General features: G+C 60.3%; 36 protein-coding genes (2 of these 36 running past the window's edge). 18 read left to right on the forward strand and 18 right to left on the reverse strand.

Translation table 11 applies throughout. From position 1 onward, the window contains the following. The 5 genes from ACNAOV_RS01940 to ACNAOV_RS01960 form a co-directional block, all read left to right on the forward strand. On the forward strand, positions 1-92 hold the 3' end of the coding sequence (locus ACNAOV_RS01940; protein ID WP_416517743.1) for a DUF805 domain-containing protein. The gene continues 478 nt to the left of window position 1, outside the view; only the last 92 of its 570 coding nucleotides appear in the window; the start codon falls outside the window, past its left edge; the stop codon is at positions 90-92. 42 nt (positions 93-134) lie between these two features. Continuing rightward, a complete protein-coding gene (locus ACNAOV_RS01945) occupies positions 135-935 on the forward strand; it encodes a hypothetical protein (protein ID WP_416517744.1) in 801 nt (266 codons plus the stop codon). 427 nt (positions 936-1,362) lie between these two features. Then, positions 1,363-2,034: a hypothetical protein gene (locus ACNAOV_RS01950; RefSeq protein ID WP_416517745.1), complete on the forward strand. Its 672-nt coding sequence runs from the start codon at positions 1,363-1,365 to the stop codon at positions 2,032-2,034. A gap of 265 nt (positions 2,035-2,299) precedes the next feature. Next, complete coding sequence (gene dapA / locus ACNAOV_RS01955; RefSeq protein WP_416517746.1) at positions 2,300-3,211, forward strand: 4-hydroxy-tetrahydrodipicolinate synthase; 912 nt, start codon at positions 2,300-2,302, stop codon at positions 3,209-3,211. 62 nt (positions 3,212-3,273) lie between these two features. Further along, the gene (locus ACNAOV_RS01960; RefSeq protein ID WP_416517747.1) at positions 3,274-5,124 is read left to right on the forward strand and encodes a ribonuclease J; all 1,851 of its coding nucleotides are present in this window, start codon (positions 3,274-3,276) and stop codon (positions 5,122-5,124) included. 89 nt (positions 5,125-5,213) lie between these two features. On the opposite strand, the gene ACNAOV_RS01965 is transcribed toward ACNAOV_RS01960, so the two are convergent. Together ACNAOV_RS01965 and ACNAOV_RS01970 are read right to left on the reverse strand one after the other, a co-directional pair. Next, positions 5,214-6,278, reverse strand: a complete 1,065-nt coding sequence (locus ACNAOV_RS01965) for a 2,3-butanediol dehydrogenase (RefSeq protein ID WP_416517748.1) — start codon at positions 6,276-6,278, stop codon at positions 5,214-5,216. Between the two features lie 115 nt (positions 6,279-6,393). Then, positions 6,394-7,152, reverse strand: a complete 759-nt coding sequence (locus ACNAOV_RS01970; RefSeq protein ID WP_416517749.1) for a hypothetical protein — start codon at positions 7,150-7,152, stop codon at positions 6,394-6,396. A gap of 213 nt (positions 7,153-7,365) precedes the next feature. On the opposite strand from ACNAOV_RS01970, the gene pepN reads away from it, so the two are divergent. The 3 genes from pepN (at position 7,366) to ACNAOV_RS01985 (ending at position 12,140) form a co-directional block, all read left to right on the forward strand. Further along, positions 7,366-9,981: an aminopeptidase N gene (pepN, locus tag ACNAOV_RS01975; protein WP_416517750.1), complete on the forward strand. Its 2,616-nt coding sequence runs from the start codon at positions 7,366-7,368 to the stop codon at positions 9,979-9,981. Positions 9,982-10,079: 98 nt separating this feature from the next. Next, on the forward strand, positions 10,080-11,456 hold the full coding sequence (glmM, locus tag ACNAOV_RS01980) for a phosphoglucosamine mutase (protein ID WP_029677825.1): 1,377 nt from the start codon (positions 10,080-10,082) through the stop codon (positions 11,454-11,456). Between the two features lie 30 nt (positions 11,457-11,486). Further along, positions 11,487-12,140, forward strand: a complete 654-nt coding sequence (locus tag ACNAOV_RS01985) for a peptide deformylase (RefSeq protein WP_416517751.1) — start codon at positions 11,487-11,489, stop codon at positions 12,138-12,140. Positions 12,141-12,154: 14 nt separating this feature from the next. Here ACNAOV_RS01985 and ACNAOV_RS01990 read toward each other — a convergent pair whose 3' ends face one another. Continuing rightward, positions 12,155-12,838, reverse strand: a complete 684-nt coding sequence (locus ACNAOV_RS01990) for an SOS response-associated peptidase (protein ID WP_416517752.1) — start codon at positions 12,836-12,838, stop codon at positions 12,155-12,157. A 225-nt stretch (positions 12,839-13,063) separates the two neighbouring features. Between ACNAOV_RS01990 and ACNAOV_RS01995 the strand changes: the two genes are divergently transcribed. Beyond that, a complete protein-coding gene (locus ACNAOV_RS01995) occupies positions 13,064-14,182 on the forward strand; it encodes a zinc-binding dehydrogenase (protein ID WP_416517753.1) in 1,119 nt (372 codons plus the stop codon). Between the two features lie 619 nt (positions 14,183-14,801). On the opposite strand, the gene ACNAOV_RS02000 is transcribed toward ACNAOV_RS01995, so the two are convergent. Beyond that, entirely contained in the window at positions 14,802-15,794 is a 993-nt protein-coding gene (locus tag ACNAOV_RS02000) for a LacI family DNA-binding transcriptional regulator (RefSeq protein WP_416517754.1), read from the reverse strand. Between the two features lie 245 nt (positions 15,795-16,039). Between ACNAOV_RS02000 and ACNAOV_RS02005 the strand changes: the two genes are divergently transcribed. The 3 genes from ACNAOV_RS02005 to ACNAOV_RS02015 all read left to right on the forward strand — a co-directional run bounded on the left by ACNAOV_RS02005 (position 16,040) and on the right by ACNAOV_RS02015 (position 19,943). Beyond that, positions 16,040-17,323, forward strand: coding sequence for an enolase C-terminal domain-like protein (locus tag ACNAOV_RS02005; protein WP_416517755.1), 1,284 nt, complete (start codon positions 16,040-16,042; stop codon positions 17,321-17,323). A 191-nt stretch (positions 17,324-17,514) separates the two neighbouring features. Next, positions 17,515-18,951, forward strand: coding sequence for a GntP family permease (locus ACNAOV_RS02010; protein ID WP_416517756.1), 1,437 nt, complete (start codon positions 17,515-17,517; stop codon positions 18,949-18,951). 95 nt (positions 18,952-19,046) lie between these two features. Continuing rightward, entirely contained in the window at positions 19,047-19,943 is an 897-nt protein-coding gene (locus ACNAOV_RS02015; RefSeq protein ID WP_416517757.1) for a dihydrodipicolinate synthase family protein, read from the forward strand. Between the two features lie 339 nt (positions 19,944-20,282). Here ACNAOV_RS02015 and ACNAOV_RS02020 read toward each other — a convergent pair whose 3' ends face one another. Then, the gene (locus ACNAOV_RS02020; RefSeq protein WP_416517758.1) at positions 20,283-21,005 is read right to left on the reverse strand and encodes a DUF4391 domain-containing protein; all 723 of its coding nucleotides are present in this window, start codon (positions 21,003-21,005) and stop codon (positions 20,283-20,285) included. A 150-nt stretch (positions 21,006-21,155) separates the two neighbouring features. Between ACNAOV_RS02020 and ACNAOV_RS02025 the strand changes: the two genes are divergently transcribed. Both ACNAOV_RS02025 and ACNAOV_RS02030 read left to right on the forward strand, forming a co-directional pair. Next, positions 21,156-22,190 (forward strand): alpha/beta hydrolase, encoded by a 1,035-nt coding sequence (locus ACNAOV_RS02025; RefSeq protein ID WP_416517759.1) that lies wholly within the window; start codon positions 21,156-21,158, stop codon positions 22,188-22,190. Positions 22,191-22,303: 113 nt separating this feature from the next. Beyond that, complete coding sequence (locus tag ACNAOV_RS02030) at positions 22,304-22,507, forward strand: hypothetical protein (RefSeq protein WP_229132431.1); 204 nt, start codon at positions 22,304-22,306, stop codon at positions 22,505-22,507. A gap of 75 nt (positions 22,508-22,582) precedes the next feature. Here the strand turns inward: ACNAOV_RS02030 and ACNAOV_RS02035 are convergent, their stop codons facing one another. Beyond that, on the reverse strand, positions 22,583-23,953 hold the full coding sequence (locus ACNAOV_RS02035; protein ID WP_416517760.1) for a sugar porter family MFS transporter: 1,371 nt from the start codon (positions 23,951-23,953) through the stop codon (positions 22,583-22,585). Between the two features lie 306 nt (positions 23,954-24,259). On the opposite strand from ACNAOV_RS02035, the gene ACNAOV_RS02040 reads away from it, so the two are divergent. Together ACNAOV_RS02040 and ACNAOV_RS02045 are read left to right on the forward strand one after the other, a co-directional pair. Beyond that, entirely contained in the window at positions 24,260-25,216 is a 957-nt protein-coding gene (locus tag ACNAOV_RS02040) for a nucleoside hydrolase (protein WP_416517761.1), read from the forward strand. 51 nt (positions 25,217-25,267) lie between these two features. After that, complete coding sequence (locus ACNAOV_RS02045) at positions 25,268-26,656, forward strand: MFS transporter (protein ID WP_416517762.1); 1,389 nt, start codon at positions 25,268-25,270, stop codon at positions 26,654-26,656. Between the two features lie 157 nt (positions 26,657-26,813). On the opposite strand, the gene ACNAOV_RS02050 is transcribed toward ACNAOV_RS02045, so the two are convergent. Continuing rightward, complete coding sequence (locus tag ACNAOV_RS02050) at positions 26,814-30,365, reverse strand: InlB B-repeat-containing protein (protein ID WP_416517763.1); 3,552 nt, start codon at positions 30,363-30,365, stop codon at positions 26,814-26,816. A gap of 413 nt (positions 30,366-30,778) precedes the next feature. Between ACNAOV_RS02050 and ACNAOV_RS02055 the strand changes: the two genes are divergently transcribed. After that, the gene (locus ACNAOV_RS02055) at positions 30,779-31,807 is read left to right on the forward strand and encodes a LacI family DNA-binding transcriptional regulator (protein ID WP_416517764.1); all 1,029 of its coding nucleotides are present in this window, start codon (positions 30,779-30,781) and stop codon (positions 31,805-31,807) included. A gap of 5 nt (positions 31,808-31,812) precedes the next feature. Here the strand turns inward: ACNAOV_RS02055 and ACNAOV_RS02060 are convergent, their stop codons facing one another. The 5 genes from ACNAOV_RS02060 to ACNAOV_RS02080 all read right to left on the reverse strand — a co-directional run bounded on the left by ACNAOV_RS02060 (position 31,813) and on the right by ACNAOV_RS02080 (position 44,476). Then, positions 31,813-34,236 carry a beta-L-arabinofuranosidase domain-containing protein gene (locus ACNAOV_RS02060; protein ID WP_416517765.1) on the reverse strand — a complete coding sequence of 808 codons (2,424 nt, stop codon included), beginning with the start codon at positions 34,234-34,236 and terminating at the stop codon, positions 31,813-31,815. Positions 34,237-34,474: 238 nt separating this feature from the next. Then, a complete protein-coding gene (locus ACNAOV_RS02065; RefSeq protein WP_416517766.1) occupies positions 34,475-37,903 on the reverse strand; it encodes an InlB B-repeat-containing protein in 3,429 nt (1,142 codons plus the stop codon). A gap of 376 nt (positions 37,904-38,279) precedes the next feature. Then, positions 38,280-39,665 (reverse strand): RCC1 domain-containing protein, encoded by a 1,386-nt coding sequence (locus ACNAOV_RS02070; RefSeq protein WP_416518118.1) that lies wholly within the window; start codon positions 39,663-39,665, stop codon positions 38,280-38,282. Further along, on the reverse strand, positions 39,569-40,942 hold the full coding sequence (locus ACNAOV_RS02075) for an InlB B-repeat-containing protein (RefSeq protein ID WP_416517767.1): 1,374 nt from the start codon (positions 40,940-40,942) through the stop codon (positions 39,569-39,571). The genes ACNAOV_RS02070 and ACNAOV_RS02075 overlap by 97 nt, the downstream gene beginning before the upstream one ends. A 264-nt stretch (positions 40,943-41,206) precedes the next feature. Next, a complete protein-coding gene (locus ACNAOV_RS02080; RefSeq protein ID WP_416518119.1) occupies positions 41,207-44,476 on the reverse strand; it encodes an InlB B-repeat-containing protein in 3,270 nt (1,089 codons plus the stop codon). On the opposite strand from ACNAOV_RS02080, the gene ACNAOV_RS02085 reads away from it, so the two are divergent. Beyond that, positions 44,403-44,813 carry a hypothetical protein gene (locus tag ACNAOV_RS02085; RefSeq protein WP_416517768.1) on the forward strand — a complete coding sequence of 137 codons (411 nt, stop codon included), beginning with the start codon at positions 44,403-44,405 and terminating at the stop codon, positions 44,811-44,813. The two genes, ACNAOV_RS02080 and ACNAOV_RS02085, sit on opposite strands and share 74 nt — an antisense overlap. 510 nt (positions 44,814-45,323) lie before the next feature. Here ACNAOV_RS02085 and ACNAOV_RS02090 read toward each other — a convergent pair. The 6 genes from ACNAOV_RS02090 to ACNAOV_RS02115 form a co-directional block, all read right to left on the reverse strand. Continuing rightward, positions 45,324-48,887: an InlB B-repeat-containing protein gene (locus ACNAOV_RS02090; RefSeq protein WP_416518120.1), complete on the reverse strand. Its 3,564-nt coding sequence runs from the start codon at positions 48,885-48,887 to the stop codon at positions 45,324-45,326. Between the two features lie 571 nt (positions 48,888-49,458). Further along, positions 49,459-52,035: an InlB B-repeat-containing protein gene (locus ACNAOV_RS02095; protein WP_416517769.1), complete on the reverse strand. Its 2,577-nt coding sequence runs from the start codon at positions 52,033-52,035 to the stop codon at positions 49,459-49,461. A 582-nt stretch (positions 52,036-52,617) separates the two neighbouring features. Further along, positions 52,618-53,283, reverse strand: coding sequence for a TetR/AcrR family transcriptional regulator (locus ACNAOV_RS02100; RefSeq protein ID WP_198183846.1), 666 nt, complete (start codon positions 53,281-53,283; stop codon positions 52,618-52,620). A gap of 7 nt (positions 53,284-53,290) precedes the next feature. Continuing rightward, complete coding sequence (locus tag ACNAOV_RS02105) at positions 53,291-54,058, reverse strand: ABC transporter permease (protein ID WP_198183848.1); 768 nt, start codon at positions 54,056-54,058, stop codon at positions 53,291-53,293. Between the two features lie 5 nt (positions 54,059-54,063). Beyond that, entirely contained in the window at positions 54,064-54,984 is a 921-nt protein-coding gene (locus tag ACNAOV_RS02110; protein WP_416517770.1) for an ABC transporter ATP-binding protein, read from the reverse strand. A gap of 456 nt (positions 54,985-55,440) precedes the next feature. Continuing rightward, a protein-coding gene (locus tag ACNAOV_RS02115; RefSeq protein WP_416517771.1) for an InlB B-repeat-containing protein crosses the window boundary here: on the reverse strand, positions 55,441-57,671 show its 3' portion. Its footprint extends 1,597 nt past the window's final position; only the last 2,231 of its 3,828 coding nucleotides appear in the window; its start codon lies off the right edge, out of view — the gene reads right to left on this strand; its stop codon occupies positions 55,441-55,443.

The following is a 57,671-nucleotide window of genomic DNA, read 5'->3' on the forward strand; positions in this document are numbered from 1 at the left end:
CGCGTCGCCGTCATCCAGTTGTCGATAACGGGAGCTTAGGTGCGAGTCAGACTGGCACAGCGCAGTACCCAGTGGACCCGAACGGACAGTGATTCCCCTGCAGTAGCGGAAAGAGTGAAAGATGGGTGGTGGTGATGTCTGAGTCGAGCGGCGGGGGTGTTGGTGTCGGCGGGGTGTCGGATGGTGCTGAGGATCGGGTTGATGCGTTTGTCCTGTCGTCGGTGATGTCGCGTGTGGTCGGGAGCGTCCCGCATGCGCGGCCTGGCGCCCGTGAGTTCTCCCTGGGCGGGGTGCTGTGGAAGACGGTGCTGTACGGGCTGGCCTATGTGGCCGGGGTCGCCTGCGGCTGGCTCGTCCTAACCGACGACAGCCAGGATCGGGTGCGCGCCTTGATAGCTTACTCTCTTTTGATTGCTGTGCTTTCCGGATTTGCTGTTCTGATCCTGTTGGGGCGGTATGAGGATGGGAAGGGGCGTCCTGGGCCTTGGTTTGTGGTGTTGTCGCTTCCGTTCGCTCCGGGGTTCGGCGTCATATCCGGGGCTGCCGGTCGTACCTCTGGTGGCGTGTTCCGGTGGGTTTTGGTGTCGGTGGCTGTGTTGGTGGTTGTCGGGGTGTCGGTGTTTCCGCTGGTGATGCGGCTGGTGCGCAACGGGTTCTTGTCGTGGGCGGCGATGGTGGTGTTGTGCGTGGTGCCGTCCTGGATGCTGGCCAGGGTGACGGGGTCGGCTGGCGCGTCCTTGTTCTGGTGTTGTGTGGTGGGCGTCGTGGGCGCCTTGTGGTTCGTGCTGGACATGTGGGCGATCGGGAAGTGCGCGAGCACGCATCGTGACGCGGCCTTCGAGTGGCTGGCGGCCTGGGCGCTGGTGTGCGATCTGATTCTGCTGATCGTCTCCCTTCTGGGAGCCTCCAAAGATGACGACGATGCCAGCCGATGATGCCGGATGCCCAGGCCGGGCTGGACCCGTCCGTCCCCTCCGTGGTCAAAGACAATGTCGTGCCTTGAAACGGCAAGTCTATAATCAGGATAAAGGCGGTGTCAGTGGAAGACGCTGGTGTCTGAGGGGCCTTGGTTATTCGATGCCCTTCTCCTCGTTGGTCGGGTCTTGGGGGTCCGTGCTTGCGCAGGAGTAGGACGAACTCCGACGATGTGAGATGGAAAGAGACCAGTATGAACGGCACTTATACAAGAACGGAATCAACGCTCTGGCGGGCGAAGTGGCAGATTCGATGCTTTGAGCGGGAGGATGGTGTGTGATGGCTGTTGGTGTTTCTGGTTCCTTGCGGCTTCCTGCGGGGGGGTCCTGGCTGGAGAGCGCGTCTTCGGTCATGTCGCGGGTGGCGGGGTGTGCGCGTCATGCGGCTGTGGGGGAGCGTGCCTTTTCCCGTGCCGGCGTGGTGCGCAAGCTGGCGGTGTACGGGGCGGCCTTCCTGGCGGGGTTTGTGCCTGGCTGGGCGTTCCTGTACGACCAGGAGGAGCTGTGGGTACGGTACCGTTTTGTGGAGTTCGGCCTGGCGGGCCTGCTCTCGGTTTTTACGATGTGGTGGTTTTTGGACCGGTTCGAGAGCCGTGGGGGGCGTCCGGGGTTCTGGTGCCTGGCGCTGACGATGCCGACGATGCCCTGCTGGGGGGTGATGTTCGGCGCGATGACCGGCGCGAATCCGGGGGTGATGCGCTGGGTGTTCGTGTCGGTGGCTGTGCTGGTGGTGGCCGGGGTGACCTGGCTGAAGTTCGTGTCGGATCGGGTGCGTGGCCGTGTGGCGGCGTGGGCGGCTTCGGCTGTGTCGTGTGTGGTGCCGTCGTGGATGCTGTGCATGCTGTTCGGGGGTTCCCCCTTGTCGTGCCTGCCCTGGTGCGTGGCGGTGGGCGCGGCGGGTGCCTTGTGGTTTCTGCAGGACCTGTGGGCGATTGACTATTGTGCGGGCGATGATCGTGACGCCTCCTTCGAGTGGCTGGCGGCCTGGGCGTTGATCTTCGACCTGATGACCCTGGTGGCCGCCCTGTATCGCGGCGGCACCGCCGCACAAGGGCAATGAGCTTGCCCCGGGGGGGGGGATACTGCTCTCTGCCCGGCTGAGTAGTGCCAGGTGATGGATAGACGCGGATCGAACGCGCAGCGTGGGAGGTGGTAGAGTGGCCGGGCTTGCCCTGCCTTCTGGCTTATGCTACGGGGAACCGTCTCTTTCCCTCCTGTTGATTTGGGCAGCGACCGTGGAGGTTCGGCGCACGTTGCTTGTCCAAGACTAACAGGGGGGGGTGTCGTGAGGGTGACGAGTCCCCGTCTGCAAGTAGCGTTGAAGTATGTCTGAGTTCCAAACCCATCTGTTGGACAAGGCCCCGTTCGGGCGGGTCGTGCCGGCCATGGTCACTCCCATGAACCATGATGGGTCCGTGAATTTTGAGGCCGCTGGCAAGTTGGCCCGCAGGCTTGTAGCCGATGGGGCGGATGGGTTACTGGTCAACGGCACCACGGGTGAATCACCGGCCACCCACATGGAAGAGAAAGTCGATTTGGTACGAGCCGTCAAGGATGCCGTCGATGTGCCTGTCATCTCTGGAGCGGGCTCCAATGACACGGCGCACACGGTACGCATGGCCGAGATGACCCAGGAAGCCGGGGCGGATGCCCTGTTGGTGGTCATGCCCTACTATTCGCGGCCCTCCCAGGATGGGGTTGTAGCGCATTTCAGGTCCGTCTGCCGGTCTGTGGATCGTCCTATCGTGCTCTACGATGTACCTGGCCGTACTGGGTTGCACGTGACTGTGGATACCTACCGTCGTCTTGCCGAATTGCCGCATGTGGAGGCTGTCAAGGATGCTACGGGCGACTTGGCCTCCGTACCTCGCAAACGTCGGGAGACCGGCCTGACCTGGTATTCAGGTGATGATGGGCTCTTTCTGCCTTTCCTGGCCCTGGGTGCGGTCGGTGTCATCTCGGTGATTGCCCATGTGGCATCAGGACCGATGAGGCGTCTGGCCGACGACTTCGATGCTGGGGACCTGGATGGTGCAAGGGATCTGGCCGTGCGTCTGGATCCGTTGGTCCGGGCTCTGAACGGGCAGGGGCAGCAGGCGGTCATGGCCAAGGCCGCTCTGAAAGTGGCCGGTGTCTTGGATAGCACGACGATGAGGCTCCCTAATCTTGGGCCTGGTAAGGACCAGCTGATCCAAGCCGAGAAAGGCATGAAGGCCGCAGGGCTGATGCGTTCCTGATAAGCAACCAAGCGTCGCCCCTGTATCAGACGGGGGTACAGATAATGGAAACACAAGTGAGAATGGCAAGAAAACAAGAAGAATCAAACACGACCGGCAAGAGCAGAAATCGTCGGTCCTCCAAGAACGGCAAGCAGGGATCAGGCAGGTCCCGGGGCGAATCCCGCAACCGCCGCAACGGCTCCATCGCTCGCGGCAAGGGCACACAGACCGAGCAGCGTCTGGTGGCGCCTCCCAAGTACCGTAAGGGCTCCATGCGTATCGTCCCCTTGGGGGGTCTGGGGGAGATCGGTCGCAATATGAATGTGATCGAGTACAACGGCCACATTCTGCTGATCGACTGTGGCGTGCTCTTCCCGGAGGAGGAGCAGCCGGGCGTGGATCTGATTCTGCCCGACTTCAGCTACATCAAGGACAAGCTGGATCAGGTGGATGCCCTGGTGCTGACTCATGGGCATGAGGACCACATCGGCGGCGTGCCATATCTGCTCAAGCTGCGTCCGGACATCCCCCTGATCGGCTCCAAGCTGACCCTGGGGTTCGTTGACGCCAAGTGCGAGGAGCATCATCTTAAGCCCACGGAGGTTGAGGTCAAGGGCCGCGACAAGCTCAAAGTGGGCCCCTTCAACCTGGAGTTCGTGGCGGTCACCCACTCCATTCCTGATGCCCTGGCCGTCTCGGTGCGCACTCCTGCGGGTCACATCATCGACACCGGCGACATGAAGATCGACCCGCTGCCTCTGGATCATCGTCTGACTGACCTGAGGGAGTTCGCCAAGTTGGGCGAGTCCGGCGTGGACCTGCTCATGGTCGATTCCACCAACGCCGAGGTCCCCGGCTTCGTCAAGCCTGAGATCTCCATTGCCCCCGCACTGGACAAGGCCTTTGCCGAGGCCCAGCGCAAGATCATCGTGGCCTCCTTCTCCAGCCACGTCCACCGGGTGCAGCAGGTGGTCGACGCCGCCCACAAGTTCGGTCGCAAGGTGGTCTTCGCCGGCCGGTCCATGGTCCGCAACATGTCAATCGCCTCCGACCTGGGCTACCTGCATCTGCCCGAGGACACTGTGGTCGATCTCAAGGACGCCCACGGCATCCCCGACGAGAAGATCGTCTACATGTGCACCGGCTCCCAGGGCGAGCCCATGGCGGCCTTGGGCCGCATTGCCGACGGGACCCACCGGGACATCACCATCAATGAGTTCGACACGGTCATCTTGGCCAGCTCGCTGATTCCCGGAAACGAGCATGAGGTCTACAAGGTCATCAACAAGCTGGTGCGCCTTGGCGCCAAGGTGGTCAACCGCGACAACGCGGCCATCCATGTCTCCGGCCACTCCGATGAGGGCGAGCTGCTGCACTTCTACAACATCGTGCAGCCCAAGTGCGCCATGCCCATCCACGGCGAGAATCGGCATCTGGTGGCTAACGGCCTGATTGCCGTCAAGACCGGCGTGGATCCGCAGAACGTGGTCCTGGCCGAGGACGGCGACGTGGTGGACCTCTACCATGGCCAGGCCGCCGTGGTTGGATCCGTGCCCTGCGGATACGTCTATGTAGACGGCGACTCGGTGGGCCAGCTGACCGACGACGAGCTGGAGCAGCGCCGGATTCTGGGCACCGAGGGCTTCGTCTCCGCCTTCGCCGTGGTCGACACAGAGACCAGCAAGGTCGTCTCCGGCCCCAAGCTCTACCTGAACGCCGTGGCCGAGGACGAGAGCGAGTTCAAGTCCATCAATGCGCAGATAGTCGATCAGCTTGAGGATGCCATGTCCAAGGGGACCACCGGCACCTACCAGCTTCAGCAGATGATGCGCCGCACTCTGGGCGGCTGGATCTCCCGCAAGCTGCATCGCCGGCCCATGATCGTTCCCGTGGTGGCCGACATCGCCACCGACGTGCAGCCGCAGGACTGATTGCCGTTGCATGCATACTGATACCGAAGGCTCCGGTCGCCCAGATGGACGGCCGGAGCCTTCAGCGTTATCAGTAAAAAAGGGAGTGCTTACATGCTCACGATGATCTTGACGTGGTTTTCCGCGTCCTCACGCAGCGGACGGAAGCCCTTGTCCACGATGTCCTCGATCTTGATCCGGTCGGTGATGAAGGTGGACAGGTCGATGTTCCGGTCATGGATGAGCTTGATGGCATCGGCATGATCGTTCGCGTATCCCATGGACCCCGACATCAGCTTTTCGCCGAAGCCCATCTCCATGGTCAGGTCCAGGCTGATGGGCTTGACGTGGATGGCCACGACGACCAGGCTGCCCTGGGCCTTGAGTGCTGACAGAAGCTGGTGGACCACCGGTCCGGCGCCAGCCGCGTCGAAGGCTACATCGGCACCACGGCCATCGGTCTCGGTCTTGACTCGCTCCAGCAGATCCTCCTTGCTGGGGTCAATGACCAGGTCAGCGGCACCGGACTGAAGGGCCTTGTCCTTGCGGGCCTGGGAGAGCTCGGACATGATGACCTTGAGCCCCTTGGCCTTGAGCACGGTTCCCAGTAGCAGGCCGACAGGTCCTGCTCCGCCGACCAGGGCGGTCTGCCCGGGCTCGGTGTGGATCAGACGCACGGCGTGGTAGGCCACTGAGAAGGGTTCGATCAGGGCTGCCTGATCCAGGGGCAGGTCGCCCACGGGGAAGACGCGCTCGGCGGCCACCACCATGTGCTCGCTCATGCCGCCGCCCCAGCCGTTGATGCCGATGAAGCCCAGCTTTGAGCAGTCGTTGTAGTTGCCGGCCTTGCAGGCTGAGCATTCTCCGCAGGCCATCTCGGCCTCGACTACCACGGAATCGCCCACCTTCATGTCGGTGTGCACATCATCGGCAATAGCCTCGATGGTGCCCGAGATCTCATGGCCGAAGACCACCGGCAGGGTCTCCCCGGAAAGAGGGTGCGGGGTGTCTTTTGAGTTGCCGCCGTTTTGCTCGCCGTCATAATAGAGGTGAAGGTCGGAGCCGCAGATGCCGGTGAAGGCGGGGTGTATCTTGATGGTCCCCGGTTTGAGCTCGGGCTCGGGAATGTCCTCCAGACGTACATCTTCCTTGCCGTAGTACATCAATGCTTTCATATCGTATATCCTCTCTGATATGCGTGTAGGCCCTGCACGGACGAAGTTGAATCCCCAACATGACATCCCTGCGGGCAGGTGACGCTCCCTCATTGGAGACCGCCCAATCCCCATATTACCGCGGATACGCGGCCACGGTAACAGGAGTTTCGGCCAGCACCTCGCCGCCCTGGTCGAAATCAAAGTCGCCCAGCCAGTGTCCGAACCTGCTGGGTCCCTTGCCGCACCAGACCACACAGGCGCTGCGATCAGCCTGTCCGCTCAACAGACGGTTGGCGGTTCCGGTCACACGGTCGTTGCCCAGACGGTAGTCTAAAAACTTGCCGTCCCCGTAGTGGCGGGCCACCCGCTGACGCTGTTCCTGGTCCAGCACCCGCCAGGGGTCGGCGGCGCAGAAGACCCTGGCGGGCAGGTCCTGCTCAGCCGCCTGTATCAGGGCCAGACCTCCGCCCAGGCTATGCCCGGTAAAGAGCACCCCGCGCTCGGTTCCGGCCTTGCGCCGGGCCAGGTCAAGCGCCTGCTTGGCCAGAATGCCTGCCTGCTGTGTCTGTCCCGGCTCCCCGTTCAGTGGCGGCAGGAAGCAGGTCAACGCGGCATGGATGTCATGGCGGGGGTCGTCGCGCAGGTTGGTGCCTGCATAGACCACAACCAAACGGGTATAGTCCGGACCGTCCTCCAGGCCCTGGGCGGCGATCATCCCCTCGAAGCCGTTTTCGGGGCAGTAGCGTGAGCGCAGCACCCAGTAGCTGCCAAGGGCCGGATTCTCGAACCAGTGCAGGCCCGGACGGGTCTTGACGTCCCCTCGACCGATCCCGTAGGAGTACTGGCAGAGCATGTTGAGCTGCTGTGTGGTAAACCCGGTCCGGACCTGCATGACGCTTCCTTTCTGCCAGACTCATAAGGCAACGACCATGAACAACCGCCTGGAGGTCCGACTATTCCCGTTCGGACTGCGCCGTGAGAAAAGAGGGGAATCCTCCTGCTGGCCCGTCGGCTGGTGCCCGCATTAGACTTGACATGCCATATCCATACAGGACCTATGCCGATGCCGGTGGGGGCACCGACATCCATGCACGAAAGGAAATTCATGCCCGGAGCCAATCTGACTCGTGTGGAAGCAGAAGAGCGAGCCGTCGTCGTATCCAATGTCAGCTACAAGGTCAATCTGGACCTGACCAAGGGGCCTGTCACCTTCCCCTCCACAGCCCTGATCGACTTTGATGCACGGCCGGGGGAGTCCACCTTTGTGGATCTGATCGCCGACCAGGTCAGTCTGATCGAGCTCAACGGCCAGCGTCTGGACCCGGCCCTGGCCTTCCGGGACGACCGGATTGAGCTGAACGACCTGCGCGAGCACAACCAGCTGCGGGTGGAGGCCCTCTGCCGTTATTCGCGCACAGGCGAGGGACTGCATCGCAGCGTGGACCCCTCGGATGGCAACGTCTACCTCTACTCCCAGTTCGAGGTGCCCGACGCCCGCAGGGTCTATGCCGTCTTCGACCAGCCCGACATCAAGGCAGTCTTCGACTTCACCGTGGATGCCCCGGCATCCTGGACGGTCCTGTCCAACATGCCTCCCGCCTCCCATCAGGACCTGGACAGCCGCACCGCCGAGGGAACCCTGGAGGGCGGCCGCACCGAGGGCGTGACCCGTTGGGTCTTCCAGACCACCCCGGTCATGAGCTCCTACCTGACCGCCTTCGCCGCCGGACCCTATGCCCAATGGACCAGCGAATACCAGAACGAGGATGGACGGACCATCCCCATGGGCCTGTACTGCCGCCAGGCGCTCAAGGACTCCCTGGACGGGGATGCCGAATACCTCTTCGACGTGACCAAGAAGGGCTTCGCCTTCTACGCCAAGACCTGGGACCTGCCCTTCCCCTGGGCCAAGTACGACCAAATCTTCGTGCCCGAATACAACGCGGGCGCCATGGAGAACATCGGCCTGGTCACCTTCCGCGACTCCTACGTCTTCGAGTCCAAGGCCACCGGGGCCCAGATCAACCGCCGTGTGGAGACCGTCCTGCACGAGCTGGCCCACATGTGGTTCGGCGACCTGGTGACCATGAAGTGGTGGAACGATCTGTGGCTGAACGAGTCCTTCGCCGAGTTCATGTCGACCCTGGCAACCGCCGAGGCCACCGAGTGGACCGACGACTGGGCCACCTTCTGCTCCGGTGAGAAGAGCTGGGCCCTGACCGAGGATCAGCTACCCACCACCCATCCTGTGGTGGCCCCCATCCGCGACCTGCACGATACCGAGGTCAACTTCGACGGCATCACCTACGCCAAGGGCGGCTCTGTCCTGAAGCAGCTGGTCGCCTACGTGGGCCGTGAACGCTTCTTCCAGGGCATCCACAACTATCTGACGGCACATGCCCACGGCAACGCCACACTGAAGGATCTGCTGACCGAGCTGGAGAAGACCAGCGGCCGCGACCTAGGCAACTGGTCCCGGCTCTGGCTTGAGGAGGCCGGCATCACCACGCTGACCAGCCAGGTGCAGACCGATGAGCGGGGGATCATCACTGCCATGCGGATCGACCAGACCGCCCCCGAGGAGCATCCGGTCCTGCGACCGCACCGCCTGGCTGTGGGCTTCTATGACGAGGACCAGTCCGGCAAGGTGGTGCGCACAGACCGGTTCGAACTGGATCTGGACGGCCAGGGAGCCGAAGTGCCCCAGGTTGTTGGCAAGAAGCGTCCGGCCCTGATCCTGATCAACGACGACGATCTGACCTACGCCAAGCTGCGTCTGGATCAGGATTCCCTGGAGTATGCCACGCAGAACCTCTACCGGATTGAGGACCGTCTGGCCCGGGCTGTGGTTTGGCTCAGCATTTGGGACATGACCCGGGATGCACAGTTCCCTGCTGAGCGCTTCATCAGCCTGAGCCTGAAGGCTCTGGCCACCGAGCACCAGTCCACCACCTTCCGCTACGCTCTGTCTCAGATCTCCACGGCCGCCCATCACTTCACCGCATCCCGTCGCCGCCAGCCCATGTTGCAGCTGGTGGCCAGCACGCTCTGGGATCTGGCCATGAAGGCCCAGCCCGGTTCGGACGAGCAGTTCCAGCTTGTCCGCGCCTACCTGGGTTACGGGGATGACGCCGACTTCGAGGATCACGCCCGCGGTCTGCTGAACGGCGACCTGAAGCTGGAAGGGCTGACCATCGACAACAACACCCGCTGGCTGATCATCCACGCCCTGTCCGCCCACGACCTGCTGGCTGATGGGGAGATCGACCGGGAGCTGGCTGCGAAAGACACCACGGAGAACCGCGAGTTCGCCATGGGCGCCCGGGCCGCCCGTCCGACAGCCGAGGCTAAGGCCTGGGCCTGGGATCAGGCCCTGCACAACGAGGATCTGACCAACTCGCAGATCGAGGCCCTGGCCGACGGCTTCTCCGGCTCAGGGGACCAGGAGCTCTTCGCACCCTACGTGGACCGTTTCTTTGCGGCTGTGGACCAGGTCTGGGCCCAGAAGACCTTCCACATCGCGGAGACCCTGCTCAACCCGCTGTCGGCAGGCGGGCTCTACCCGACCAAGGCTGATCCGGCCGCCCTGGTCAAGGCGGGTGACGCCTGGCTGGCCGACCACGCCGAGGCCCCCAAGGCCCTGCGCGGGATGATCATCCAGAACGTGGAGTCCTCCAGGCGCATCCTCAAGGTCCGCGAATACAACGAGCGTCTGCGCTGAGTATTCCGCCCGCTCCGGCCCGGGTGGCGACGGGTCAGGGGCGGGGCCATAATGAATCTGTTGCCTGAATGCAGGCTGGTACGTTCGGAGGAGAGCAAATGCCCAGATTATTCGGTACCGATGGTGTACGCGGTTTAGCCAATAGAGACCTGACTGCACAGCTGGCCCTGGATCTGGGCGATGCGGCAGTCCGTGTCCTGGGCCGTGGCGCGGATCGGTCCGCAGGCCGCCGACGGGCCCTGATCGGCCGCGACACCCGGGTCTCCGGGGACTTCCTGGCCTCGGCCCTGGCTGCCGGCATGTCATCTGGCGGCTTCGACGTGATCGACGTGGGCATCATTCCCACCCCGGGCATCGCCTACCTGACCAGCGTACTGAACGTGGAGATGGGGGCGGTCATCTCCGCCTCCCACAACCCCATGCCCGACAACGGCATCAAATTCTTCGCCCGGGGCGGGTTCAAGCTCCAGGATTCCAAGGAGGACGACATCGAAGCGGTCCTGGGCCAGGACTGGGAACGTCCGGTGGGCGAGGGCGTGGGCCGCGTCTCTCATGACACGGTGACCGCCACCAACATGTACATCGACCACCTGGTGGAGGCCGTGGCCCCTGTTGCCCCTGACAAGACCCAGCCCAAGCCCCTGGACGGTCTGCGAATCGTGGCCGACTGCGCCAACGGAGCCACCTCGGTGGTAGCCCCCGAAGCCCTGCGCCGGGCCGGAGCGGACGTGGTGGTCATCAACGCCTCGCCCGACGGCTACAACATCAACAAACACGCCGGCTCCACCCATCCCGAGCAGCTGCAGGCCATGGTCAAGGCCTCGGACGCGGTCATGGGCGTGGCCTTCGACGGGGATGCCGACCGTTGTCTGGCCGTGGACGAAGAGGGAAACATGGTCAACGGCGATCAGATCATGGGCATCCTGGCCCGCGCCAAACAGCGCGAGGGCAAGCTGGCCAACGATACCCTGGTGGTCACCGTCATGAGCAACCTGGGACTCAAACTGGCCCTGAAGCAGATGGGCATCGTCACCGTCCAGACGGCTGTGGGCGACCGCTACGTCCTTGAGGAGATGCTGCGCGGGGGCTACACCCTGGGCGGCGAGCAGTCCGGGCACGTCATCAACCGGGAGTTCGCCACCACCGGCGACGGGACCCTGACGGCCCTGACCCTGGCCAAGGAGGTCGTGCGCTCGGGCAAGAGCCTCAAGGAACTGGCCGCCGACTTCCCCCAGCTGCCGCAGCAACTGATTAACGTCTCAGGCGTGGACAAGAACGCGGCCCGCACCAACGCCAAGGTCCAGGATGCGGTCGAGGCGGAGGAGCGGATGCTGGGCAACACCGGGCGGGTCCTGCTGCGGCCCTCGGGCACCGAGCCCCTGGTCAGGGTCATGGTCGAGGCGGCCACCCAGGAGCAGGCCGACCAGGTCTGCCAGCGGCTGGCCTCGGTCGTGGCCGACGAGCTGGCCATCTGAACCGACGACCCAGGAAAGGCGGAATCATCCATGTTCGGCAGAAAGGCGGCCTTCGACGCCGATCTCAACCACCGGGTGGAATCCATGCTGGCCGAGGCCGGCAAGGAAGAGCTCCTGCCCATCGTGCAGATGGGCGAACCCGTCCTGCGCCAGCAGGCTCAGCCCTACCAGGGCCAGCTGGCAGCCAAGACCCTGAACAGGCTGCTCAAGGCCATGCGTGCCACCATGCTTGAGGCCCCGGGCGTGGGGCTGGCGGCACCTCAGGTGGGTCTGGGCCTGGCCATCGCCGTCATCGAGGACCATATCCGCGACGACGAGGACGATCCGCGTCAGATCGACGAGCTGCCCTTCAGGGTCATCATCAACCCCTCCTATGAGCCTATCGGGCAGGAGACCGCGGCCTTCTACGAGGGATGCCTGTCCCTGGAAGGGTTCCAGGCGGTCCGGCGGCGCTGGCTGGACATCACCGCCAGCTGGGAGGACCGTTCCGGGCGCAAGCATCGCCAGCACATGCACGGCTGGCCGGCCCGCATCTTCCAGCATGAGACCGACCATCTGTCGGGTGAGGTCTACATCGACAAGGCCGAGATTCGCAGCCTGTCCTCCGATGACAACCAGAGCGAGTATTGGGCCTACGACCCGGTTCCCACTGAGGCGGCGAGGGAGCTGGGCTTCACCATCTGAATCCCGCGAACCTTCTAAATTCTCTTGACCCGCTGATCCAGGGCCATATCCTCAGTCAGTTCCGGTCCGTCCCCTTTCAGGGGCGCCACTGGGTGCATGGTCAATTCTTCTGAGGCTTGACGGCCGGGTTCCACGGCCTTGGGCAGGATTTCCGTGCCTTCTATGTCTGGGTCCAGCCAGGAGTCCAGGTTTTCATCGGTGATCAGCAGGGGCATCCGGTCGTGCACCCGGGCGGCCTCTGGCGTGGCTTGCGTCGTCAGGATGGTGGCGGTCAGCAGCCAGGGTTGACCAGGCCTGGCACGCCACCAGGAGTAGAGTCCGGCGATGTTCAGGGTGTGGCCGTCGGGAGCCTGGAAGTAGTAGGGCTGATGGTCAGGCGTCCACTCGTAGTAGCCGCTGGCCGGGATGATGGCCCTCTGACTCCTGGCCGAGTCCGCGTAGGTCCGCTTGGTCAGGGCGCTCTCCACTCGGGCGTTATGGGTGGGGTAGGCCATCTGATCGCTTTCGGACCAGGATGGGACCAGGTTCCAACGGGCCGGATGCAGATGCCGCTGCCCATGTCGGTCCTGGGCCACCAGGGTGATGACCGACCCGGGGCTGATGTTCCAGGAGGGCTTGGGCAGTCCTGGAGCCTGCCGGGCACCGTAGTGTTTGGCCAGGCTGGAGTAGTCCAGGTCGGCCGCGAATCGTCCACACATGAAGCCCATTCTATGGAGGCTTGGAGCCAGCGTCGAGGAAACGCCGGAGGCCCTTTCCCGGGCCAGTCTAAATGCTGATTGACCCCTCTTTCCTGCTAACATGAAAGTGGTCTGCGGCAGCGGTTCATACAGTGAGGATGGCCGTGGCCACAGCGGAATATTCAACGTTGTTTTTGCCCTGCCTGGCATGAGGCCGGTGGCGGCATTGTGATTAGGAGATGGTTTATGCCTCAGAAGATCAAGGCGTCGATTGCCTACGGCATCGGCAAGGGCTTTGCCCAGCCCGAGGAGATCATCATTGACGACCCCATTGGCGCGGAGGTCCTGGTGGACGTGCAGGCCTCGGGTCTGTGCCATTCGGATTTGCATCTGGTCGAGGATGACGACAAGTTCTTCCCCTTCCCGGCTGTGATCGGTCATGAGATCTCGGGCATCGTCGAGGCCGTGGGCCCCGAGGTGTCCGGTATCAAGTTGGGCGACCATGTGGTGGCCTCCCTGGAGCAGGTCTGCGGACACTGCGCCAACTGCCTCAAGGGTCAGCCCCAGTCCTGCACCCAGCAGCAGGAGTGCGTGCGCGGCGCGGGCGAGAAGCCCCGTTTGTCCTTCCCCGACGGCCGGCCCATCACCCAGGCCTTCGGCACCGGCGGTTTCGCCGAGAAGGCCCTTATTCACGAGAACCAGCTGGCTGTGGTCAACAACCAGGTCAAGTGGGATGAGGCTGCCTGCATCGGCTGCGCCACCATTACCGGAGCCGGAGCGGCCATCAACACCGCCCATGTGCGTCCCGGCGACACTGTGGCCGTCATCGGCACCGGCGGCATCGGCCTGAACATCATCTCGGGAGCCCGGATCTGCGGTGCCAAGCGGATCATCGCCATCGACCTGCTGGACAACAAGCTGGAGTTCGCCCGCAAGTTCGGCGCCACCGACGTCATCAACTCCAAGAACGAGGACCCTGTCGCCAAGGTGCGCGAACTGACTGACGGCGGCGTGGACCAGGCCTTCGAGGCCATCGGTCTGCCCGTTACCATGAAGCAGGCCTGGGACATGCTGGGTGTGGGCGGCACCGCTTACCCGATCGGTCTGACCAAGCCGGATGCCACGGTCTCCCTGGAGATCAACCCGGCCGACCTGCTGGTCCACCAGCGCGGCTTCAAGGGCGTATGGATGGGCTCCACCAACATCAAGCACGACATCCCCATGTATGCCGACTTCGCTGTGGATGGCAGACTGAACATGCATGACATCGTCAGCCAGCACATCAAGCTGAGCCAGATCGACGAGGCTTACAAGCAGCTGGTCAACGGCGAGGTCATCCGTTCGGTCATCACTGAATTCGACTGATCGGTCTTTAGGGTTTATTGGAAAATCAATTTATTCCAGAACTCTGTGCCTAATTGAGTAGATTCATGACATGGATCTATGAGGGGTTGTCGGACCGCTGCAGTCCGACAACCCCTTTACCTTTCCTTAGTTAGGATAATCTGCTCTATATGATGATTGGTCCGATGATTTCCGCGCTGAGTCAGAAAGAAGGTGATTCCTTATGCTCAGATGGTACATGATGTTTTTTAGAAAGACTAAATATTGCTTGTAATTAAGGTGCAACGAACTAAAATTTCTAATTTTCACTAAACTTCAGATTGGCATAAATTTTCTTTATGTTGTGAAAATTCGACCAGAAGTACATGTTGGATGTCGGTATTTCACGCACTGTTAAACATCGGTTCTTTCGCAATATAGCTTCTTTTGTGCCAAGACGAAGCATCGCGGTAAGTTTTGTACATGCGCAGTTCGCGGGTGCATTGCTATGCTGTGTCTTTTGTGCCTAGATCAACAAATATATGACTGTCATGGATGATCCTCAATAAAAAATGGACTAGCCTATGATGATGTCAAATACCATACACTGCCTGCTTTGGGATCATTTTTATTAAAATAATTTGCATATTAAGCTGTATTACTAGTGTTCTTTGGGGCGCATCACGCTTCCACGTTTAACGATAGTCATAGGTAATACCACGTGATTTTCTGTTTTTCGATTTCGTCGTTGATCGATAATCATTTCTATGGCCTTACGTGAAGCAGAGTTGAAGGGTTTATGAACTGTCGTCAGAGGTGGATCCAAGTAATTTGCAGGGAATATATCCTCAAAACCAACGACAGAGAGATCGTCGGGTATAGATAGGCCCCTTTCGTGTGCTGCACGGTAGACGGCCGTTGCTACCTGGTCGTTGCAGGCAAAAATCGCAGTGGGTCGATCAGAACGGTCAAGCAAGTGACAAGCAGCCTCATATCCGCTTTGAGGAGAGAGATCAGTCGTCTCTTCGAGCTCATCAGAAGTATCAATGTCCTCATGATGTGCTGCGGTGAGGAAACCTCCATATCTCGAAATGGTAGCCTGCGCATCTGCGGGACCATTGATTATGCCGATGCGTCTATGCCCCATAGATATCAGATACTGAGTTATTTGAAAGGCTCCAGTCCACCTATCAAAGGAGACCCACATTGCTTTGTCATCCAGAGGTGTGACTGGATTTAATATAACGTATGGAATATTTCTTGATTTTAAAAGCTTCTTTTCTGCTTCAGGAATTTGAGTTATCTGGTGTATCACCACACCCATGGGGTTGCGGTCAATGATGTTTCGGAAGCAGTGCTCTATGCTGAGGCCTGCCTCTAGCTGGGTTACGGTCAGTGCGAAACCGGCCTGCTGTACCCAATACGAGACTTCTTTGGTAAAAGCTGTTGTACAGTCTGAGTCGATATGGTCTAGAACCAGCTCAATTGTATGAGATACTTTGGTGCTGACCAGCGGTTTGAAGTATCCATTTTCTTCAAGCACCTCCTCTACATGTCGCCTAGTTTCAGCAGCGATTCCCGCTCTGCCATTGATGACCTTGGAAACTGTCGACGCCGAAACGCCAGCGAGCTCTGCTATTTCGGAAACCTTCACTGCAAGTCACTTCCTTCCCCCCATTGATCGATCCTTGCAAGGACGGGACTCAGAAACTTAGGGTTACAAAGGCAGACCTGTGCAATTGCAGGTTGACGCAGAGCCTGCTTAGTTCATAAGTATATAATAAAGATCCCCAGCTTGGAAATATTTCCAAAGCGTGTTTGTACTTTTCGAAGTATATCGCTATAGTCTGAACTGTCATCAAAGAATTGATCGCGGTATATATGACGAAGGAGTCTATCGTGAGCACAATCACCAAAGTCCAAACATATGATTTTCGCTTTCCCACTTCTCAAACCCTATCCGGCTCAGATGCCATGAATCCGGATCCTGATTATTCCGCTGCGTACGTAGAAGTTCACACTAATAAAGACGACGGTATCGTAGGCACGGGTTTTGTCTTCACCATCGGTCGGGGTAACGATGTGGTCTGCAGGGCCATTGATTCCATGTCGCAGGTCTTGTTAGGGCGTAATGTTGAGGATTTTCTTGATAACATGCGAAGTGCCTGGGATCTCTTGGTCGGCGACTCCCAATTGCGATGGCTTGGTCCGGAAAAGGGAGTGGAACATATGGCCATTGGCGCTGTACTTAGCGCTCTTTGGGACATTAAGGCCAAGAGGGCAGGCAAGCCCCTGTGGAGGCTCCTTGCTGAGATGGAACCAGAGGAATTGGTAAGCACGCTTGATTTCCGTTATCTGACTGATGCCCTTCGTCCAGAGGAGGCTACAGAAATCCTCAGGCAAGGGCAGGAAGGCAAGGAAGAGCGTATCAAATATCTGCTCAAGAACGGCTATCCCGGATACTCCACTGCAGCGGGGTGGCTGGGTTACGCAGACGAGAAGATGGTGGAAATAGCCAAGAAGGAGACCCAAGAAAAAGGCTTCAAGCAAATCAAGCTTAAGGTTGGGCATAATGTTGACGACGATCTGCGTCGTCTCGCATTGGCTCGTGAGACAGTTGGTCCTGAAGTTCGCTTGGCGGTTGATGCAAATCAAGTATGGGATGTTCCTGAGGCCATAGAGTGGATCAATAAGTTTCATGATTTTGATTTGGCTTGGGTGGAGGAGCCGACTAATCCAGACGATATCATTGGTCATGCGACTATTGCCCGTGCTATCAACCCCATCCCTGTAGCAACCGGCGAGCAGATGCAGAACCGCATCATGTTCAAGCAATTCCTACAAGAAAATGCCTTCGGCGTCATGCAGATAGACGCTACCAGGGTTGCTGGCCCTCAGGAGATCGTGCTTGAGTATCTTTTGGCAAAGAAGTTCAATAAAATTGTATGCCCGCATGCCGGAGGAGTCGGGTTGTGCGAAGCTGTCTGCCATTTTGCCATGTTCGATTACTGCGCAGTGTCTGGTACCATGGATGGCCGGATGATCGAATACGTTGATAACCAACATGAGTATTTTGTCCATCCCACTGAGATACTTAATGGCAATTATGTGGCTCCCACAGCCCCAGGTAATGGTACCGAGATGACGATAGAGACAGCGGAAAAGTATATTTACCGCGGTTGATGTTCGGTTGGGAAGCAATGATGCCCCCGCCCCTTCGCCCTCATTCCCTTCTATTTGATTCTGCTGAATTCATGCCTTTCGCTCCAAAGTTCTGAGCCCCGGACTTTTCCATTAGGAACATTTATGTGGTGAGCTCGAATGAAGCATGAATTCAATCATACATTGCACATCGTTTCACAGAAAGACGTCTCATGAATTCAATTATCGCAGCGGCTCCTTTACTCTTGGCAGCTGCTTCAGAACAGCCTCCACAGGTTCATCTGAACCCCGTGGCTCTATTGATCAGCATTATCGTGGGTGTGGTTGTGTTGATCATGTTGGTCTCTGCCGCACATGTTCACCCATTCATAGCCATAATGATTGCGTCGATGATCACAGGCATCGGATCAGGCTATGGTTTGATGAATACCATCAATTCCTTTCTTGATGGGTTCGGTTCAACGACCAAAAGCGTGGGCATATTAGTTGGAATCGGTGCCATGCTAGGTCAAACACTCATGGTTACGGGTGCCACCGGTGTGCTTGTAGACACACTGGTTGATCATTCGTCAACAAAATGGTTGCCCTGGACTATGGCTTTGATTGGTTCGCTGATAGGGTTGCCCATGTTCTTCGATGTGGGCCTGATTATTATGGTTCCGGTCATTATCATGGTTTCCAAGCGTTCCAAGTTGCCCATTATGATGATTGCAATGCCATCCCTGGCTGGTTTGTCTTCCATGCAGGCTCTTGTACCGCCTCATCCTGGACCCACAGCTGCCTTAAAGACGTTTTCTAACGGAAGCATGGGCATAACCATGGGAATTGGTGTGCTGATTGCTATTCCCACTGTCATTATTTGCGGCCCTCTCTTTGCGCGCTATGCTACAAGGATTGTAGGTAGAGGGGCTCCAGATACTTTCGACATGTCGAGTTTGGAAAATCGACCAGAGGGTAGCAGGCGTCCTTCGTTCTTGCTCTCTCTTATGTGCATTATTTTCCCAGCCCTTCTGCTGTTGATCACATCCATTGCAACAATGATCGATCCTAAGCTTGGCACTTCAAAAGCGCTGGGTCCGCAGATATTGCAGTTCGTCGGCAATCCTGAGGTCGCCTTGCTGATTTCGCTCATTTTCTCGGCCCTTGTCCTCTTCAAGGTCACCAATTTCCCATGGAAGAAAATTCAAAGCGAGGCAGGCAATTCTCTGAAGCCCATCGCAGGAATCGTCTTTATCCTAGGCGCGGGTGGTGGTTTCAAGACAGTCCTTATTGATACCGGGATTGGTGATATGTTAACTGAATTTGTGAAGACCTCCCATATTTCGGTGCTTCTTATCGCTTGGGTTATCGCTGCGTTTGTGAGGATCGCGACCGGTTCTTCTACGGTATCCGCTATAACTACTGCAGGAATCCTTGAACCAGTGGCTGTAGCGATGGGCCTGAACCCCGTTGGTGTAACTCTTCTGGTATTGGCCATTGGTGCCGGTTCCATCGTATTCTCATTCGTCAACGATGCCGGATTGTGGTTGGTCAAGGAATATTTCGGATTCTCTTTGACCGAGATGTTCAAGACATGGACCGTGATGCAAACCCTCTTAGGGGTTGTGGCGTTCATCTTCGTGATGCTCTTGAGCATTGTCCTGATGTAAAGGAGCGAATGGTTGGTTCGGGGATGAGCCCGTTCATCATAAACTTCTTGCCAGAAGAATAGGGGTTCATTATTTAACGAATGAGGAGTATTGGTATGGCGAAAAAATTCCACGGTATTTACTGTCCTTCGATCACGATTACAAAAAAGAACGGCGACATTGATTACAATCTTTGGGGCCGTCATCTCGACCATCTGATCGATGCCGGAATTGACGGAGTACTGATCTTTGGCAGCATAGGTGAGTTTTATGCATTCGATTTGGAGACCAAAAAGAAGGTCATACAGTACGTCTCAGATCACGTGGCGTGCAGAATGAAGGTGCTGGTGGGGATTGGCGGAACAAATCCTGATGAGGTGGTCGACTTCGCGATAAATGCCGAGGAATCCGGAGCTGATGGTGTTGTTGCTGTAGCTCCCTATTACTTCGGCCCTTCGAATGAGGCAGCTGAAGACTACTATGATATGATTTGCAAATCGATCAAACTCCCGGTCCTCCTTTACAATTTTCCTCCCCGAACAGGAATGGATTTGTCCCCAGACCTAGTTGTCAAATTGGTTTCCAGCCATCCCAATATTGTCGGAATCAAAGATACGGTCGATACGATCAGCCATACTCGCAAGGTAATCGCAGCTGTTCGCAAGGTTAATCCTGATTTTTGTGTACTCTCGGGGTTTGATGAATACTACACAGCTAACAGAATTGCCGGTGGCGATGGAGTGCTTTGCGGGCTAACAAACGTTGAACCAGAGACCTTTGTCGCCATGCATTCTGCATATGAGCATGAAGATTACCAGACGGCTCTGCGATGTGCGGAGCGTGTCAATGCCTTAATGCAGATATATGATGTGGCCGATCTGTTTATTTCCTCTATTAAAGGAGCGGTAAAGGCCAAGGGATTGCCGATTTGTACAGATATACGAAAGCCTGCTGTCCAACTTACTAGTGACCAGGAAGCAAGAATTGCTGATATTCTCGAATCCCGCTTATGATTCAGCTTGGCGCATCATGACTGGGTAAACAACGCTAAGTCAGCTGATTGTTACGGCTAATGCGGACGTTGCAGGAAATGATGACTCCTGTGGCGTCCGCACTCGTTGCGCTCTAGTGCTTTTAACAAGTGCCAGCTAGATTGTTTCTTCAATATGCATAAGATCAGAAAATTTGCAGCGACCAAAAGCACTTTTGGCTATTTGGCTTCGGGATTATCCGCCTCTTTGCCTCTGCATAAGGTGGGATTTCATTGCAGTTGCAAGAAAGATTCCGTTGTGGAAATCTGGCTGCTCTGATCTATGTGTATCAGATTGGTCTATGAGGATATTGCTGCTTGATTAATTATCCTCTGAAGTCTGATTATCGACGGAAAGCTGCTTCAGTTCGGCACGGACCTTCTGGAGCTTGGCGAAGGCTGTGTTGCGGTCCTGGGTGTTTTTGGCCCGGCCGTGGTCCCCGGTCAGCTTGGCCTCCTGGGCCTTGAGCAGGTCGATGCGCTCGCGGATGGCGAGTCGGTTGTCCAGATCCGTGCCGTCAGTCTGATCCAGGGTCACCTGGGCACACAGGCTGTCCCAGAGTTGGTCCATATCGTCGCCGGCTAAGGTCAGATTGGTCTGATCAGCAGGGCGAGGACTGCCCAGGTGGAGCGTATGCCTGGTCTCATGACCGGCTTTGGTGGGCAGGGCCCTGCGGACGGCCGGTGTGCAGACGAGACCCTCTTCATCTTGGTGAATGGTGATGAAGACCATGCCTGAGGAGCGCATTGCGGCGATGTGTTCCAACACGTCCTCCGGCACATCGGGAGTCTTCAGCCCGACGGCCATGACCAGCACCTCGTGGCAATGCGCGCCGTCCGTCACAGATATGGTCCCGGGGCGCAGCAGGGCCAGCATGACGATCTTGTCGACGCTGGTGGAGAAGTGCTGACGCAGTCGTGAGGAGACGGGCGGTCGCGTGGTGAAGGCCCTTATGGGCAGTTGGCCCTTGGCTGCTGGAATGGCGGTGGTGGGCGGCAGGCCCAGGGAGAGCGCGGACACGCTTTCGTAGCTTGCGATTGTCATCCTTGGCCTTTCTGTCGCTGTTTCCGTTATTCTACCGGCAGGAGCGCAATCGTGGGCAGGAGTGTCCGTTTGTCGGCAATGTATATTGGCTGTAAACCCACAAGACCAAATGCGAGGAGCTCTGCGGGTTGGAGTGGTGAGGGCTGAATGATGAGCAACGATGCAGATATGACCGTAACCGATGAGGAACGCAAATTGTTAGAGGGCTGGACTGAGGTCGATAGGGATCTAGGTGGTTGCAGTGCCGATATAGCCAAGACCGTTCTGGGATCCCGGCTGACCTTTGGGCGCATGGATGCTCCCCGTTCTCGCCACTGGCAGGTGCCCGAGGGTGTGGACTGCCTCAATGACATCGCATATGTGGACGACGGTCTGCGCACCCACAAGCTGGACCTTTACCTGCCTCATGATGCCCTGCTGCGCAACGGCAAGGTGACTCCGGTCTATATCGACATCCACGGCGGCGGGTTCATGTACGGCTACAAGGAGCTCAACCGCAACTTCTGCACCCATCTGGCACAGCGCGGCTTTGCGGTCTTCTCGGTCAACTACCAGCTGGTCCCCAGCACGGACTTCATGGGCCAGCTGGGCGACGTGCTGACGGCCCTGACCTGGATCAAGAACCACCTGGAGGAGTATCCGGTTTCGCCCGACAGGATCTTTCTGACAGGTGACTCGGCCGGAGGCACGCTGGCCCTATATACGCTGGCAGTGGAGTCCGATGACCAATTCGCGCAGAGGCTGGGGTTGAAACCTGCCGGGCTGCGGCCCCGTGGCGCTGCCTTGGTCTCAGGGCTTTTCGACCTGACTCCTTACCTATCGGTGAATCTGGATGGTTTCCAACCCAGTGGCTCGCCCACCGATGCCTTGACCATGGTTGCTCCATCCTTCTTCGGGAGCTTTGTGCAGGCTGGGGGCGACCAGGTGGCCGACCTGACGACCATGGTTGATATGGTCCACCTGCCGCCGGTATTCCTGAACACCAGTGCCGACGACTTTCTGCAGGGTGACGCTCTGAAGCTGGCCGGGATTCTGTGCAGGAAGGGCCGCGACTTCGAGCTGCATGACCCGAGGCCCAACCGCCTGCAGACCCTGGGGCACGTCTATCCGGTGGCCATGACCTGGCTGGAGGAGAGCCGGCAGGCCCTGGACCAGATCCACGATTTCTCCTACGACCTGATTTGAGCCCCTATGCGCGCCCGGTTCATCCGTTCGCTGGCTATGATGGGAAGAGAAAGGTGGGCATCGATGGCGTAAGGCCCCCGGTGTCTGCACCGCCGCTTACAGAGGAGTGATTCATGGACGAGAAGACCTTGGTAGAGAAGCTGAGCAACCTGGAGACCATCGACCAGCTGGTTGACCTGTCCAAGGAGATCGGCCAGCCCCTGTCATACAACGACGCGGACCAGCTCTTCGGCAGGATCAACCAGTGCAAGAATGATGTCGCACAGCTGGGAGGCGACACCATCGCCAAGCTGGCCAAGAAGGCCTTCAACATCTGAGGCATCCTAATCTGAAGTATCAGATTCCATAGGGGCGGGCCGGCATCCGGTTCCGCCCTCTTTTTATGCCCGATTTCATGCCCGGGCCCGGGCCTCCTGCTCAATCTGGGCCAGGCTCTTGCCTCGGGTCTCGGGCACCATGAACCAGGCGAACACCAGGGCGCACACATTGATCAGGGCGAAGAGCAGATAGGTGCCGGTGCCGCCCAGCCGGGCAAGCAGGGTGGGGAAGACCAGGGAGAGTCCGAAGTTGGTCAGGTTCATGGCCACGTTGGCGTAGCCCATGCCACGGCTCTTGACCTGCTGGGGGAAGATCTCGGACAGGAGCAGCCAGGTGACCGGGGCCACCAGGCCCTGGACGAAGATCACGTAGATCATCATCATGCCGATCATGATCCAGGCGGCCGTTCGTGACCCGCTGCCTGGGGCGTCGACGAACCGGTAGCAGACCCCGATGGCGGCCAGGAAGACAATGGTTCCTGCGAGTCCCACAGCCAGAATAACGCGGCGGTCGAAGCGGTCGATCAGTCCCAGCCCTCCGATGGTGGCCGCTATGGCGGAGACTAGGATGACGGGCACGGTGGCCACCATGGACAGGGAGGGGTCGAAGCCCAGGGTGTCGGTGAAGATGGTCGGTGCGTAGTAGTTGACGATGTTCAGTCCGGTCAGCTGGTTGATCATGGCTATGCCGATGCCCACAATCAGCACCCGCCGGAGCCAGGGGACCTTGAAACTGGCGGTCTTCGCGCTCGCCGGCTGCGATAGCTCCTGCATGGTCACCCGGGCCTCTGCCTGGTCGCGGGTGGATTCCAGGAAGGCCGCAGCCTGGTCCGGTTGGCCACGGCGAATCAGGTGGGCCGGGCTGTCATGCAGGAAGCAGGCCAGCAGGGCCAGCAGGATGGCCGGAGGCACTAGGGCCCAGAGCATGGTCCGCCAGTCGGCACCCATCCTGTCCAGGATGGCGTTGACGCTGACCGCCAGTAGCTGCCAGACCACAATCATGACCGAGTTGACCGAAACCACCCGTCCGCGTTCCGCCGTGCCGACCATATCGGCCAGGTAGATGGGCACGATGGTGGATGTCATCCCGATGCCAGCCCCGATGATCAATCTTCCCAGTCCCAGCAGGGCCAGACTGGGGGCCAGAGCGCTCAGCAGAGCTCCTGGGATGGCCAGCATGACGCCGGCCAGGATGATGTGCTTGGGGCCGAAGCGGTCGTTGAATTTGCCTGCCAGGTAGGATCCCAGTGCAGCGCCTATCAGCAGGGCTGAGGTGACCATACCCTGTTCACCGGCCGTCAGATGTCCGCCCGAGCCGGAGCCCAGGTTCATGCCGACCAGCGCCCCGGAGATGACGGTCAGGGTGTAGCCGTAGAGGCCGCCGGCCAACACGCCTAGGGCGGTCATCAGTTGTAGATTGCGCCGACGTCCTTGGATTGCAGCCATGGGTTCCCTTTTCGCCAGATCATCCGGGCATAATAAGAGTAATCATAGGCATCTTGGGGACTGGTCCGTCGATCCGGCTCGCCATGGTGAACCAGGGAATCGCCCGGAAAACCAGCTGCCGGATATGCTGTCTGGGTCCAGAACACCGGCGACATGAACATTTGAGGATATTGTCCACGACTTGCGCCTGTCATGGGGAGCGAAACTGCTCAATTTCGCATATGATAAACAAGTATCCACAACAAGGACATCGTGGATGCATACGGCCATGGTTCCATACAGCCTGGCAATGAAAGGAAATATTGTATGCGTAAGCTGATTCTCGATTTGGACACTGGTGTCGACGACACTCTGGCTATCTCCTATGCCCTGGGCAGCCCCGAAGTAGAGCTGATCGGCATAACTGGAACCTATGGCAACGTGCTCCTGGAGCAGGGCATCCGCAACGATCTGGCCATCACCGATCTGCTGGGCCACCCTGAGGTCAAGGTCTACCCGGGCCTGTCCCACGCCTCCAAGGCGGACTCCTTCGAGGTGCTGCCTGTCTCCGCCTTCATCCACGGAGAGAACGGCATCGGCGACGTGGCCATCCCCGACTCGGATCGCAAGGCTGAGACACAGTCGGCCGTGGACTTCATCATCGATGCGGTCAACACCTACGGCAAGGATCTGGTCTACGTGCCCACCGGCCCCATGACCAACATCGCCGCCGCCTTGGCCAAGGAGCCTGATATTGCCCAGCGCATCGGCTCCATCGTACTCATGGGCGGGGCCCTGACCGTGCCGGGCAATGTGGATGCCTGGCAGGAGGCCAACATCTCCCAGGATCCGGACGCGGCCGACGTGCTCTTCCGCTCCGGTGCGCCTGTGACCATGGTCGGCCTGGACGTGACCCTGCAGACCCTGCTGACCTACAAGGAGACCGACCGCTGGCGGCAGCTGGGCACTGCGGCAGGCAACTTCCTGGCGGACATGACCGACTTCTACATCAAGGCCTACGAGACCACTTCGCCCCACCTGGGTGGTTGCGGCCTGCACGATCCACTGGCCGTGGGCGTGGCCGTGGATCCGACCCTGGTCACCACCCTGCCCATGAACATGAAGGTGGAGACCGAAGGCGCTACTCGCGGGCGCACCATCGGCGACGAGCAGCGGCTCAACGACCCCAACAAGACCATGCGCGTGGCCGTCGGCGTGGACGTGCCCCGCTTCCTTGACGAGTTCATGACCCGCATCACCAGGCTGGCCTCCCAGGCTGACTGAGGTCTGCCATCCCCGGCAAGTTCACGCAAGAGAAAGAGAACTGAAGACATCATGTCCGAAAAGCAATCCACCGAGGATTCGACAGCGGTACGGTCGCTGATCCTGCTGCTGATCACCTTCGTCCTGGGCACCCTGTGCCTGCAGGGCTTCAACCTGGTCTTCCAGCAGGTCGGCAAGGATGCCGGCGCTCCCGATCAGGCCTCGCTGATCACGGCCCTGCCCAGCATCGTCCTGGGCATCGTCTGCTTCATCTACGGGTCCCTGGGTGACTTCGTATCCCTGCGCAAGCTGGTCACCTTCGGCCTATGCATACTGTTCGTCGGATCCGTGTACGGATACGTGGCCAACACGATCATGGCCCCCAACATCTGGAATGTGATCGCGGCCCGGCTGCTGCAGACCGCCGGCGAGCAGGTGGCTGGCTCGGCCTATCTGGTCGTGGCCACCAAGTACCTCAAGCCCTCCCTGAAGGTGATCTTCTTCGGCATCTTTACGGCAGGCTACCAGGTGTCTGCAGCCATCGGCATCTTCGCCGCCGGTCTGCTCAGCTCCATAGCCTGGCAGTACCTCTTCCTGATTCCCGCGGTCACCATCATCTTCCTGCCCATCCTGCTCAAGAGCCTGCCAACCGGCGGCGGCAACGGCGAGAAGGTGGACTGGCTGGGCTTCGTCATCTTCGGACTGGCCACGGCCCTGCTGACCCTCTTCTTCTCTTACACGGCCTGGTGGCTGCTGGTGGCCTCCGCTGTCTGCTACCTGATCTTCGCCGTGTACATCAGTCGGGCCAAGAGCCCCTTCATCACCCCGGACTTCTTCCGTAACAAGCGCTGGCTGATGGGCATCGGGCTGATCCTGATCTTCTACTTCATGAACTACTGCATGTCGCCCATCTTCAACGCCATCGGGCGTGACGTCTACAAGGTGTCGACCACCACGGTCTCCCTGCATGTGGTCTGGGCCTTCCTGGTGGCCGCCGTGCTGGGCACCACCTCGGGCGCCATCGTGGACAGGATCGGCCGCAAGACCGCCATCATCATCGCTGCCTGCCTGATGATTCTGGGCTTCGCCGGGACGGCCCTGGTGGTCAATTCCGGCCTGCTGGCCCTGACGCTGACTGCCTGCGTTTACTATGCCGGGGTCGGACTGATGTATTCGCCCATCGTCTCCACCGTGCTTGACACCCTGCCCCAGGACCAGTCGGGCCGCGGCGTGGGTATGAACGATTTGGTCATGAACGTGACCGGCTCCATCGGCATCGCCATCATCGGCGGCCTGATGGGCAAGCCCAGCCTGGAGGGCTTCAGCATCATGGGCGCCACCGGACCGGCCGCCAACTACAGCAACCTGCTGCTGATCGGGGCTGCCGTGTCTCTGCTGGGGTTGGTCGTGTATTTGGCCTGCAAGAAGACCATCTACGCCACGACTGCCGACCAGCAGTAGAACAGTCGTAGTCGACCATCTGAGCGAGGTAAGAGGAGCCGCTTCCCCCTGTTGCGCTTGGAAGGTCGACTTGATTGTGTGAGGGGCGCGGAGGTAGGGTGTCGGCCTTTGGGATGAGCCTTGTATGTGACATTCCTTCGTGCGCCCCCGGCCTGTCTTACTCGAGTGAAGCGTGAAGCAGCTGGTGCTGTTCCCTCCGGTGGCGGCGGGATGCCAGGACCCCGCCCATGCCGGTCATGCCGGTGGCCAGGGCCAGCAGGATGCCCTCCCCGCCCGCCCGGGGGAGCACTCCTGCTGGCAGGTACGTGTACCTGAGGGAGGTGTCCGGCTGCTGGGCTAGGCGGCCCAGCTTGTAGTCCACGCTGACCGTGACCGTGCCCGTGCCCGGCAGGTGCGCGGGCGTGAGCACGCTGACGCTGCTGCCGTCGCCGCGCGTCAGGCCTGTTGCGGGGGTCTGGTCGAATCTGACGCCGGTGATCACCGGCGTCAGGTTGAACATCACCGGCCAAGGAGTATCCTCTCCCCGGATGCTGGTGTCGCCTTGGCCGAGCTGGCCATAGTCGTTGCTTCCCCAGGCGTAGGCGTATCCGTCGGTGCCCACGGCCAGCGAGTAATAAAAGCCATTGCCGAGCTGTGCGGGTTTCAGTCCTCGGCTCGCGTCAGTGGGGCTGGCGGGGTCGCGCACGCGCACAGGAACAAGTGACTTACCGGTGTCCCATCCGTTGCCGAGCGGGCCAAAGAGGTTGTATCCCCAGGCGTAGGCGTATCCGTCGCTGCCTACGGCCACCGTATGAAAGTATCCGGCGCAGATCTCTCTGGCTTTCAGTCCTTTGCTCGCGTCAGTGGGGCTGGCGGGGTCGCGCACGCGCACAGGAACTTTCGAACCGGTTTGCCAATCGCCGCTTTCATTGTTGCCGAGCTGGCCATAGTCGTTGCGTCCCCAGGCGTAGGCGTATCCGTCGTTGCCCAGGGCCACCGAATGTACGCATCCGGCGCTGACCTGCAGGAAGGTGAAGTCCGCGGGCGCTCCTGCAGGCTTGCTCACTTTGACCGGCGTACGCCGCTCGGTTTGCGTCCCGTCGCCGAGCTGGCCAAACAGGTTGTCTCCCCAGGCGTAGGCGTTGCCGTCGCTGCCCAGGGCCAGCGAATGCGAGGTTCCGACGTTGACCTGCAGGTAGGTGAAGTCCGTGGACGTGCCTGCAGGCTTGTTCACTTTGACCGGCGTAGTCCGCTTGGTGGTTGTCCCGTCGCCGAGCTGGCCAGAGTAGTTGTCTCCCCAGGCGTAGGCGTTGCCGTCGCTGCCCACGGCCAGCGAATAATCTTTTCCTGCGCTGACCTGCACGTAGGCAAAGCCTGCAGGCGCTCCTGCAGGCTTGCCCACTTTGACCGGCGTAGGCCGCTGGTCGGTCGTCCCGTCGCCGAGCTGGCCATAGCTGTTGTCTCCCCAGGCGTACACGTACCCGTCGCTGCCCAGGGCCAGCGAATGATCGATTCCGGCGCTGACCTGCACATAGGTGAAGTCCGTGGGCGTGCCTGCAGGCTTGCCCACTTTGACCGGCGAAGTCTGCATGGAGGTATCGGTGATCGTGGTTGTCCCGTCGCCGAGTTGGCCGTTGTTGTTGCGTCCCCAGGCGTAGGCGTTGCCGTCGCTGCCCACAGCCAGGGAAAAACTACTCCTTTTTGATGCGCTGACCTGGTTGAACCTGATGCCCCGGCTGGTGTCCGGCGGGGTGATGGTGGTGGTTTCCTTGCCGAGCTGGCCGCCCTTGTCGGGGCTGATGCTCCATGCGCTGTTCCGATTGTCTGCTGTCCATTTGGCGGTGAGGGTGAGGTTTTGGGTGACGGGTTTGCTGAAGTCGTAGGCGACCTGCCCGGTGAACCATCCGTCGAACTGGTAGCCTGGGCGCGTCGGGTCGGGGGAGGGGCGCTGGACTCTGCCGTAGACCGGCTGGATGCTCTGGTCCTGTGGGGTCGGGTTTCCTCCGCCCGTGTCGAAGCGGACCGTGTAGGCGGAGCCCTGGCGGAGGTCTCTGGTCAGGGTCTGGTCGACGGTGTACGTCAGGCTTCTGGTGAAGGGCTGGTCGTCCTGCCTGCCGGTGATGGTGATGGCGGCCGGGCCGGGCTGGCGGGCGGGGATGTCCGTCTGCCAGGCGTCGCCGGTCCTGCTGAGTTTGAGCGGCTGGCCGTCCGTGCCGGCTGTTTCCAGGGTGGGCGCTGTGGCGGTGTCGAGCCGGGCTGGCCGGGCCGGATTGCTTTGAGTATCCAGGCTCCACGTGAACATGTTGCCTTGCCGGTCGATTGCGGTGACCCTGCCGCCTGCAAGGACGGCCTGCGTGTAGGCCCGGCTCCCGTCGTCCGCCCGGGCGGGCGCTTCGCCGGGCTTCCAGGCCCAGAGGCGGCCGTCCCTGCTGGTGATGACGGCCTGGTCATTGCCGGTGGTGATTCGGCTGGCCTTCAGGTTTTCCGGCAGGCCGGCGGCCGTAAGGCTGGTCGTGCCGTCGGCCTGGTGCCAGGCCTGCCCGTCCGCGTCCAGGAGGAGGAACCCCTGGTTGAGGGCCTGGGCCTGGACGATACGGATTTGTGTGTCCTGCCTGATGCGTGCGGGCTTGACGTTGCCGGTCTTGCTCGCGTCCCAGGCCCAGGCCTGCCCGTCCGCGTCCAGGGCGAGGGCCCGGCCGCCGGAGGCGGCGGCGGTGACGGCCCGCGCCTGTCCGGGCAGGCCGGTCGTGGCCTGCTCCAGGAATTTCGGGTTCGTGTTTTGACTGTCTTTCCGGCTGGCCTGGTAGGCGTGGACCTGTCCCTGCCGGTCCACCGCCAGCAGAAGGTCGCCGTCCATGCTGATGCCGGTGAACCGGGCGTCCTGGTTGGCATCGAGGATGGTGGGTGTCGATTGTCCGTTGTCCCAGGCGTAGATCCGCTGGTCGGATCCGAGCGCGGCCTGCAGCCGGCCGCCTGCCGCGGCCTGCAGCCAGCGGAACCCGTCGGGAGCCTGCGTGGGGAAGGGGACCTGCTTGGGCGCGCCCTCCTGCGTCCAGGTGTGGATGCGCCCGTCGCCGGTCAGGCCGACTGTCCGCTCGCCTGCGGCCTGGACGTTGACGTAGTAGTGCTCCTGCGGGCTGGGCGGGCTGATGGTCAGCCGGGCGCCGGCGGCGGGCCCGTGGTCCGGGCTCAGCGTCCAGTCCGTGATCCTCGACCATTGGGCTTTCAGGGTCGTGTCCTGGAGGATGGGCGTCCGGAAGTCGTAGGGCTGGCCGTCAAGCGTCCACCCGTCGAATTTGAATCCCTCGCGCTGCGGATTCTGCTGCGGGGCGGTGGCCAGCGTCCCGGTCTTCACAGTTGATTGGGTGTGTTTGCTTCCGTCGGCCGGGTCGAAGCGCACCGTGTGCGAAGGTTCATCATCCGTCTTACCGGCTGATTTAGCTGGAGCGGAGTCTGTGCCGCTTGGACTGGCCGCCGGCGTTGACGGGGCAACCGGGCTTGATGTCGTGGGGTTCAGGGGCGAGGCGGTCTCCAGCGGCGAGGGTGAGGGCAGGGGAGCGCCGGACGCGCTGCCGGGATTGGTCACGGGGGTCTGCTCGGCTGTGTGGCCCTCCCCCCCGGCAGGCACAGGAGCGTCCACGTTGGCGGACGCGACGCCCAGTCCTGCCATAAGGCCCACAAGGAGGATTAGTGCCGCCAGGACGCGAGGCAGGCGGGAAACCAGATGCATAAGCCGAATACCTTTCGCCAGCACCGGACACGATCGCTTCCAACACCCCTAAAGCGTGCCGATGACCCTTGCATGCAACGTACCTGTCGAGATGCCGTCCAGCCCTCCACTGCTCAAGCCAGCCCCCACGTCAGCCGTACAAGCCATATCGAAACCCAGCCAACTCCCCAACATCACTACACTCATCATGTTACCTGAAAAACAAGAACAAGCGATGCCGTTCGTGATATCAGATTCATATAGGTAAATCAGCTTCGGACTTTGTACCAGCACAGCATTTCTGATGATTGCATTACTGGTAAAAACAGCGGACAAGCATCGTACCACAACCGGTATTCCCCTCCCTGAAGCCATCTGTCTGCCCGGCGATAGAATGGGCTGACGAATCAGGCGTGAGGGAAGCGACGGCTATAGTGACGACTTTGGACGATGTGGCCGGCGAGGCCGGGGTGTCGAGGATGACGGCATCCAATGCCCTACGGGGCAAATCCTCGGTCAAACCCTCCACGGCACGTCGTGTGCTGGAGGCGGCGCAACGCCTGGGGTATCGGCCCAATCTGGCGGCCCGGCGGCTCAGCTCTGGCAGGTCCGGGATCATCGGCTTTTCCACTGTGGAACTGGACCGTTCGCCCTTCTCGGCGGCCCTGGCGGCGGCTGTATCGGATCAGGCCTTCAGCATGGGGTATCAGACCCTGATCCAGCAGACCCGACAGATGGCCAGCTACGAGTCATCCATGGTGGCAGACATCGCCACCCAATTCTGCGAGGGGACCATCCTATCCGCGCCTGCCCTGCCCGCTGACTCCATTGCCGCGCTCAATCGACGCTATCCCTTGGTTGTTTTCGACGGGCCGCGGCTGGGCCGGTCCGTAGACACCGTGCGCAGTCCCAACCGCCAGGGTGCCCAGGCGGCAGTGGAGCATCTGATAGACCATGGTTGCCGGCGGATTCTGGTTCTTGGTGGCGCCTACAAAGCCCCAGACCAACTGGCTCAGTCCAGCCTAGGGCAGGACCAGCGGCTCTCGGGGGCCATGCAGGCAGCACAAGGCCATGGAATCCGCCTAGGGCCTGAAGACGTGGTCGACTGCGACTGGGATCAGGGCAGCGCCGACCAAGCCGTGTCCGCCCTGCTGACTCGCCGCAGGGATTTTGACGGGGTCTTCGCTCTGACGGATGTGGTGGCCATCGGGGCCCTGCACGCGCTGGGGGAACATGGGGTGCGGGTGCCCGAGCAGGTGGCCTTGGTCGGTTTCGACGGGCTGGAAGTGTCCCGCTTCCTCACGCCCGCCCTATCGACCATCCGCGTGGATACGGACCGGGTGGCGACCGAGTGCCTGCGACTGCTCATGGCTCGGATGAAGGATCCGCCCGGCAGGCATCAGCCTGAGCAGGTGGTCCTGCCCTTCATGCTGGTGGAGGCTGGCAGCACAGCCCGCTCCTGAGCCCTTCAACCGCGAATCAACGCCAGAGTCAGCAGGTCAGGGGTGGGACCCTCGGCGCCAGCCTGGATCTGCACCCTGACGGCCCGGTCGGGCAGGGCATCCAATCCTCGACCTGTCAGGGGGTAGCGGTCCAGTATTATGCCGTTTTCACAGCTTCTTACGGGCTGGCCCAATTTCAGGCCTTCCGCCTGCAGGAAGTAGGGTGCGGCGCTGCCCTGATCCCGCATGGTCACCTCCAGCATTTTCGCTCCGCCGGTGGCGTCCCGCAGACGGTATGAGAAGCAGCCCCCAGCCAGGGCGTGACGGGTGTTGATTCCCTCAATCAGCTCCTGCCGGTCATTCCTGCCCTGATACTCGTGGTCGATTTCGGACTGCTGGGACCCGCAGTCCACACGGTCGCAGACCTGCAGCTCGTGGGCCTGTTCCTGTGCATCGACTTCTTCCAGGGCTCGGTGAACACGGTCCTTATTGCCATCCTGCGCCCAGGGCAGGTAGACCGAGTATCGGGAGGCCTCGATAGAGGTGAAGGGGACCAGCAGCAGGCGTGAATCGGTCCACCCCGGTTTTCCGCCCTCGGGTCTGCAGACGGCCACCTCTATGGCGCCGTCATCCTGGGGGTGGGGAAGAAGGAATTCCTGGGGCTCTCCACGGAGCACGGGCAGATTGCCCAGCGGACGCACGGGGCCGGAGGCGATGTGTCCGGCACGGGAGTCGTAAGCCTTCAGGCCAATCAGGTCGGCGTCGTCGCTGCGGGCGGCCATGACCTTGACACCGCGCAGCAGGCTGACCCAGTCCGAACCGTCCGGCAGGCGCTCGGCAGTCACCCGAACCTGGTGGCTCAGCTCCAGGCTCACTCGGCCGGTCCAGGTCAGATGCAGGTGGTCGAAGCGGGGGCTGCCATCCGAACCGGACGTCGCTGGCTCGACGGTCATGTCCGCCTGGCCTTGCGCGATCCGGTATTCGGCACCCTCAAGCCACCAGGGATGGCGTATGTAGAGGTCCAAGGTCTGCTGACTCTTGTCGTCGGCCTCCAGATCCAGACGGCCCAGGTTGGTGGCTCCAGGGCCGGGAGCGTAGGCCAGGCTGACCTGTAGTCCGCGCTGGGACCAGTCCAGGCTGGCGGGGATGAAGAGGTTGACCGCCAGGGACTCGGATTCCTGGCCGGAATCCTTCCCGGGTCGGCGCTCGAAGATTATGGCACCATAGTGGGCATGGTTTTCCAGTCCGGTGCCCACACAGCACCAGAAAGAGCGCTGGGCGCTGGAATAGACCCTATAGTGCCGGGGTCGCATGGGAGTGAAGTAGACGAAGCCGTGCTCGCGGATGCCCACCGTGGAGACCAGGTGGTTGACCAGGACCCGTTCGTAGAAGTCCAGGTAGCGTGCCTGCTTGGTGCGGTCGTAGAGGCGCAGGGCCAGCTTGGCCATGTTGTAGCTGTTGCAGGTCTCCAGGCCCTCGCGGGAGGTGACCATGGCCGAGAAGTCGTCCGGCGGATTGAAATGTTCGGAGATGGAGTGGGCCCCGATGGAGACCGTTCGTTTGTCCACCACCCCATGCCAGAAGGTGTCCACGGCTGTGCGGAAGGCCTCGTCTCCGGTGATCTCGGCCAGGCGCTCGTAGCCCAGGACCTTGGGTATCTGGGTATTGGCGTGCAAGCCGGTCAGCTGGTCCTTGCCGGCGGCCAGCGGCTCGAAGAAGGGAAGGTCGGTCAGGCGACGGGCCTGGCGAAGATAGCGGTCCTTCCCGGTCAGCTGACAGAGGCGGGCGAAGGCCTCGTTCAGGCCCCCGTACTCACAGGTCAGCATGGTTTGGAAATCCTGTTCGTCGATATTGTCCGCCAGGTCGCACCACCAGTCGGCCAGGCGCAGAACCATGACGCGGGCCATGTCGGAGGCGCTCTTGTCTCGGAAGGACTGCCAGCAGTCCAGCAGGCCGGCGAAGAGCTTGTGCAGGTTGTAGAGGGGCACCCAGGCGCCCAGCAGGTCGAAGGACTGGGCTTGCACATGACCCTGCCGCAGGTTTCGGAAAAGCTGGGCGCTGTGAGGCATGCCGCCCAGGAAGCCGTCGCCCGAGGCTTCCTGGCACTCGAGCAGGCCGGTCAGCATACGGGTGGCGCGCTCCAGGAAGGGCCAGGTTTGCAGACTCTGCCAGTAAGCCGCCAGTCCGGACAGGTAGTGGCCGCCGATGTGGCCGTCCAGGCCCATGGACTCCCAGTTGGGGTATGGATCCGCCTTGGCGGGCAGACCTGCCTCGCGCCGGTAGGGGGCCAGAAGACGATCGGGATCCAGGCTCAGCAGGTAGTCTGCGCCGGCCTGCTGCGCATCGGCGTAGATGCTGCCGGGGGTCAGACGGACCTGGGATGGGTTGAAGCGAACATCCAGCCCAGGATGGTCTTGCGCGGACTGGGATTGATGGCGTGCATCGGTCATGGCTCCTCCTTGCAGTGCCGTTTGGACTGGCCCGCGTCGGCTGAGTCGTCGGCAGTGCTGCTGATAATTGTAGCGCTACATATATTGTCCATTTCGGCAAAGCTGCCATGCGATGCCAAAGTCGTCTGGCGGAAGAATATGGGTGGCCCCATTGCGTTGGGGGAGTTAGGGCCACCCGTGTGGTCCGGGGGTGTTTGGGGATAGTGATAACCCGGACCTGCTTACACGAGGGAAGTCTTTATTGTTGTCGGCTGATGGTTTCCAGCCGGTGGCGTCTGGCTGCTGCGGCGCATGCGAAGGCGAGGAGCCCGGCTATCAGCAGGGGGACCAGACCGCCTCCGCCGGCCCTAGGCAGCAGGCTGATGGAGTTGTACCGATACGTGTTGCTGGTGTCGGGGGTTTGGTCTGCTCCGTTCAGCCTCCAGTCGATGGTGACGGTTGACGTGCCGGGCATGTGCGCCGGCGTGGTCGCCGTCCAGGTGCCGTCGGAATTCCTGGTCAGGTTGGAGGCTTCCGCATTGTCGAACAGGACATGCGTGGGGATGCCTAGCTCGGGGAAGTCGTCCTCGGCCGGGCTGGCGGTCTGAGCGCTGCCGGTGTCGCGGCCCAGCTGGCCGTTGGCGTTGTCTCCCCAGCTGTAGGGGTTGCCGTCCGATCCCAGGGCCAGGCAGTAGGATGCTCCTGCGCTGATTTGGGTGAAGGTGATTCCTGCTGGGGTATCCACCTTGTTGGGTCTGTCTGACGAGGTTTTGCCGCTGTCGCCCCAGGTGTAGAGGCTGCCGTCGGAACTCAAGGCGATGGAATGCCCGTCTCCGGCGCTGGCCTGGGTGAAGGTGACGCCAGACAGGGTATCGACCTTGCCGGGCTTGTCTGCGGGGGTGCTGTTGGTGTCGCGGCCTAGGCGTCCCTTGGCGGCATTGCCCCAGGTGTAGAGATTGCCGTCGTCGCTTACGGCCACGGAGTGGCTTCCGCCTGCGCTGGCCTGGGTGAAGGTGACGCCTACTGGGGTGTCGGCCTTGCCGGGCTTGTCTGCAGGAGTGCCGGTGGTGCTACGCCCAAGCTGGCCGTGGGTGTTGTCTCCCCAGGTGTATATCTGGCCTTGCGTGTCTACGGCCACTGTGTGGCCCTGGCCTGCGCTGACACTGGTGAAAGTAAGATCTGCCGGGGTGTCGGCTTTGCCGGGCTTGTCAGCGGGAGTGCTGCTGGTGACGTCGCGGCCCAGACGACCGGCGCTGTCGTCACCCCAGGTGTAGATGTTGCCGTCCGAGCCCAAGGCCACGGCATGTGATCCGCCTGCGCTTGCCTGGACGAAGGTGATGCCTACCGGGGCCTCAACCTTGTGTGGCCTGTTGGCTGGAGTGCTGCCGGTGGCGGCACGGCCCAGCTGGCCTCGACTGTTGTCTCCCCAGCTGTAAAGGCTGCCATCCGACGCCAGGGCCACGGAAAATCCATAGCCTGCGCTGACATGGACGAAGTTGACGCCTGCAGGAGTCTCCGCCTTGCCTGGATGGCTGTCCTGCCTGTCGGTGGTATCGCGGCCCAGCTGCCCGTGGCTGTCGTTGTCTCCCCAGGTGTAGAGGCTGCCATCGGAGCCCACAGCCCCGGAATGGAGGTCTCCTGCATCGACCTGGCTGATGCGGATGCCGCGTGCTGGCGGTGGGGTCAGGGTGACGGTCTGGCCGCCTGACTCGGGCCCGCTCTCCTTGTCGAGCTTCCATTTGGAGTCAGCTTTACTCCAGTGGGCGGTCAGCGTCACCTTGCCGGTGACCGGCCTGCTGAAGTCATAGGCTGTGTCGCCGATGAACCAGCCGTCGAATAAATAGCCCCTCCTGATTGGATCTCTATCGGGGCGTTTCATCTGCTTGCCCTCAGTTACGGACTGGAAGTAGAGCCCAAAGCCGCCAGCGGTGTCGAAAGTGGGGTGGTAGGTTTCCAGGTACCTGTAGGACAGATGCGCGTCCGGACGTTCGCCGTTCCTCTTCCAGGTGATGACTGCATCCACCTTGCCGCGATCATGTTTTGGCGTGATAACGCTCCAGGTGCCGTCCGAGGTGGGGTCGAGGTTGGTTCCGGGCGTCCCGCCGAAGCTCACGTTGTCGGGCTTGGGATCTTCGGGGAATGCGACCATGCCGGGGCGGCTGTCGTACTTGCCGCTGGTGGGGCGTCCTAGTTCGCCGTACTGGTTGTATCCCCAGCTGTAAAGGTTGCCGTCGGAGCCAATGGCCAGGGAGTGGGAATAGCCGGCGCTGATCTGGGTGAATTGTGCGATGCCCGTCGGCATGGTCACCTTACCGGGTTTGGCATCATATTTGGCTGATCCGGTGTCGCGACCCAGCTGGCCCCAATCGTTGTTTCCCCAGCTGTAGAGGTTGCCATCCGAGCCCAAGGCCAGGGTATGCCTGCGTTCTGTACTGATCTGGGTGAATTTCTTGACGCCTGCCGGCATGGTCACCTTGCGTGGTCTGCGGTCTATTGTTGCTGATCCGGTGTTTCGTCCCAGCTGACCGTATTCGTTGTATCCCCAGCTATAGAGGTTGCCGTCGGAGCCGATGGCCAGGGATGTCCAATCTCCAGTCATGATCCACGCGTATTTCTTGACGCCTAGCGGGGTGGAGACCTTGCGTGGTGCGGGGTCTTTATAGACAAAGTCGCCGGTGTTGCGTCCCAGCTCGTCGTAAGTGTTGTCTCCCCAACTGTAGAGGTCACCGTCCGAGTCCAGGGCCATGGAGTAGAAGGTTCCTGCGCTGATCTGGGTGATTTTCGCGACACCTGTCGGCAGGTTCACCTTGCCTGGCTTGGCGTCGTGTGTGGCTGAACCCGTGTCGCGTCCCAGCTCGCCGTAGCTGTTTGCGCCCCAGCTGTAGAGGTTTCCGTCGGATCCCATTGCCAGGGAATGCCAGGCTCCTACGCAAGCCTGGGTGAAGCGGACACCGGCCGGAGGAGTGACCAGCCCCGGCTGATTGCCTATCGTCGAATCGCCGTTGGAGTCACGTCCCAGCTGGCCATATCTGTTGTCACCCCAGCTGTAGAGGTTGCCGTCCGATCCCAGGGCCAGGGAATGAGAGGATCCTCCGCTGACCTGGGTGAAGCGGACGCCGGTCGGCGGGTTGACCAGGCTAGGTGTGCGTTTTTCCTCTTCAGGGGTTCCCGCTTTGTAGTTCTTGTCTCCCCACCGGTAGAGGTTGCCGTCTGAGGCTATGGCCTGGGACCCATCTTCCTCTGCCGGGATGATGTGGCTGAATCGTATGTCTGGTGTGGTGGGCTGGGTCAGGGTGATCTTGTCTCCTCCGGCGGCTTTCCCCGAGGTGGGGGAGAGGCTCCAGGCGCTGGTGCCCTTGGTCCAGTGGGCGGTCAGGGTGAGGTCTGTGGTGACGGGCTGGGTGAAGTCGTAGGCCACCTTGGAGTCGCCCTTGGCGTCTTTGGTGAACCAGCCGTCGAAGAGGTAGCCGTCCTTGGTCGGGTCTTGTGCGGGTCGACTGGCCGGGGCGCCTTCGGCAATGGTCTGTTGGTCGATGCTGCTGCCGTTGTCGCTGTCGAAGACGACCTGGTACGAGGTTGAACCTGTCTGAGCACGACCGGCTGCTGTGCTGACGGATGCGTCTGTTTGCCGGGGCGGGCTGATAGGTTTGGCGATGGCGTCGGCCGCAGTGAGGCCGCCGATGATCATACTGGCTGGAAGAATAACGATGACCTTCAAAAGGTCTACAACAATGGCTGACCGGGAAGACGCGTCCGGATGGCACATGATCGCTACAAACCCCTTTCCCAAGGTAAGGCGGTCCGATGATGAAAACCCCAAGTTTTTTCATCGGCTGCATGCCGGGCACGTTCCCGGTAGCTAGAAAGAACGCTAGCATGGAGGGTCGGGTCTGAGGGGGAGCAACACTCGGATAAAACGAGTAAAAAATATTATGTCAAGTTGGGATGCAGATATTTTCCTCTAGGCGCAGAGATAAATAAGAAAATGGGTGGCTCCCTGATTTCAGGGGGGAGTGTGGAGCCACCCATCATGGCCGGACCGTTCTTGGGGTGGGTTCAGCCGCTTACTCGAGCGAAGTGAATTCGTGCCTGTGGCATCCGGCCGCCAGGGCGCCGGCAACTGCAAGCAGTCCTGAGGCGAGCAGGAGGACTACCCCGGTGCTGCCGGCAAGGGGCAGGATGCCTTTGAAGGTATAGCTGAGGTGGGTCGGGGCTTGATTGGCGGCACCCAGGGACCAGTCCACGATCACGTCAGACAGTCCCGGGTTGTGGGCTGGCGTGGCCAGGGTAACCGATCCGTCCGCGTTCTGCTGCAGGCTGTTGGCTGACGTTCGGTCGAATCTGACACCGGTAATCAGCGGCGGCGGATATAACGGCACTAGTGTCGGCGTAATTGTCCGCTGCCCAATGTTGCTGCTGCCGATGCCGAGTTGCCCACTGATGTTGAGTCCCCAGCTGTAGCTCTTGCCATCCTGACCGATGGCCAGGGAATGAGCCGATCCTGCGCTGATCCACGCGACCGCGAACCCCTTGCCTACGCTGTTCTGGCCTGTGGGAGGTGACACCTGTGAGGGGACGAGCAGTTCGGAGGTGCCCTCGTTGCTGCCCAACTGATCAAAGCCGTTGTTTCCCCATCCCCAGGCCGTGCCGCTCTGGTCGATGGCCAGCGAATATGTAGCTCCAGCGATAACTCGGGTGGCTTGGAATCCCTGGCTGGCATCGGCAGGGTTTTTCACCTGTGTGGGTGTGGACCGGTCGGTTTGCGTGCCATCGCCGATTTCGCCAGCCGAGTTCCATCCCCATGCCCAGACCGTGCCGTCCTGGCCGATGGCCAGTGCATGGAGGTTACCCATGCTGATCATCCTGGCCTTGAAGGTCCTGCTGGGGTCCTTGGCCAGGGCCGGCGTCAGTTTGAGCGTGCTGTAGGTGGACTTGTCGTTGGTTTCGCTGCCCCAGACGTAGACGCGCCCGTTCAGATCGATGGCTGCCGAGTCGGTGGAGCCGGCGCTTATCTGGGTGGCCTTGAAGGGTTGGCCATCAGGACCCTTGACGGCCTGTGGATTGGAGCGGCTCTGCATGCTGCCGTCGCCAAGCTGGCCATATTGATTTTGGCCCCAGCTGTAGACGGTCTGGTCGGAGCCGATGGCCAGTGCGTGGGTGCCGCCTGCGGCGACCTGCGTGTAGGTGAACCCGGTGGCTGCACCGTCAGGCAGGTGAACCTTGGTCGGCGCATTCTGTGAGTCCGTCGTACTCGGATCCTGGCCGAGCTGCCCGTACCGGTTGTCGCCCCAAGCGTAGGCATTCCCATCGCTGGCAATCCCTACAGAAAAGCCGACGAAATTGCCGCTGGCGCTTATCTGGTTGAAGCGGATGCCTCGGCTATTTTGGGCGGGGTGATGGTCACCTGCTGGCCGCCCTGTGCGTCGCCATTGTTCGGGCTGATTGCCCAGCTGCCGATGTCTGCCGGGCTCCAATGGGCGACCAAGGTGATGCTGCTGGTGACGGGCTGGCTGAAGTCATAAGCCACATTGGAATGGCCGTTGGCGTCCTTGAGGAACCAGCCGTCGAACAGGCTGCCGTCCCTGGTCGGGTCTGTGGTCGGCCGTGTGGCCTGCTTGCCTTCGGTGACGGACTGGGGCCCGGGCATGCCCGAGGGCGCCGGAGGTGAGTCACTGTCGGAAGAGAAAGTGACATTGTAAGCGTTCATGTACTGGTAGGTCAGGTGGGTGTCGGGCCTGGGACCGTTCATGTTCCAGGTGACGGTGACATCGGTCTTGCCTGCTGCATGCTGGGGCGTAGTGACGCTCCATGTGCCGTCCGCCTTAGCGGTCGGATCTGTGCTGGGCGTGCCGCCGAAGCTTACGCTGAGTGGCCTGGGATCCTCGGGGAACTTGACCATGCCGGGATTGCTGTCGGAGCCGCCGCTGGTTTCGCGTCCCAGCTGATTGTAGGTGTTGCTTCCCCAGCTGTAGACGTTGCCGTCCGAGCCCATGGCCAGGGAAAAGTTGTCTCCAACGCTGGTTTGGGTGCAGCTGATGCCTGCCGGCAGGGGTACTTTGCCTGGCATGGTGCTCGTCGTAGTGCCAGTGTCGCGTCCCAGTTGGCCATCGCTGTTGTTTCCCCAGCTGTAGAGATTGCCGTCCGAGCCAGTGGCCAACGTATGCCATTCGCCATTGCTGATGTGGCTGAATCGTATGCCGCGTTTGGCGGGCGGAGTCAGGGTTATCTCGTCGCCTCCGGCGGCTTTTCCTGAGGTGGGGGAGAGGCTCCAGGCGCTGGTGCCCTTGGTCCAGTGGGCGGTCAGGGTGAGGTCTGTGGTGACGGGCTGGGTGAAGTCGTAGGCCACCTTGGAGTCGCCTTTGGCGTCTTTGGTGAACCAGCCGTCGAACAGGTAGCTGTCCCTAGTTGGGTCCTTGGCAGGACGGCTGGCCAGTGCGCCGTCATCGACGTTTTGGGGATCGATGTTGCTGCCTTCGACGCTGTCGAAGGTGACAGTGTGTGTTGTTGAGCGTGCCTGGGGCCAGCTGGGCTGTGTAGGCGTGAGGGGCGTGGCTAGTGGGGACTGGGGTGTCGTCGGCGTGGCCTGCAGGGTTGGCTGGCTTGTGTTGGCGCTTGTGTCGGTGTCGGCTGTGGCGAGGCTGCCCACGATCAGGCTGGCGGGCAGGATGATGGCAAGCAGGAGGCATGCGGCAATGGATGGACGGGCAGAAATATCCCGATGGCGCATGATAACTGCAAATCTCTTTCCCCAAGTCAGGTGGCCCGATGATGAAAATCCCCAAGTTGCTTTACGATCCTTGCGTCGGGCACGATCCCGACAGCTAAGGGTCAGGCTATCATGGACGGCCTGATTACGATAGGGGAAACTCCCGAATAAGCATAAAGAAGGGTGGCTCCGCTGTGTTGGGGGAATGCGGGGCCACCCTTGTAGGGTCCGGATCGTCATGATTTGGGGATAGACGCAATCCGGACCTGCTTACTCATGCGAAGTTTACTGCTTCAGGCTTCTAACCTTTCTCATGCGTCGCGCCGCGATGGTTACCGTGATGATGAACAGACCGACGGCGAGGGGCAGGAATATGCCAGAGCCGCCGGCCCGGGGCAGGACGCTGATGGAGGTGTACAGGTAGGTGTTGCTGGTATCAGGGAGTTGTGTAACCCCGTTCAGCGTCCAGTTGATGGTTACCGTAACCGGCCCTGGGGTGTAAGGCGGTGTGGTCACATTCCAGGTATCGTCATTGTTGGCGGTCGGATAAATTCCGCTCGTATTGCCGAATTGAACGAGTTTGGGAATGCCGACTCCGGGGAAGACGATCTTGCCTGGATGCGGATCCTGGTCGCCACTGGTGTCGCGTCCCAATATATCTTGGACACCCTTTCCCCAGCTGTAGGTGTTGCCGTCTGATCCTATCGCTAAGGAGTGATTGCCTCCTGCCTGAGGCTGGGTGAGGTTGATGCCCGTTGGAGTGTCGATTTTGGTGGGCAGATAGTCGGATTTGCCACTGGTGGTGCGTCCAAGTTGTCCGCAATCATTGTATCCCCAGCTGTAGAGGCTACCGTCCGATCCTGCAGCGAGGGTAAAGTAACTTCCCGCCACAAACCGGGTGAAATGAACACCTGAAGGCATGACAACCCTGGAAGGGGTCGAAGAAATCAGTTCCGTGTTTCCCAACTGATCTTTGCTGTTACCTCCCCAGCTGTAGAGATTGTTGTCGGAGCCGAGAGCCAGCGAGAAGTTCGCGCCCGTGCTGGCTTGGGTAAAAGTGACGCCGGTCGGGGCCTTTACCTTGTTGGGCTGAGGATCATATAGAAAAGTTATCTGATTAAGTTGGCGGCCCAGTTGGAACGAATTGTTGTATCCCCAGCTGTAGAGGTTGCCGTCTGAGCCCAAGGCGAGGACATGCTTGCTGAATGGACCCGTGAAAACCTGGGTGAATGTGATGCCTTCGGGTGCAGCAACCCTAAGAGGGTCTGTGTGCTTGAACACCGAGCTGCCTTGCCCTAGTGCGCCTCCCCTATCGTCTCCCCAGGCGTAGAAGTTGCCATCGGAGCCTAATGCCAAGGCGAAGAGATCTCCTGCGTAGACTCGAGTGTAGCGGATGCCCGCAGGCGGCGCGACTTTGTCTGGGGCATTGTAATTGTTGGCGAAGGTGTTGCGTCCCAGCTGTTGGGCATCGTTGCTTCCCCAGGTATATACATAGCCGTCTGAGCCAAGGGCCAAGGCGAAGTTTCCTCCTGCAGCGGCCTGGGTATAGCGGACTCCAGCGGGAGTTTGCACCATGAAAGGCCTATCCGAGCTGGTGTGTCCAAGTTGGTAATTGTAATTGAGCCCCCAGCTGTAGAGGTTGCCGTCTGAACCAAGGGCCAGGGAAAAATCCTGTCCCGATTGGATCCAAGAGAATCGGATTCCGCGTGGGCCTTGCGGGGGGGTAAGTTTGACGCTCTGGCCGCCAGTTTGCGGCCCCTTCTTTTTGTCGATGGTCCAGTGCGTGACGGGACTGAAGTGGGCGGCCAAGGTGATGTCCCCGGTGATGGGCTGGTTGAAGTCGTAGGCTATATTGGAGTCGCCCTTGGAGTCTTTGAGGAACCAGCCGTCGAACAGATAGCCGTCCTTGGCTGGATCCTTGTCGGGGCGGACGGCCTGATCGCCATCCATGACCCGCTGGGCATCTGATGTTGGTGTGCCGCCTGCGCTGTCGAAGGTGACCGTGTATGTGGAACCGTCGTACTTGTAGAGCAGGTGTGCATCGGGCTGATGGCCGTTTCTGGTCCAGGCGACCGTCACGTCCACCTGTCCCTTTTCGTGCGCTGGGGTGTGGAAACTCAAGGTACCGTTCTGGTTCTTGGTCAAGTCGGTAATCGGGGTTCCATCCAGATTGACGCTGATAAATTTCAATGCTTCTGGGAAGTCTGTCTTACCCGGGGTGGTTACTGGCACACCGCTGGAGGCGCCGGTACCCAGCTGGCCGCTGCTGTTGGCACCCCAGCCGTAGAGGTAGCCGTCTGAGCCCAAGGCAAGGATGTGCCTGTACCCTGCAATGGCTTCGGCATAGGTGACGCCGTCGGGCGTGACCGCTTTGCCTGGCTGGTTTGTGTTTTCACCGCCCGTATCTTGTCCCAGCTGGCCGCTGCTGTTGTCTCCCCAGCTATAGACGTTGCCGTCGGAGCCAGTTATCAGGGAGTAGTCGTGTCCGGCGCTGACCTGCCTTGTTTTGATGCCGTCAGGCAGGGCTATCTTGCTGGGCTGGCTGGTGCTGCCGTACCCCCAGCTGTATGTATTGCCATCTGAATCAACGGCCAGTATGTGGCGGTATCCTGCGCTGATCTGGCTGAAGCTCATGCCGTCCGCCGTATTCATCTTGCATGCCCGATTGGCCGGTTCGCTGGCGCTGGGTATACGTCCCAGCTGGCCGCTGCTGTTGTCTCCCCAGCTGTAGATGCTGCCGTCAGATGCGAGCGCGAAGGACGCCTTGCCGCCTGCGGTTACCTGGGTGATGGTTACGCCTTTTGGAAGCGGCACTGGGTTCGGGTACGCACTCCCATAACTCTCACCATTGAGTCCGTCGGTATCGCGTCCCAGCTGGCCGCTGCTGTTGTCTCCCCAGCTGTACACAACTCCGTCCGAGGATGCGGCCAGCACATAGTTTGGTCCTGCACTGACTTGAACAAAACTTTTGGAGGAATTTGCAGATGGGACCACCGGATTTGGCACGGGACCTGATGCGTGGATGCGACCCAGTCCTGACTGGCCATCCTCATTGCTTCCCCAGCTGTGTAGATGGTGATGGGTATCGATGGCCACAACGTAATCGTCTCCTGCGCTGACTTGGATGAAGCGGGCGCCATCTGGCACGTCTATTCGTCCAGGCCGATCGGCAGGTTCGTTGGCGGTTGGTATGCGTCCCAGTTGCCCCTTGCTGTTGTTTCCCCAGCTGTATGGCACTCCGAGCGAGTCGATGGCTATCGAAAAGTCTTTTCCTGTGCTGAACTGGCTGAAGCGAGTATCTCCTACGGGCGGCGGAGTCAAAGTGGCTGGCGTGTTGCCGGCGGCAGGACCATGGTTAGGGCTAAGACTCCACGAATTGAGACCCTTAACCCAGCGGGCTGTCAGCGTGAGGTTTCCGGTGACGGGCTGGCTAAAGTCATAAGCGACATTCCCAATGAACCAGCCGACAAAGGAATAGCCTTTGCAGTACGGGTCTGGGGGACGCATCAACCTGCTTCCAGGGCTGAGTATTGATGGTATTATTGACGAACCTATAGTGCTGTCAAACGTTACTGTGTATGTTGTGGTCGAGCGCGGCCGGACCGAGTTTCCGCTGCTTTCGCTATCCTTCTCAGAATCTTTGGGATTATTTTCAGACGGGGTGGTCGTCGGAGCTGAGGATGAATCGGAAGAGGAATGCGGCTTGGTGGGATTCTGGGGTGCGGTAGTACCTGACGGGGAATCTGAAGTGCCTGGAGTAGTGGAAGGCGCTGATGGTGTTGTTGAGGTGTTTGGGGTTGCTGTGAGTGAAGACTGTGTCGCTGGTTTTGTTGACGGGCTCTGTGAGTTTACGGTGCTGGAGGAAGTGCGGGGGTTTTGCTTATCTACTTGAGCGGTCGGTCGACCCCCCCCCCCCGGTGCCTTTTAGAGCAGTCTGCGCGCTCGCGCTGGCTGCACTAGACTCGTTCGTGACTGGCTCAGCGGTAGCAACAAGGCCAGTCAGAAAGCTGGTAGGCAGAATAATCGCGAGCAGAAGGCCAGCGGCAGTGGATAACCGAATCTGCTTATTCCGACGATGACGCATGATGGGTGCGATCCCCTTCCTCAAAATCAGCAGCTCTCCAATAACAACCCCAAGAAAAAATGAGCTGCCTGCCGAGAACATCCCCGGCTTATAAATCACCATGTTACCACGCTTTACACACATTGACTGCCGGATTGGAATTTGGCAGGATTGCGGGCAACTAGTTGTTCCCTTCTGGGTGTCTAAATTGCGTTGTTTTACTTTAGTGCTGGAGTTGAAGAGGGGGTGGGTGGCTCCGCTGTGTTGGGGACTGCGGGGCCACCCTGTTTAACCGGGCCATCTTGGGGTATGGTCCGGCCGCTTACTCGTGTGAAGTCTCTAGCTTTGCAGGTTGCGAGATTCGCGCCGGTGGTGTCCCGCTGCTGCGGAGCCGGCAGCGGCGAGCATTCCAGCTGCCAGCAAGATCAAGGTCCCGCTGCTGCCTGCATGGGGCAACATGCCTTCGTATGTGTAGGCCAGGTGCGCTTGGGGCTGTGCGATCCCTCCCAGTGTCCAGTCCACGATCACATCAGCCTGTCCCGGATTGTGGGCAGGGGTGGTCAGTGAAACAGACTGATTAGGGTTCTGCAGCAGGGAGTCGACTGCAGTTTTGTCGAATCTGACGCCGGTGATCAGCAGTGTCGGGTTGAATGACACCAGAGTTGGCTTGCTGCTTTGTGTTGTGCTTCCGTTGCCTAGCTGGCTGTATTGGTTGTTGCCCCAGGCGTAGGCGTTGCCATCCTGACCGATGGACAAGGAATGGCTCCATCCTGCGCTGATTCGTACGGATGCGAACCCGTTGCTGGTGCTGCCCTGGCCTGTGGGGGACGAGACTGGCCTGGGCAAGCTCCCGTTGCTGGTGCTCCCATTGCCCAGCTGACCGTTGGCATTGTTACCCCATCCCCACGCTTTGCTGTCCTGGCTGATGGCCAAGGAATTCCATGTGCTTGCACTGACCTGTTGGGCCTTCAGATTGGGTACCTGCTTGGGCAATGTCTGATAGCCGGTGCTGAAGCCGAGCTGTCCGTTGTTGTCCATTCCCCATGCCCATACCGTGCCGTCCTTACCAATGGCCAGGGCGTGCCATGCGCCTGCGCTGATCCGGGTGGCTTGCAGTCCTTTGCTGGTGTCCGTGGGATCAAGCACCAGCGTGGGGGTGGAGGAGTAAATGGTCCAAGTGCTGTTGGTCGAGGAGCCGTTGCCGAATTGCCCCCAATTATTATATCCCCAGGTGTATATGTTGCCACCCGCGTCCAATGCCATGATGAAGCTCCAGTTGGCGCTGACCTGAACTGCATGCAGACCCTGGTCGGTGCCGCCCGGGTCGGCCACTATGGTGGGCTTCGGTTTGGCATCGGAATTAGCAGTGTTGATGCTATCGCCGAGGGTTGTGGTTTCGCTTCCCCAGTTGTAGACCTTGCCCGTAGTATCGATGGCGACCGAGTCGCAGGCTCCAGCGCTGACTTGGATGGCATGGAACGGCTGACCCGTACTGGGGTTGATGACGACTTCCGGCTTGACATGGCTGCTCGTGTCCGTACTGCCTTTACCTAGCTGGCCGAAATCATTGCGCCCCCAGCTGTAAAGAATGCCGTCGGAGCCTATAGCCAGAGTGTGTGCTCCCCCTGCCGAGATTTGTGTGTAGGTGAAGTCTTCTTTTGCGCCCTCCGGTTTGAGGACCTCGGTTGGTTTATCCCGTTGTTTGTTGTCGCCGGTTCCCAGTTGCCCGTAGTTGTTGTTACCCCAGGCGTAGGCTTTTCCGTCGCTGGCCACACCCACTGAGAAGCCACGCATCTCCCTATTTTTAGAGCCACCGGCGCTGATCTGGTTGAAGCGGATGCCCCGGCTGGTTGTGGGCGGGATGATGATCACCTGTTGGCCGCCCAAAGAGCTCCCCTTGATCGGACTGATTGACCATGAGCCGTTGTCGACGGGGCTCCAGTGGGCGATCAGCGTGATGTCTCCAGTGACCGGCTGGCTGAAGTCATAGGCAATTTTAGAATCGCCATTGGCGTCCTTGATGAACCAGCCGTCAAAGCGACGGTCATTCCAAATCGGATCGGTCGGTCGTTTAACCTGGCCGCCGTCGTTGACGGTTTCAATATTTGCTACACTGCCATTGGCCGGGTCGAAGGTTATGGTACGCGGTGTTCCTATGTAGGTGTAACCCAAATATACTGTCTGGTCTGGCTGCGGGGTATTTAGCCTCCATGTCACGGTGATCGGAACCCAGCCTTCCGCATGCTGCGGCGTAGCGAAGGTCCAAGTGCCGTCGATATTGGATGTCGCTTCCGTAATGGCCGTTTCATCGAAGGTGACGCTGGTGAGCATAGGTGATACGGGGAATGTCATTGGACCAGGTGAATAGGCATCGTAACCGACTGTGCCCCTGCCGATCTGGCCACCATTGTTGAGTCCCCAGGTGTAGAGGTTTCCGTCCGAGCCGATGGTCAGACAATGGAAGTTTCCTACAACGGCCTGAGAGGCGGTGATGTTCGTTGGCATAGCGACTTTGCCTGGTTGCATGACTGAGCCGGAAGCGGTACGTCCCAGCTCGCCGGCATCGTTGAACCCCCAGGTGTAGAGGTTGCCGTCCGTGTCCATGGCCATACTGAACCAGTATCCGCCATAGGCTTTCACGATTTGTGTGCCTTCGGGTATACCAACAAGACCCGGCTTGTTTCTAGGTATGCTGCCGGTGCTGGTGGTGTCCCGTCCCAGCTGCTTGCAGTCGTTGTTTCCCCAGCTGTACATCTCGCCTTTCTGGTCAATGGCCATGGAGTGGAAGACGCCTGCAACGGCCTGAGTGAAAGTGACGCCTGCAGGCGTTTCGACTTGACCTGGCTGGCTGGTTGAAGAACTTCCGATGTCCCGTCCCAGCTGGCCATAATCGTTGTTTCCCCAGCTGTACAGCTTGCCGTCCGAACCCATGGCCAGAGTATGGTTCATTCCTGCGCTGGCCTGTGTCCAAGTGAAGCCAGGCTTGGCATCTGCTGGTTTCCCGGCAAGTCCCACGGGAACATTGTTGTCGGCATCGGTTGGACGTCCTAGTTCGCCATATTCGTTGTCTCCCCAGTTGTACAGGTTGCCGTCGGAGCCGAAAGCCATGGAGAATCCGGTTCCTGCGATGGCTTGGGTAAATTTGATTCCCGATGGCGCTTTTACTTGGCCTGGCTGATCGGTTGAGGCTCCTCCGGTGTCGCGTCCCAGCTGGCCATACTGATTGTTCCCCCAGCTGTACAGGTTGCCGTCTTTATCGATGGCCAAGCAGTTGGCGCCCGCCGCACTAACTGAAACGAAAGTGGCATGAGCGTTGCCGGGTATAGTCACCATGCCTGGCCGGTTATCGACCAATCTGGTGAGTTTCCGTCCCAGCTGGCCATCGCTGTTATAACCCCATGTGTACAGTTTGCCGTCGGAGCCGAGAGCCAGAGAGTGGTTCTTTCCTGCGCTGACTTGGCTGAATCGTATGCCTCTTGTGGCAGGTGGTGTAAGCGTGACCTTGGTGTTGCCGGCAATGGAGCCCTTGTCTGGGTCTATGCTCCAGTCTCCTGATCCCTCTGTCCAGTGAGCTTTGAGAGTCAGATTGTTGGTGACGGGCTGGCTGAAGTCGTAGGCGATGGGCGTGTCGCCGTTGAACCAGCCGTCAAAAAGGCAGCCGTCCTTGGTGGGATCGTCGGGCCGTTTTGCCTGTTTACCATCTGTGACGCTTTGCTTTATATCAGCGCCCTGCAGGTTTGTGAAGGTGACGGTGTATTGGGTGGATGAGCGAGCCAGCTTCTGACTGTCAGGACTTTTATCCTTGTCGGCTTCGTCAGGTTCTACGTACGTGGGGTCCGGGGGAGAGGGTGTGGATAAGGGAGATGCTGGTGTTGCCAGAGATGTTACCTTGCTGGAGGAAATGCCGGAATTTTGCTTAGCTACGCGAGGGGTCTGACGACCCCCCCCCCCCCGGTGCCTTCTGCTATGGCAGGCGCGCTTGCGCCGGCCACAGCAGGTTCGCTGGCGGTCGTGTCGGCTGCAGCGAGGCCACCAGCAATCAGACTTGCCGGCAGGATGACGGCGAGCAGAAGGCTGGCGGCCATGACTGGACGGCTGTGCGTGTTCTTATGCTGACGCATGATAAACATGATCCCCTTCCCCAGGACCTGCGGCTACATGCCCGGAACTCCCCATTCCGGATACACCACCGCGCGCCGGGCACAATCCCGGCCTCATCTGCAACAACTTTATCACCCCGGTGGACATACCTATGCAAAATTCCGTCGGTCCTAGCAAGTTCTAGATGATTGATCTTGCACAATCTGAGGAAAGTTTTTCCGTCTGGTTGTTCCGTCTGGCTTATTGATTCTTCTGGCCGAACGGATTGCAAAGAGGGGGCGGGTGGCTCCGTTGTGTTGGGGGGAGCGCGGGGCCACCCTGGTTGGCCGGGCCACCTTGGGGTATGGTCCGGCTGCTTACTCGTGTGAAGTCATTAGGCTTGCAGGCTGCGGGCCTCCCGCTGGTGGCGTCCGGCGGCCAGCAGGATCATGGTCCCGCTGCTGCCGGCGTGAGGCAGCATACCTTCGTAGGTGTAGGCCAGGTGCGTCTGGGGCTGGACGATCCCGCCCAAGGTCCAGTCCACGATGACATCAGCCTGTCCTGGATTGTGGGCGGGAGTGGTCAGGGTGACGGACCCGTCGGAGTTCTGTTGCAGGGTGTCCACGGTTGTCTGGTCGAAACTGACACCGGTGATTAGCAGGACCGGGTTGAAGGCGACCAGGGCCGGAGTGCTGCTCTGTGTCGTACCCCCGTTGCCGAGCTGGCTGTATGTGTTGTCTCCCCAGGCGTAGGCGTTGCCGTCCTGACCGATGGCCAGTGAGTGGTTTCGTCCTGCGCTGGTGCGTACTGTTGTGAATCCGCTACCCGCCTTGCCTTGGCCGGCGGGCGGCGATACGCGCATAGGGGTGGGTTGGTCGCTGGTGTTCCCGTCGCCGAGCTGGCCGTCGGTATTCCATCCCCAGGCGCAGGCTGCGCCGTTCTGGTTGACGGCCAGAGAGTGATGCACACCGGAGCTGATCCATGCGGCCTGCAATCCTTGGCTGGAGCCTGTGAGGCTTGTTACCTGCCTGGGGGAGGGTCTGCTGGTTTTCGTTCCGTCGCCCAGCTGCCCGTGGTCGTTGGCCCCCCCCCCCCAGCTGTAGACGATGCCGTCGCTGCCGACGGCCAGTACGTGGTAGCCGCCTGCTGCGACCTGCGTGTAGGTAAATCCTGCAGCAACGCCGTCGGGCAGGGGGACCTTGATCGGCGTTTTCTGCGTGGTGCTATTAGCGGTGCCCTGGCCGAGCTGGCCGTGCTGGTTGCTGCCCCAGGCGTAGGCGTTCCCGTCGCTGGCCACGCCCACGGAGAATCCGCGGAAGTCGCCGGCCTGATAGCCGCCGGCGCTGACCTGGTTGAAGCGGATGCCTCGGCTTATCTTGGGCGGCGTGATGGTCGCCTGCTGGCCGCCCAGGGAGCTGCCCTTGGCCGGATTGATCGACCACCCGCCGGTGTTGGCTGGGCTCCAGTGGGCGACCAACGTGATGTCACCGGTGACCGGCTGGCTGAAGTCATAAGCCATATTGGAATTACCTTGGGCATCCTTGAGGAACCAGCCATCAAACAGACAGCCGTCTGCTTTTGGATTTGGATAAGGTCGTTTGATCTGCCCGCCCTCTATGACTGACTGGTCTGCTGGCATATCCGAAGGTGTCGGACAGGCAGCGTCAACGGACGTGAATCCTACGCTGTATTTGGGGCCGGTGTATGTGTAGGACAGGTATGCGTCCGGCTGCGGCCCGTTCATGCTCCAGGTGATGGTGACATTTACCCATCCCTTGCTGTGCGGCGGAGTGGTGACGCTCCAGGTGCCGTCTGCGTTGGCAGCCAGCCCTTTGCCCGGTGTTCCGCCGAATTTGATGCTAGTGATCGCGGCGTGGTTGGTCAGGGGAATCGTACCTGGCTGATAAGAATCCCTTTTGTTGGTATCTCGTCCCAGTTGGCCATTGGAGTTGCGTCCCCAGCTGTAGAGGTTGCCGTCCGAGCCGATTGCCACAGCATGATTGCCGCCTCCGATAACCTGGGTGTAGTTGACGTTCTTCGCTGGCGGGTCGATTTTGGTTGGTTTGGAATCTGTCGAGCCCCAATATGGCCGTGCCAGTTGTGCGTGGCTATTGTTTCCCCACGTATACAGGATCCCTTGGTCGTCCAGGGCGAAGCCATTCCAGTCTCCCGCGCTGATTTGGGTCAAGCGCGTCTTTGTAGGTACGTTGACCTTGCCTCGTGCGTTGAACCCAGAGCTGCCAGTGTAGCGTCCTAACTGGTTGTAATTGTTGTAGCCCCAGCTGTAGAGCGCCCCAGTGGAATCCAAGGCCAGACAGTGCATGCCCTTGGCAATTACTTGCGTGTAGCGGACTCCGGCAGCAGGCGGATCCACCTTTCCTGGCTTGGTGATCGGCGTGGTGTTGGCGCCACGCCCAAGCTGACCGTAACTGCTACTGCCCCAGCTGTAGAGGTTCCCATCCGAATCAAGGGCCAGGGAGTGATCGTAACCTGCGCTGACCTGGATGAAACGAAGTCCGGCTGGCGTGTCCTCCCTGCTGGGTTGCCAGTTGTAGTCGGAGCCATACATTTCTCCCCAGTGGTAGATGCTGCCGTCTGATCCCACCGCCACGGAGTACTGGTATCCTGCACTGAACTGGCTGAAGCGGATGGTCCGAGCCGGAGGCGCAGTCAGGGTGATTAGAGTGTTGCCGGCTGTGGGGCCTTGAGTGGGTGAGAGGTCCCAGACATCACCGTTTTTGGTCCAACGGGCTTCCAGAGTCATGTCGCTGGTGACGGGCTGGCTGAAGTCGTAGGCGGTCAATGTGCCGCTGATGAACCAGCCATCAAATGAATAGTCGGGTCGGGCTGGGTCGACAGGTCTCTGCGCTTGGGTGCCTTCATCGACGGTCTGATCAGGTGTGGTGGTTCCGCCCTCTGTATCAGTGAACTTGATGGTGTACTGAGCGGCTGAGCGGGTCTGGGGATTCACGGTACTCGTGCTTGGTGCGGCGGATACTGTAGGTTGAATCGGCTCTAGGGGGGATGATGTGTTTAAAGGCGATGGGGTGGCCAGCGGTGATTGGGGTGCTTCTGATGCGGCTGTTGGCGTTGCCTTGCTGGGGGAAATGCCGGGATTTTGCTTAGCTACGCGAGGGGTCTGACGACCCCCCCCCCCCCTGTGCCCTCTTCTGTGGCAGTCGCGCTGGTCTCAGTGCTGGCATTGGCGTTTGTGCCGGCAAGGAGACCTAAAGGCAGGATAAAAGTGAGCAGAATACTGACGGCCATTGCAGGTCCGATAGATGTGTGCTAACGCTGACGCATGTTAAGCGTAATCCCCTTCCCCAAAGGCTGACCCACTGGCCCCTACCGGTTAAGTACCTTTGGAGGCTTCCCTGATGTGGCGTATATCCCCATCCCTCTGTGCGAGGGCACACGCAGGAAGCCCTGCATCTTTCAACTATACTACGTGCTGATACGGTTCTCTCAGTTGGAATGTCGGGTGGGGGGAGTGGGCATTCCCAGGCCTGGTTCCTGGTGTGACGGCACTGCTGAACTGGTCGGCAGTGCCTGATCAGGCAGGCCAACCGGCGATGAGGGCGTGCAGGCCCTTACGGTAGCTGGTCTCCATAAGTGCGCCGATTCCATCACCTGTAGAATCGAAGATCGTCTTCAGATCATCGAACCCCTGGGCGTCCTCAGCCAGTCTTTTGGCCAGATCCGTATTGGTCTGGCCACCCGCGCCGCCGACAGGGGGAGAGGCCTGGGCGATGGTGCTGCCCAGGGTCAGTCCGGCCAGGCTGTTGAGCAGGTGGATGGTGTCGGAATCGACCTTGAGCCCGTGGGCGGTCAGCTGCTTCAACCAGGTGCTGACCATGTGGAAGGACTGGTCCGTATTGATGGGATGCGTGGCCATGAGCGGGAGCGCCCGAGGGTGCGAAAGCAGCGTCCGGTGAACCTGGAGCATGACCTCTTCAAGCGCTTGCCGCCATCCCATGCCCTGGGGTATCGATTCGAGGTCGGTGGCTGACTGCCAGATGAGTTCGACGATCCCATCGAGCAGGGCGGCCTTGCTGGGCACATGGCGATAGATGGCCGGCCCTGACACCCCCATCTGCTTACCTAGGGCGCGGATGTTCAGGGCCTCCAGTCCGTGCTCGTCGACGAAGTAGAGGGCGGAACGCAGAATGTAGTCGCGGTTGAGCGTCGTCTTGACGGGTGCCTTGGGTGGGTCAGCCATGCCTTCCTCACTCCTTCCGCTGTACTCCTCTCTTGAATAGTACCGTTGCCAGGAGAGCCAGGGCGAGCAGGAAGGCCAACAGGATGCGCAGATCTGGCCAGACATCCGCCATTCCGGCATGTTCGAAATTGATTTTTCCCACGGCATCCATGGCCCAGTAGACGGGACTTCCCTTGGCCAGTTTCTGTGCCCAGTCCGGGAATCCGGAGACAGGGCTGAGCGCACCGCCCATGCCAGCCAGGAGCATACCAAGAATGTTGTTGAAGGACATGGCCATGTTCTGCGAGGACGAGAAGATGTAGAGCAGCAGGCCGAAGAGGGTCAACACAATCGAAATGGCCAGGCATACCGCGGCCAGGGCCAGGACTGACCCATTGGGCCGATAGTGGTAGAGCGCCGTCCCGATCAGCATGACCAGAGCGACCTGGATCACCTGCACCATGAAGGACACGCTCAGTTTGGCCATGACCAGATCGAGGAGGGAGACCGCCGACACCCGCATCCTGTCCCAGGTGTGCCATTCGTGTTCCTGGAAGAAAAGTTGCAGGACAAGCTGCAGGGAGAACATGGAGAAAAGAATGGCGAACCCCGGAAGCGCCTGCTCGGATCCGTTCGCGCCCAGATGCCCCTGGGCCCGCAGCGAGTCCCGGTAGGAAGGAAGCATGAAGGGGATGATGATCAAGGGAATGGCCACGATGACCGCCTGCAGCCAGATGCTTCGCAGCTCGATTTTGAAATTCAGGCGGAATGCAGCTAAATACCCATTGAAATGCATGACACTCACCTGTTCTCCCATGCTCGTGACCCGGCAGGAGCACTAGAGGACGCACCCATGACAGTCATGTAGGCCGACTCGATGTCGGGTTGGACGATGGTGATCGATGCCAGACGGACACTCTTCATGACCGGATCCTGCAAGAGGCGGGCCAACTCCTGCTCCGGGCTGGACACCGGGTGATCGGGCTCCAGGAAGCCGTCTGCCATCCGCCATCCGGGAGTCTGGCCTGGGGCATGACCGACAAAGCTGATACGCAGGGATGCCCGGGCGTATTTGTGGAGCACCTCCTGCAGGGAGCCCTGGACCTTGATCCGCCCGTCGATCAGGAAGGCCAGGTTCGCGCCCATCTCCTCCAACTCCTTCAGATAGTGGGTGGTGTAGATGATGGTGGTGCCCTGCCGGCTCATGGCCCTGACCATGTCCAGTATTCTGGCGCGGGCCTCCACATCCGCTCCGACCGTCGGCTCGTCCAGGAAGAGCACCGGGGGATTGTGAACCATGGCCATGGCGGTGTGAAGGCGTCGTTTCTGCCCTCCCGATAGATTATCGGCCGCTGTTCCTGACTTGGACGCCAGTCCCATGAGCTCTATCAGCTCGTCGGCCCTTTTGCCGCCCTGCTTGGTGTTCAGTCCCTGCAGACCGGCCATGCCGCGCAGATTGTCCCGGACGCTGAGGTGGGGATAGATGCCAAGGTCTTGCGGAGCAAGTCCGATGACCCGGCCGAAGATGCGCGAAGGGGTTCGATAGGGGTTGTGCCCCTCGACAGTGATGTGGCCTGAGTCCGGCTTGCCCAGCCCGGTCAATGCCGAGATCAGTGTTGACTTGCCTGCCCCGTTCCTGCCCAGCAGACCAAGGATGCTTCCGCGTCTGACCTGAAGATCCACACCCTTGAGCACCTGCCTGCTCCCGTATGATTTGCGCACCTGGCGACAGGACAGGGCATATTCCCCTGATTCGTTTTTTGCAGGTTGCAAGGTATACCTCCTGAGGATCGTTGGTGGTTAACAATGTAAACTATAATAACACTGTTAACAACCTGGTCTCGCCGAGGTGTTCATGGGCGGCATTGTGGGCTGCGTCAGCTTTCGGATATTCTGATGTGGCGTGGCGGGGATATACGCCTTGCATTGTCTCGGAAGTACTATGATTTTCCTTAGCAGTGTTGGGAATCTGGTAATTGCTCTTCAATGAAGAAGACCCGGGGGATTGCCAAGCGTGAGCGGACAGCCTTTTCGCCCACCAGACACGATTTTGTACAGGCCACTCTGTCTATTAACGATTATGTAGCTTCAGCTGGAGAGCAAAGCATCAGGCTAAGGAAATGGGTGGCCCCGCAATCTTGGGGTTTGCGGGGCCACCCCGATGACTCGGGCTAGAGCTCAACGGCGTCGTCTGCTTGTTTCTCGCCGATGGGATGTGGCTGCTGTGGCGCCTGCGGTGGCGAGCAGTCCTGCGGCGAGCAGGACCAGGAGGCCGGTGTTGCCGGCCCTGGGCAGGATGCCCTCGTAGGTGTAGCCCAGGTGGGCGGTCGCCTGCGCGGCGTTGTCTATGGTCCAGTCGATGGCCACGTCGACGGGTCCTGCGTCATGGGGCGGGGTGGTGATGCTCCAGGTGCCGTCCATGTTCCGGTACAGGCTGGTCCCGTCGATGCCGCCGAACTTGACCCCGGTGAGAACCGCAGGCGTCGGGTCGAAGGCGACCGCCACGGGGATGGTGCTTTGGGCTGCCGTTTGGTTGTTGCCCAACTGCCCGTACTGGTTGTCTCCCCAGGCCCAGAGGTTGCCGTCCTGCCTGATGGCCAGTGAATGGAGCTGTCCGGCGCTGATTCGACCGGCCTTGAACGTTTGGGCATTGTCGGCGGGGTCCTTGATGAGCTCGGGCTTGTTCTGATCGACGGTGCTGCCGATGCCCAACTGGCCGCTGCTGCCCCATCCCCATGCCCAGAGGTTGCCGTCCCGTCCGACGGCAAGGGAGTGGTTCACGCCCGCGCTGATCTGGGCGGCTTTAAGGCTTTGGCTGGTATTGGCGGGATCCTGTACGGTTTGGGGCTTGTATTTGTCGTTGGTGGTGCCGTCGCCCAGCTGCCCGTACCCGTTGTATCCCCAGGTCCAGGTGTTCCCGTCCGTATCGATGGCCAGGGCGTTCCAACTCCCCGCGCTGATCTGGGTGGCCTGGAAGGACTGGCTGGGCAGTCGGGCCGGATTGGATGCGTAGCTGGTGCTGTCGCTGGTGCCGTTGCCGAGCTGGCCGTTCGTGTTGTATCCCCAGGTATACACGTTGCCATCGGCGTCCAGGGCCATAACGAAGCTCCGGTTGAGGCTGACCTGGACCGCATGCAAGGCCTGTCCAGGATTGTCCGGGTCAGCGGCTGGAGTCGGGTTCTTCCTGGCCGTGCTGTATGCGGGCGTCTGGCCTTTGCCGGTGCTTTCGCTGCCCCAGGTGTAGACGTGCCCTTTGTCGTCGATGGCGGCCGAGTCTGCCACGCCGGCGCTGACCTGGACGGCTTTGAATGGCTGTCCGCTGGTGTCCTTGACGGGCTGGGGCTTGTACCGGTCCGTGGCGGTGCCGTCGCCCAGCTGCCCGTGGTCGTTGCGTCCCCAGCTATATACGATTCCATCGGATCCGATGGCCAGGACGTGCGAGTCGCCGGCTGCAACCTGCGTGTAGGTAAAGCCGGAATCCGCGCCGTCGGGCAGGGGGATTCTGACAGGGGTCTTCTGCATGCTGGCATCGGCCGGTTTCTGAGCGAGTTGTCCGTATTGGTTGTTTCCCCATGCGTAGGCGTTTCCGTCGCTGGCGACGCCGATGGAGAAGGAGCCTCCGGCGCTGGCCTGGCTGAAGCGGATGCCCCGGTTGATCGCGGGCGGGGTGATGGTCACGTGCTGGCCGCCGAGCACGTTGCCCTTGTCGGGGTTCAGGGCCCAGCGGGTGTCCATTCTGGTCCAGTGGGCGACCAGGGTGATGTTGCCGGTGACGGGCTGGCTGAAGTCGTAGGCGATCTTGGAGTCGTTGCCGGCGTCCTTGGTGAACCATCCGTCGAACAGGCAGCCGTCCGCTTTCGGATCGGGGGAGGGGCGTTTGGCCTGTCTGCCTTCGGTGACCGTCTGGCTTTTGGGCATGCCCGAGGGTGTCGGGCAGGAGCTATCCGCACTAGTGAAAACGACGGTGTAGGAGTCTAGGTACCTGTAGGCCAGGTGGGTGTCCGGCTGCTGGCCGTTCAAAGCCCATGAGACGGCTGTGTCCACTTTTCCCCGCGCATGCGCAGGCGTGGTGACGCTCCATGTGCCGTCCGCGTTCTTGGTTATGTCCGTGCCTGCCGTCCCACCGAAGCTGACGGCGGTGACTGTGGTAGTGCCTGGCAGGTTCACTCGCCCGGGGATATGCCGATCGTTGGTGGTGTTGTCGCCCAGCTGGCCGTTGACGTTGCTGCCCCAGGAGTACAGGTTTCCATCCGAAGCCAGGCCGAAGGAGTTGTTGTCCCAACCGGCGCTTACCTGAACCCAGGTCAGTCCGGAAGGCGCATCCGTCGGCGCAGCAACCCGGACAGGAGTACTGCGCAGGGTAGTGGTGTTGTCACCAAGCTGGCCATTGTTATTAGAACCCCAGGAGT

It is taken from the genome of Bifidobacterium asteroides, assembly GCF_048001765.1.
GTDB classification, from domain to species: Bacteria; Actinomycetota; Actinomycetes; order Actinomycetales; family Bifidobacteriaceae; genus Bombiscardovia; species Bombiscardovia asteroides_K.

Excerpts from the sequence above, each read along its gene's own strand:
- ACNAOV_RS01945 (WP_416517744.1), top strand. The coding sequence starts at position 135 with ATGTCTGAGTCGAGCGGCGGGGGTGTTGGTGTCGGCGGGGTGTCGGAT.
- dapA (WP_416517746.1), top strand. The coding sequence starts at position 2,300 with ATGTCTGAGTTCCAAACCCATCTGTTGGACAAGGCCCCGTTCGGGCGG.
- ACNAOV_RS01960 (WP_416517747.1), top strand. The coding sequence starts at position 3,274 with ATGGCAAGAAAACAAGAAGAATCAAACACGACCGGCAAGAGCAGAAAT.
- ACNAOV_RS01965 (WP_416517748.1), bottom strand. The coding sequence starts at position 6,278 with ATGAAAGCATTGATGTACTACGGCAAGGAAGATGTACGTCTGGAGGAC.
- ACNAOV_RS01970 (WP_416517749.1), bottom strand. The coding sequence starts at position 7,152 with ATGCAGGTCCGGACCGGGTTTACCACACAGCAGCTCAACATGCTCTGC.
- pepN (WP_416517750.1), top strand. The coding sequence starts at position 7,366 with ATGCCCGGAGCCAATCTGACTCGTGTGGAAGCAGAAGAGCGAGCCGTC.
- glmM (WP_029677825.1), top strand. The coding sequence starts at position 10,080 with ATGCCCAGATTATTCGGTACCGATGGTGTACGCGGTTTAGCCAATAGA.
- ACNAOV_RS01985 (WP_416517751.1), top strand. The coding sequence starts at position 11,487 with ATGTTCGGCAGAAAGGCGGCCTTCGACGCCGATCTCAACCACCGGGTG.
- ACNAOV_RS01990 (WP_416517752.1), bottom strand. The coding sequence starts at position 12,838 with ATGTGTGGACGATTCGCGGCCGACCTGGACTACTCCAGCCTGGCCAAA.
- ACNAOV_RS01995 (WP_416517753.1), top strand. The coding sequence starts at position 13,064 with ATGCCTCAGAAGATCAAGGCGTCGATTGCCTACGGCATCGGCAAGGGC.
- ACNAOV_RS02010 (WP_416517756.1), top strand. The coding sequence starts at position 17,515 with ATGAATTCAATTATCGCAGCGGCTCCTTTACTCTTGGCAGCTGCTTCA.
- ACNAOV_RS02015 (WP_416517757.1), top strand. The coding sequence starts at position 19,047 with ATGGCGAAAAAATTCCACGGTATTTACTGTCCTTCGATCACGATTACA.
- ACNAOV_RS02020 (WP_416517758.1), bottom strand. The coding sequence starts at position 21,005 with ATGACAATCGCAAGCTACGAAAGCGTGTCCGCGCTCTCCCTGGGCCTG.
- ACNAOV_RS02025 (WP_416517759.1), top strand. The coding sequence starts at position 21,156 with ATGAGCAACGATGCAGATATGACCGTAACCGATGAGGAACGCAAATTG.
- ACNAOV_RS02030 (WP_229132431.1), top strand. The coding sequence starts at position 22,304 with ATGGACGAGAAGACCTTGGTAGAGAAGCTGAGCAACCTGGAGACCATC.
- ACNAOV_RS02035 (WP_416517760.1), bottom strand. The coding sequence starts at position 23,953 with ATGGCTGCAATCCAAGGACGTCGGCGCAATCTACAACTGATGACCGCC.
- ACNAOV_RS02040 (WP_416517761.1), top strand. The coding sequence starts at position 24,260 with ATGCGTAAGCTGATTCTCGATTTGGACACTGGTGTCGACGACACTCTG.
- ACNAOV_RS02045 (WP_416517762.1), top strand. The coding sequence starts at position 25,268 with ATGTCCGAAAAGCAATCCACCGAGGATTCGACAGCGGTACGGTCGCTG.
- ACNAOV_RS02050 (WP_416517763.1), bottom strand. The coding sequence starts at position 30,365 with ATGCATCTGGTTTCCCGCCTGCCTCGCGTCCTGGCGGCACTAATCCTC.
- ACNAOV_RS02060 (WP_416517765.1), bottom strand. The coding sequence starts at position 34,236 with ATGACCGATGCACGCCATCAATCCCAGTCCGCGCAAGACCATCCTGGG.
- ACNAOV_RS02065 (WP_416517766.1), bottom strand. The coding sequence starts at position 37,903 with ATGATCATCGGCGGCCTCACTGCGGCCGACGCCATCGCCAAACCTATC.
- ACNAOV_RS02075 (WP_416517767.1), bottom strand. The coding sequence starts at position 40,942 with ATGCGCCATCGGGATATTTCTGCCCGTCCATCCATTGCCGCATGCCTC.
- ACNAOV_RS02100 (WP_198183846.1), bottom strand. The coding sequence starts at position 53,283 with ATGGCTGACCCACCCAAGGCACCCGTCAAGACGACGCTCAACCGCGAC.
- ACNAOV_RS02105 (WP_198183848.1), bottom strand. The coding sequence starts at position 54,058 with ATGCATTTCAATGGGTATTTAGCTGCATTCCGCCTGAATTTCAAAATC.